Below are 57,671 nucleotides of genomic sequence, written 5' to 3'. Positions count from 1 at the left end.
CTGCAGGTCGGGCTGAGCCTGCATATCCTGCTGGTGGGCATTGGCCTGGGGGCGCTGATCTCGCAGTCGCTGATGGCTTTTGAATTGCTGAAATGGCTGGGTGCCGCTTATCTGGTGTGGCTCGGTATTCAGCAGTGGCGCGCCGCCGGTTCGCTGGACTTGCATACGCTGGCGGGCACCATGCCGCGCCGCCGTCTGTTCCGCCGCGCCGTGCTGGTGAATCTGACCAACCCGAAAAGCATCGTTTTTCTGGCGGCGCTGTTTCCACAGTTTATTTTGCCCAATCAGCCCCAAGCCGAGCAGTACCTGGTACTCGGCGTCACTACGGTGGTGGTCGATATCATCGTGATGATTGGCTACGCCACTTTGGCGACCCGTATTGCCGGTTGGCTGAAGACCCCACGCCAAATGCAACTGCTGAACCGCATCTTTGGCTCGCTGTTCATCCTGGTCGCAGGGCTGCTGGCCACGGCCCGAAAAGCCTGATGCAAAAGGGCCGAACATCGCTGTTCGGCCCTCTGGTTCACTGCCCCAAAATTAACGGGTAAAGATCAGGTGCAAGCCGAAACCGGTGAACAATACCCCCGCCAGTCCGTCGATCCATTTAGCCAAGCGTTGATAGCCCCGGCGCATTGCCGGTAGCGCAAACACCACGGCCACTAGGCTGAACCAGACAAAAGTCTCGGCAATGATCAACAGGAACAGCCCCCAGCGCGCACCGGCGCCCACGTCGTCACCGACAAACAGTGAAAACACGCTGCCGAAATAGATAACGGCCTTTGGATTTGACAGGTTGGTCAGAAAACCGCGAATAAAGCTGCGTCCCGGCTTAGGCAAGGCCACTTTCACTTCCGGTGCTGGCGTTGATTGTGCATTCTGAGAGCGTGCGGAGCGCAGCAGCTGCCAGCCCATCCAGCACAGGTAAATCCCCCCGCCCACCATAATAACCTGATGCAGCCAGGCCATTTTTTGCAGGATCAGGTGCAGGCCCATCAGCGCCACGCCCGCCCAGACGACGATGCCCAGCGAGATGCCCACTACCCCCATCATCGCCTCACGGCGTGAACGGCTGGCGGCGGTTTGCGAAACAAAAAAGAAGTCCGGCCCCGGGCTCATCAGCGCAATCAGGTGCACCAGCGCCACGGTCAGAAATAACATCAGCATGATTTACTGCCCTTAGTCTTCGTCATTATCGAGATGATCGCGGATCATCGCCATAAACGGGGCGCCAAAACGCTCCAGCTTACGCTGGCCAACGCCGTTAACGCTCAACAGATCGCCGGCCTTGATTGGCATCTGTTCCGCCATTTCCAGCAGCGTAGCATCGTTAAACACCACGTAAGGCGGAATATTTTCTTCATCGGCAATCGATTTACGCAGCTTGCGCAGTTTGGCAAACAGTTTGCGATCGTAGTTGCCGCCGTAGGATTTCTGGTTGGCACTGCCACGCGATTTCAGGCTTTGAATACGTGGCACCGCCAGTTGCAGCTCCAGCTCGCCGCGCAACACCGGGCGTGCGGCCTCGGTCAGCTGCAATGCCGAATGCATGGCAATGTTCTGAGTAATAAACCCCAGGTGGATCAACTGACGCAGCACGCTGGTCCAGTGTTCGGTGGTTTGGTCGCGGCCAATGCCGTACACCGGCAGCTTTTCATGGCCGTATTCGCGGATACGCTGATTATTGGAGCCGCGTAACACCTCGACAATGTAGCCCAAACCGAAACGCTGCCCGACGCGATAGACACAAGACAGTGCTTTGCGCGCATCTTCCAGCCCGTCGTAGCGCTTGGGCGGATCCAGGCAGATATCGCAGTTGCCGCAGTTCTGATGTTTGCCCTCGCCAAAATAGTTAAGCAGCACCAGGCGGCGGCAGGTTTGCGCTTCGGCAAATGCGCCCATGGCGTTCAGCTTGTGGCGCTCGATGTCCAACTGTTGTCCGGCAGGCTTTTCTTCCAGGCAGCGGCGCAGCCAGGCCATATCGGCCGGGTCATACAACAAGATAGCTTCGGCGGGTAGGCCATCGCGCCCGGCACGGCCGGTTTCCTGATAATAAGATTCGATATTGCGCGGAATATCAAAGTGCACCACAAAGCGCACGTTCGGTTTATTGATGCCCATACCAAAGGCGACGGTGGCCACCACCACCTGTAAATCGTCACGCTGGAACGCTTCCTGCACCTGGGCGCGGCGATCGTTGTCCAGCCCGGCGTGATAGGCACCCACGCTCAGCCCACGGCTTTGCAGGCGCGCGGTGGTGTCTTCCACCTTGGCCCGGCTGTTGCAGTAAATAATGCCGCTTTTGCCGCGTTGGTCCTGTACAAAACGCCACAGTTGATCGAGAGGTTTAAACTTCTCCACCAGCGTATAGCGGATGTTCGGCCGGTCAAAGCTGCTGACCTGTACCAGAGGGTCCTGCAGTGCCAGCAGGCGCACGATGTCGCCACGGGTAGATTCATCGGCTGTCGCCGTCAGGGCTATCACCGGCATCGCGGGGAAGCGTTGCTTCAACTGCCCCAAGGCACGGTATTCTGGGCGGAAGTCGTGGCCCCACTGCGAGATACAGTGTGCTTCGTCTACTGCCAGCAACGCCGGCGGACAGTGGTCGAGCAGATCGAGAAAGCTGTCCATCATCAGCCGCTCGGGAGCGATGTACAGCATTTTGATCTGGCCGCTGCGGCACCCCGCCATCACTTCGAGCTGCTGCTCACGCGTTTGCGTCGAGTTATAGCAGGCGGCGGAGACGCCATAGGCCAACAGCTGATCGACCTGATCTTTCATCAGCGAAATCAACGGGGAAACCACTAACGTCAGGCCATCCATCACCAGCGCCGGGATTTGATAGCACAACGATTTACCGCCGCCGGTCGGCATAACAACCAGGCAATCCTGCCCGCCGATCGCCGTGTTGATAATCGTTTGTTGACCCGGTCGGAATTGCTGATAGCCGAAGGTATCGCGTAATACCTGCTCTGCCAGCAACTCTTTGTTTATCACTGCTGCGGTTGACACACACTTCCCCATTTTTTGCTGCGTAGCGACGCCTGTATGACGGCCGGATTACATAATATCGTTAAGCATGACACCAACGCCAACCCGTGTCTGCCGGAAGTTGTAATCAATCAAGGATTCGCCGTAACCGCTGAAGACTTGCGTGTAGAAACGCACGTGCTTGCTGATCGGGTAGCTCCAGCCCATTTCCGCGCCGCCGTAGCCGCTGTTCCAGTTATAGTGGCTGTCGACGCTGAAGATGCTGTCACCCCAGGCATAACCGACTTTCAGGCGGTAGTAGCCCATGTATTTGGTGATATCCGGGTTATCGTCGCTGCTGCTGCTTTCCGAGAAACGGAACCAGGGCTTCAGATCCACCTGCCAGTTGCCGTTTTGCGCCATAAAGCGCGCGTAACCGCGGTTCCAACTGCGTGAGGTGGGATCAGAACGGCCGTTGGACTGGTGATTGAGGCCCACTTCCACATCGCGCAATGTCCAGCCGGCGAAGCGGTAATCGGTCGCCCAGCCGAGGAACACCTGCGGCTCGTAGTTGGTTTCGCGAAACGGTGATGATTCACCGTGGTTGGAAAGCTGCCACCAGGAGCGCTGAGTATAAGATGCACCCAGCACCGAGTTGTCGCCCGCAATGCCGCGCCACAGTGGGAATGCCAGACTAAGCTGGAACTTCACCTCGTCCTTGCGGGCGTTATCGGACCAGTTATAGGACTGGATGGCTTCTTTATTGATATTGCTGGTATCGGTATACAACACATAGTTGGTTTCATACGGATACAGCGTAAATGGGTTGTCGTGATCCTGCAGCATGTTGGCAATAATGCTGCCGCGTACCGCCGGTTTATCATGAATTTGCTGCTCTTTGGCTTCTTCCGCCTGTACCAGCAGCGGCGCGGCCAGCGTGGCCAAAACGATCCCTGACAAAATGCGCATAACGTTCCTCACCCCAACAAAAAATGACAAACTCTGAAATAAAAACAGGCCATTTTACACACAAAGGAGATTTTACAGCAGCACGGCGTGTATTTATTGGATTAGTCTGGAAAGCAACAAAATATAGGCATAATATCAACAAACGGTTAACCTGGACTGACCAGTTTACTTCCCTACGACACAGAACAAGAATGGGTATTTATGTCTACCACACCACTCACACTAGAAGCCGCACGCCAAAAAATTGGCGAAATCTTTGTTTATCACATGCCGTTTAACCGCGAGCTGGGTCTCGAGCTGCGCCGCTTTGACGACGACTACGTGGAGCTGAGTTTCACCAATCAGCCCAAGCTGGTTGGCAATGCGGCCCAGAAGATCCTGCACGGCGGGGTGATCGCCTCGGTGCTCGACGTCGCCGCCGGGTTAGCCTGCGCCGGTAGCGTGCTGATGCGCCTGGATCCACTGATCGAAGAAGAAGTCGCTAGCCGTCTGTCGCGCATGGGCACCATAGATTTGCGCGTTGATTATCTGCGCCCGGGCCGTGGCGAGCACTTTATCGCGGCGGCCAGCGTATTGCGCAGCGGCAACAAAGTCGCGGTCGCCCGCGTTGAACTGCATAACCACGATGGCCTGCACATCGCCAGCGCTACCGCGACCTATCTGGTCGGGTGATTGTATGCGGTGAGGCTCTTCAGTACACTCACCGCATCTCCGTTTTTCCCATCTGAGTAACGTCATGGACGCACAGCAAACGCGGCAGGGCATCTTCTTTGCTCTAGCCGCCTATTTTATTTGGGGCATAGCTCCAGCCTATTTCAAACTGATCCAACAGGTGCCTGCGGATGAGATCCTCACCCACAGGGTTATTTGGTCATTCTTCTTTATGCTGGCGCTGATCACGCTCGGGCGTAACTGGTCGCAGGTGCGCGCCGCCTGCCACAATCGCAAACGGCTGTTCTTGTTGGCGGTGACCGCGGTGTTGATCGGCGGCAACTGGCTGCTGTTTATCTGGGCGGTGAATAACCACCATATGCTGGAAGCCAGCCTAGGGTATTTCATTAACCCGCTGGTGAACGTGCTGCTGGGGATGCTGTTCCTGGGTGAACGTTTCCGCCGCATGCAGTGGATAGCGGTGGTACTGGCATTCGCCGGCGTGTTGATTCAGCTGTGGCAATTCGGTTCGCTGCCGATTATCGGGCTGGGGCTGGCATTTAGCTTTGCGTTCTACGGTCTGCTGCGCAAGAAGATCGCCATCGACGCGCAAACCGGCATGCTGATTGAAATCCTGTGGCTGCTGCCGGTCGCGGCTGCGTATCTTTTCCTGTTCGCCGACAGCCCAACCAGTCACCTGAGCGCCAACCCTTGGTCGCTGAACCTGCTGCTGGTGGCAGCCGGCATCGTCACTACCGTACCGCTGCTGTTCTTTACCGCCGCAGCCACCCGCCTGCGCCTGTCGACACTCGGCTTCTTCCAGTATCTCGGCCCCACGCTGATGTTCCTGCTGGCCGTCACCTTCTATGGCGAAACTGTCGGCCAGGACAAGCTGGTGACCTTTGGCTTTATCTGGGCCGCACTGCTGTTGTTTATCCTCGACGCGCTCTATACCCAACGCAAACTGCGTTGAAGCAGCGCTAAGTTGAAGCCGGGGTGGCGCGGTTGGAAATGAATCGTGCCATCGCCGGGCCAGTCAGCAAGATGGTGAACAAACGCAGCGTCTGCATCGCCATCACGAAAGACATGTCGACCCGACTGCCGGCGGCGATGATCGCCACGGTATCCAGCCCACCCGGGCTGGTCGCCAGATAGGCGGTCATCAAATCCACCGGCAGGAAACGCGTCAGCATCCATGCCAGCAGACCGCAAAACAGCATCAGCGCGACGATCGACACCACCATCTGCGGCAAGGTACGCAGCGCCAACAAAAAAATCGGCCGGGTGAAGCGCAGCCCGACGCTCCAGCCAATCAGGGTATAAGCCAGGGCCAACAGCCATTCCGGCACCTGTAACGCCATGGTACCGCTGGAATGCAGCGTCGCGCCGATGATCATCGGCAGCAACAACGCGCCGGAGGGAATACGCAACCGGGGGCCAAGCCAGGCGCCGACCACGGCAATGCCCAGCGTCGCCGGGAAACGCCAATCCAGTGAAGGGAACCACTCCAGCATCGCGCCGCCATGCCCCGCTTCATCACCCAACCCAATGCGCGCCACCATCGCCGCCGCGGTTGCGACAAACAACACCCGCAGGTATTGCATAAACGCCACCAGCCGCACGTCGGCACCGAAGTCCCCGGCCATCGCCACCATCGCCGATGCCCCGCCGGGCGATGAGCCCCAGGCACCGGTTGGCCCCGGCAGACTGCTATAACGCACCAGACACCAGCCAGAAACTCCGCTGGCCAGCAGCGTAGCGATCAACACCAGCAGCACCAACGGCCAGTCATCCAGTAACGGTGTGAGAATAGCAGGAGAGAGACTTTGCGCGATCATGCAGCCCAGCACCGCCTGTGCGGCGATGAACAGGTAACCTGGAATGCGAACCGTGGCGCCCAGCAGCCCCATGGCCACGCCGACAATCATCGGCCCCAGCAACAGTGCAGCGGGAATATGGAATCTTTGAAGGCCAAACCCCAGCACCAGCGAAGCCAGCAGCAGGATCGACCATTGGATCAAGCGGGGAAACCTCTCCATCAAAACGCATGCCTTACGGACAGATAAGCCAAAGGGGCATTCTACCCCTATTTAGCAGGCTAAGCGTTGGTCGACAGAAGAAATATCGGGCGAACAGGTTCGCCCGTCAGCTTACAGCCAGTTCTTGCGTTTGAAGTACAGATACGGGGCCAGCCCCGCCAGGATCATCAGGCTGATGGCGCCCGGATAGCCGAACGACCACTTCAGCTCCGGCATAAACTCGAAGTTCATCCCGTAGCTTGAGGCCACCAGCGTCGGTGGCAGGAACACCACCGACACCACCGAGAAGATCTTGATGATGCGGTTCTGTTCGATATTGATAAAGCCCATCGCCGCCTGCATCAGGAAGTTCACCTTCTGGAACAACGATTCGTTGTGTGGCAGCAAAGATTCGATGTCGCGCAGCACTTCACGCGCCTGCTCCAACTGACCGGTCGGCAAACGCGCCTTACGCACCAGGAAATTCAGCGCACGCTGGGTATCCATCAAACACAATCGCACTTTCCAGCCGATATCTTCCAGTTCGGCCAGCGTCGACAGCGCTTCGTCGTATTCATCGCCCTGATGGCCTTCCATAATCACCCGGCTGAGCTTTTCCAAATCGCTGTAGACGTTTTCAATTTCGTCCGCCAACTGCTCAATCTTGGTTTCGAACAGATCCAGCAACAGCTCGTAAGCGTTGCCGTCCACCATCGTCAGGTTACGTGCGCGCATGCGGTACAGGCGAAACGCCGGCAGCTCACGCTCGCGCAAGGTATACAGACGGCCATCACGGATGGTGAAAGCTACGGTGGAGTTACCGGCATGGTCTTCCGCATCTTCAAAGTAGAAGAAGGAGTGAATATGCAGGCCGTCTTCGTCTTCGAAGAAACGCGCGGAGGCTTCGATATCATCCAGCTCCGGACGTGTCGCCAGGCTTTGGCCCAGCTCGTTTTGCACGCGTTCACGCTCGCCTTCTTCCGGCTCAACCAGATCAACCCACAGCGAGGTGGTGAGATCATCGGAGTCATCCAACTCCAGACGGGACAGGCGGCTTTTATCTAATTTAAACGCGCTCAGCATCTGCTAAAACTCCCTTAGGGTGACAGGGGTAAACAACGCGTGGAAGCACAGAAACAGAGGGGTGTTGCATCACCAGCTTGTTTCAGACCATGAAGGATCTGACTCGTAGCGACACTTAAGAGGTCGCCGACAACCACGAAGGCTATCAGCTCGATGGGATAGCCTTAGAAGTTGTACCTGTTGTTGTCCAGGTCAGTGAGCCAGTATCTACTGGGTGTGTCCAAGGCGTATGTCCTCATTGATAATAGTGCGCGCATGTTACGCCGAGAAGAAAAAGTCTGTCAACCGGTTAGGCCCGATAATTGCGCAACAATTCATCGCCATAACCAATGGGACAAAATCGGTTTAATCCGTGATAAAGGGTAACGAAAAAGTCGCGGGGATCTCTGACCGCGTCGGTGAATATTGCTAATATGAAGCCACGATAAGCTTGCGGACTTTAACGATGAAACAGATTACCGCCCACGACCTGACCGCCATGAGTGAGCAGGCCGCTAAAGTGGCTCGCCTGCGCGCGCACCGTACGTTACACGACGAGTTGAGCGAGCCGGTGCAGCGACTGGCGATTGCCATGGAACCTGGCACCTATATTCGACCGCACCGCCATCCGCAAACCTGGGAACTGTTGACACCGCTACGCGGCCGCTTTGTGGTATTGCAGTTTAATGAGGAAGGTGTCGTCACCCAACGCACGCTGCTGGGTGAAGAAACCAAAGTACTGGAGATGCCGGCGTTTACCTGGCATGCCGTGCTGTCGGTTGATCCCGGCGGCGTGGTGTTTGAAGTAAAACAGGGGCCTTATCAGGCGCTGTCGGAAGAGGACTGCATGCACTGGGCTCCTCCGGAAGGTGGTGAAGGCATCGAAGCTGTGATGCGCTGGTATGCCACCGCGCAAGTTGGCGATCGCTATACCCGTACGCTTTAAGCCTGAGTGCTGGGGCGAAGAGATTCGCCCCTTTGGGTTCGGCGGCTACTGCCCCGCTACACCGTTTCCAGTCTGGCATAGGCGGCCACCAGCCACTTGATGCCTTCCCCTGGGAACGCAATTTGCAGCCGACTGTGTTCGCCGCTGCCTTCCAGATTGACGATGGTGCCTTCGCCAAATTTAGGGTGACGCACTCGCTGCCCCAGCTTGTAGCCGGTATCGTTTTCACTGATCGGCGTGCCCATACGACGATGGCTCACCGGTCGCGATACGCTGGCACGCAACCGCACTTCTTCCACGCACTCCTCCGGCAGTTCACCGATAAAACGCGAAGGCCGATGGTAAACTTCCTTGCCGTACAGACGGCGCGTTTCGGCATAGGTCAGCGTCAGTTTCTGCATGGCACGCGTCAGGCCAACGTAGGCCAGACGACGTTCTTCTTCCAGCCGCCCGCCTTCATCCAGCGACATCTGGCTCGGGAACATCCCCTCTTCCATACCGACGATAAACACCAGCGGGAACTCCAGCCCCTTGGCCGAGTGCAGGGTCATCAACTGCACCGCATCCTGATAGGCATCGGCCTGGCCTTCGCCCGCCTCCAGCGCAGCATGCGACAAAAATGCCTGCAGCGGCATCAGATCCTGATCTTCATCCTGATAGCTGTATTGACGGGTTGCCGTCACCAGCTCCTCAAGGTTTTCGATACGCGCCTGGCCTTTCTCGCCCTTTTCCTGCTCATACATAATGAACAGCCCCGAATCGCGGATCACCCGGTCGGTCTGTACGTGCAAGGGCATATCGGCGGTTTCATGCGCCAGTGAATCCACCAGTTCGGTAAAGCGCTGCAGCGCAGAGGCCGCACGGCCGGCCAGCACCTTGTCTTGCAGCAGGGCGCGGGTGGCCTGCCACAGGGTCAATTGACGATCGCGCGCCGTTCGACGCACTTCGTCCAGCGTCCGGTCGCCAATGCCACGGGTCGGGGTATTTACTACGCGCTCGAACGCAGCGTCGTCATTACGGTTGGCTATCAGCCGCAGATAGGCCAGCGCATCCTTGATTTCCTGACGTTCGAAGAAGCGTTGCCCGCCGTAAATGCGGTAAGGCATGGCGGTTTGCAGCAGCGCCTCTTCCAGCACGCGCGACTGGGCGTTGCTGCGGTAAAGGATGGCGCAGTCATTCAGTGCGCCGCCATTTTCCTGCCAGGTTTTGATGCGGCTGACGACAAAGCGCGACTCGTCGAGTTCGTTGAACGCGCAGTAGATAGAAATAGGTTCGCCATCCCCGCCCTCTGTCCACAGGTTTTTACCCATGCGCCCGCCGTTGTTGGCGATCAGGGTGTTGGCTGCCTTTAGAATATTGCTGGTCGAACGGTAATTTTGTTCCAGAAGGACGCTCTGCGCACCGGGGAAGTCCTTCAGGAAACGTTGAATATTTTCCACCTGAGCGCCGCGCCAGCCATAAATCGACTGGTCATCGTCACCCACGATCATCACGTTGCTGTTATTGCCGGCCAGCAGGCGGATCCAGGCATATTGAATGCTGTTGGTATCCTGAAACTCATCTACCAGTACATTGGTAAAACGTTCGCGGTAATGGTTGAGGATATGCGGTTTGTTCAGCCACAGCTCATGGGCGCGCAGCAACAGCTCGGCAAAATCTACCAGCCCGGCGCGATCGCAGGCTTCCTGATAGGCCTGGTAGATACGCAACCAGGTTGCCTCCACCGGATTATTATAGGTCTCGACGTGTTGCGGGCGCAGGCCCTCATCTTTTTTGCCGTTGATGTACCACATCGCCTGACGCGGGGGCCATTGTTTCTCGTCGATATTCAACGCCTTGACGATGCGTTTGAGCAGGCGGAACTGGTCGTCGCTGTCGAGGATCTGGAAATCCTGCGGCAGATTGGCATCCATGTGATGTGCGCGCAGCAACCGGTGAGCCAGCCCGTGGAAGGTGCCGATCCACATGCCACCCTGACTGGTGCCAATCAGATGTTCGATACGGTGGCGCATTTCCGCCGCGGCTTTGTTGGTGAACGTCACCGCCATGATCGAATACGGCGAACAGTTCTCTACCGACAGCAGCCAGGCGATGCGGTGCACCAGTACCCGTGTTTTACCGCTGCCCGCGCCGGCCAGTACCAACAGGTTGCCACGTGGCGCCGCCACGGCTTCGCGTTGTTTTTCATTCAGGCTGTCGAGCAGATCGGAAACGTCCATAGGCACCATTAATTGGTAAGGGAAAGCGCGTCAGCGACGCGATTCCACTGGGAATTTATACAGAGTTCTGGCAGGGATTATAACAATGCTGTCAGCGATGCCAACTGCGAAATCTCAATATGTGGCAGCAGCCGGCTATCGGCAGCCTGCATCAGGCTGCGCTGACGGTCGTTGATCCAACAGGCCTGCAGGCCTGAGCGCAACGCGCCGGCGACGTCGGTGGTTAAATCATCGCCGACGTGGAGAATATGCTCAGGGGCGATGCCTAAACGCTCAGCAGCCGACTGGTACATGTCCTGATAAGGTTTAGCGCGGCCATCCGGCCCGGAGCGCAGCACAAACTGAAAGTAACCGTCCAGCCCGCACTGCGCGGGATCGGCATTGCCGTTGGTGATCGCCACCAGCGGAAAGCGTTCGCCCAATGCTTTCAACGTAGCGTGGGTAGCTTCAGGCACTTCGATGCGGCTGCGCCACAGCGCAAAATTCTGCATCGCCGCGTCAGCCCCTTCAGCAGCCTGGGCATCACGCAGCCCCTGACGGCTCAGCGCCAGGTGGATGGCACGCCAACGCCACTGGGTGACGTCGTGGTAAATCTCTGGATCCTGTTCACGTAACTCTTGGCGCAGGCGGTGAAAATCCGCCGACTGGAAGTGGTTCAGCCCGGGATGATAATTCTGCAGGAAAGCCACCGACTGCAATTCGGTCTGTTTGATCACCGGACGGTTGTCGTACAGCGTGTCGTCCAGATCGAAGGTCAATGCCGCCAGCGGGCGTAGCGGACGATAAAAGTGCATCAGGATTTCCCCCGTTTGGCGCGTGGATGCGCGGCATCGTACACGTTCGCCAGATGTTGAAAGTCGAGGTGGGTATAGATTTGGGTAGTGGTCAGATTGGCATGGCCAAGCAGTTCCTGCACCGCACGCAGATCGCCGCTGGACTCCAGCATATGGGTGGCAAAGGAGTGACGCAGCTTGTGCGGATGGATGTGGCTGTTAACGCCCTGCTTGACGCCCCACTCGGCAAAACGTTTTTGCACGTTACGGGTCGAGATGCGTTTTCCCTGATTGGACAGGAACATCGCATCGTCTGACGGCCCGAACAGGTCGCGCATCGCCAGCCAGTGTTCCAGCCAGGTCACGGCGGTGCGGCCGACCGGCAGCTTGCGCTCCTTGCTGCCCTTACCCAAAACCCAAATTTCACCGGCGGCCAGATCGACGTGGCGACAGTCCAGCCCCACCAGTTCAGAAAGACGCAGCCCTGCCCCGTACATCACCTCAAGCATAGCGCGATCGCGTACCGCCAGCGGATCGTTGAGATCGATATCCAGCAGCTGATTCATTTCATCGACGTCGATGTTTTTCGGCAGATGACGGCCACTGCGTGGCGTGCGGATCCCTTTGGCGGGGTTGGCTATCAGCATGCCCTGGCTGACCTGCCAGTCGAGAAAACTGCGTAATGCCGACAAGCGTAACGCGAGGCTGGAAGACTGCAGGCCGGCGCGTTTACTGCGCGCCGCCAGCATCCGGACTTTGGCGGCGTCCAACGACGGCCACTCCGTGATGCCCATATCCTGAGCCAGCGCCATCAGCGCCTGCAATTGGCGTGAATAGCTTAACAGCGTCAAGGGGCTGAGCTGGCGTTCCACCTTCAGATAGCGCAGAAAGGCATCGACCGGCTGTTGCAGGCTGGCCGCCAGCGGGGTCATGCGCGTTCGATCCAGCGTTCCAGCAGTTCCGGCAGCATGCGCGCCAGTTGATTAAGCATCACCGTGCCCATGCCCTGCTGATAATGTTGCGTATCGCGGCTGCTGAAAATCACCATACCCAGCTCGCCCTCATCACCCAGCATCGACAGCGCTACCGAGCCGACCAGTTTGGCCTGCGGCAGCAACAACAGCAACTCAGGACCATTAAGGCTGCCAAGAAAGTGCTGTTGGTCACCCAGACGCTGAATGCGTAACGGTTCAAACGAAGAGCGCGTCAGGGCAAGGTGAGTGAAATCGGAAGGTGCGCCGATTTTCCAGCTTTCGGAAAACAGGCGGATGTTGGCGCCGGCCAAACCGAAACCGCGCGCCCAACGCTGCAGGCGGTTAAGCATATCCTGCAGGCTGTCGGCGGTGGCCAGGTTGGCCTGCAAATGCAGCAGGCTGGCAAACAGCGTTTCGTTGGCGCTGGCCTGCTCCATCAGCAGCGTGATTTCTTCTTCCAGCCGATGGATGTGATTGCGCTGGCGAGCCAGATGCCACTCGACCAACGATACGGTGCCGCGAACGGGATGGGGAACGCGCATTTGCTCCACCAACCGCGCGTTGCGCATAAAGAAATCCGGGTTTTGCAGCAGAAACTGCATCACGGCGTCGTCATCAAGCTCAATGCCTGCGACAGCCTGGTCCTCAACGCTCTTCATAGATGAATAAATCCGTCATATACATGGGTTGCCGGACCGGTCATAAACAGCGGGCTGCCCGGCCCTTTCCAGCGAATATGCAGGCTGCCGCCCGGCAGTTCTACATGCACCTCTTCTGACAGCAATTCCTGTTGAATCCCTACTGCCACGGCCGCACAGGCTCCGCTACCGCAGGCCTGCGTTTCGCCAGCGCCGCGCTCATAGACGCGCAGTTTAATGTGCTCGCGACTGACAATTTGCATAAAACCGATGTTGGCCCGTTCCGGGAAGCGCTCATGCCCTTCCAGCACCGGCCCAAGCAGCTCCACCTTGGCGGTTTTTACATCATCCACCTGTAAAACACAATGTGGATTGCCCATCGACACCACGCCGCACAGCACCGTATGTTCCGCCGCACGCATGATGTAGGTCTTTTCTTCTTTGGTTGCGCGAAACGGCACTGCCTGGGGATCGAAGTTCGGCTCACCCATATTCACGCACACCAGATCATCGTCGGTCACGCTCAACACCATGCGCCCGGTCTGGGTACTGACGCGAATATCGCGCTTGTTGGTCAAGCCTTTCAGCCGTACAAAGCGGGCAAAGCAGCGAGCGCCGTTACCGCACTGCGCCACTTCACTGCCGTCGGCGTTAAAAATGCGGTAATGGAAATCCAGTTCCGGATCGTAAGGCGGTTCTACCACCAGCAGCTGGTCAAAGCCAACGCCCAAGTGCCGATCGGCCAAACGGCGGATCAACTCGGGTGAGAAATAGACATTCTGTGTAACGGCATCGACCACCATAAAGTCGTTGCCCAGACCGTGCATTTTGGAGAACTGCATATCATACTCCGCTATCCGTCTTGGGTTTGCGGTGACTCACGCCGCCGCAAACAAGGTGTTACTGGTCGCTCATCGACGGTTTTTGCTGAGAGCCAGAAAGTTCCTGCTGATTTTTCTGTACCTGATCGCCGGTCTGAACCTGGGTAGCCGGTTTCTTAGTGCTGGCCGGATCGGCTGGCGGGAAGTACAGCGGGCCCTTCAGGCCGCAGCCGGAGAGCCCGGCAAGCAGAACTGCCATCAGCGCATAGCGTAGTTGTTTTTTCATTTGCATTAATGCCTGTAATTCATGCGTCCAAGGTCTCTATAATCGCAGGTGGATCATGAAAAGCAATAGGAATTGAATATGAACGACAGTGAGTTTCACCAGTTGGCTGACCAACTGATGCTGAATATTGAAGAGACCCTGGACGATTTTGGCGGCGATGCGGACATCGATTACGAAACTAACGGCGGCGTAATGACGTTAAGCTTCGAAAATGGCACCAAAATTGTGATCAATCGCCAGGAGCCATTGCATCAGATTTGGCTGGCGACCAAAACCGGCGGCTATCACTTTAACTACCGTGACGGCGTGTGGCTGTGCGATCGCAGCGACCGCGCCTTCTACCCCTTACTGAGTGAAGCGGCCAGCGCACAGGCCGGCGAAGAGGTGACGTTTTCCTAACAATGGCAGCACTCGTCGTCAAGGCTCAGCCTGCTGAACCTTGACGATATCAATGCAGTTGAAACTGATGCTTTAGCGGTTGAGCTGCGCCGTCGGTCAGGGGAACGCACAGGCTCGACAACACGTTGCTGCGGAACGGGATCACCTGGGTGCGACCATCAAGCTGCACTATCTGATAGAACTGCGGTAAGTTGAAGTTGATAAAGCTGGAGCCATAGGTGAAGCGATCGTGCGAGGACGAGTAGAAACGGCTAACGTCACGCACCAGTTCCTCTTTACTGCCTTCGCAATGGTGATAAACCTCAACCCGGTTAGACTCATCCAGAATATAGATGTTAAAGCCTTTGTCGTCCGAGGTGTCTTCGAAGAAGAACTGAATAATCCCTTCGCTGGCGAAACCGTCCACCACCGGCGGCAGATGCACCTGATCGGTTTCCACTTTGATCGACAGGCCGTGCAATTTGTTGTTGGAAATGGCGCCGTAGAACTCCACCGCGTTTTCCAGCTTCTGCACCGACACGCTCAGCCGTTCGAAGAACAAGCCCCAGGTCTGGCCGGCAACCCGTACCGCTTTGAAACGGCCCGGCTCCAGTCGGGTGCTGGACAGGCGTAGCTCAATACACTCCGACACCAGCTGCTGTATACGGGTACGGATCAGGCCGCGCAGGTGCTGACTGTAGCAGAACACCTCGACCGATTCCGGCGGCGCGGCATCCTGGTGCATTTTGCCGAGAATGGTCTTCAACGCTTCCAGCACCGATTGCTCGCCGCTGAAATGCAAAGTACGCACTTCGTTCCAGGAGTTGCGATACAGCAGATCGATACTGCCCACCAGGCACTGCTGTTGCTGACCAAAGCTGAATACATCGAGCTTGCGGAAATCGAAATGCACCACCTGATTGCGGAAGGCGGCGGTCGGATCGTTTTCCAAATTGACGATTATCGCCAGGTGGCGAATTTCGCACGGGCTGTACAGCGCTTTTGGCGTAGGGGCCGCCAGCCGCAGCGGGAAGTGGTGCGACACATCGGCCACCAGCTCCTGCAGTTTTGCGGTATCGCACAGGTTGCCGCTCTTGATGTGCAGACGGGTTTTCGGCGTCAGCAGCCCGTTAAAATAGGCCCAGGCCACCAGCTTGTTGAGGTAGCGGTTATATTCCAGCGGCTGATGACTAACAATCGAGTCCATGGCCGGTGCCTGGTTATAAAGATACCAGCCGGTGCGGTTGGCGCGGCCAATCGGCACGTGAATAAAGGTCAAGTCGTCTTCTGACAGGTCCGGCGAAATCTGTGGGTTCACCAGCGTCACCTTGCCGGGCAGCGCTTCAAACGCGGCGTACAGCTTACGGGTCAGCACGCCGATATCCTGCGGGCTGGCGCTGACGCTAAGGTTGTTGCGGCGAGCGAAGCGGATCAGGTTGCGATAGCTTTGCATCATCGCATCCAACAGTTCGTTGTGTGCTTCACGTACCCGTTCGATTTTCCAGTTGGCGCGATTATCCAGGATCGCCAGACGCTCTTCGTCCCAGCCCCATTCGCTGACCAATTGGCTGAGAATTTCACGACGCCAGCCGACGCACGCATTGGCGCGGGACAGTTTTTCACAGACTTTCAGGTAGAAACAGCGGCGGACCAGGTCAAGGCGGGTAGTGTCGTTGATTTGATTCAGGTAATGCGTAACGCGTTCGAGCATCATACAGTAGGCGTCGAGACCAAAGCAGACGATCTCGCCCTGATGCAGGCGCTGTTTGATGTCCATCGCCAGCAGCTGCGTATTCGGGTATTCCCAGGAATAGGCTTCCAGCAGCAGGGTTTTCAGCACCGCTTTGTAAGGCGAGTCGATGCTTTTGTACAGTTGCCACAGGCTGGCACCGAAATATTCTTCCGCCGACAGCGTGCTCAGACCGCCGAGATCCAGCCATTCGTTCGGCGTTAACGCGCCTTGCGAGTAAAGCGACAGCACATACTCATCGTAGTGTGCTTCTTCTTCGCCCGGCACCATGTTCCACAAAATACGTTTGCCAGCCAGGCGCACCGCGGTGCGGTAAAATTCGTCCAGCAGCAGGATATGTTGGGTGGAGCCGCAGTCTTCGCCCCCCAGGCTGCCGCTTTCGTTATGACGGAAGCGGTTTTCATCGATCAGGAAGAAGCTGACTTCCACCCCCATCGACGCCGACCATTTTTCCAGCAGGCTGCATTTTTGCTGTAGGCGGTTACGCTCTTCGTTGTCCAGCCAGGATTGGTGGCACACCCAGATGTCGAGATCCGAGCTGCAACTCTGGCCGATCGACGAGGTGCTGCCCATCGAGTAAACCCCGGTAATCGGCAGTTCACCGCTGGCCATTTTGTCAAACGGGCTGCCCCATTTGTCTTCTAAATCGTTGAGGTAATCTTGTTGGGTTTCATCAGGCGTGTAGAGGCAGACGCCATGGGGAACGTTACCGTTCAGGTAACCTGGCATCAGTGGATGGTGGTGATGCAATAAGGTAGGCAGCAGACTGTATACCCGTTGAAACGCGGGCTTCATGGCCGCTAGGGCGCGATCGATTCGTAATTGATTGATCGCATCCAGTCTCTGCTTCAATGTCTCGATGTAGAGGTACAAGACGTCTCGCCTGATTATCCCGGTGTTTAGAAAAAAACCCGTATTCCATAAGTGCCGTTAGTGTTGGAAGAATATTTGGCAACTTATTGTTGGAAACGTGATCAATTTAACACCTTGCTGATTGACCGTAAAGGAAGTAACGCTTCACTATTATTGTAGCGCCACTCTAAACGATTTACCCGCAGTGTTAACTGCCCCAAAACACATCACACGTCCCGTTGATTCCGTTGTCCTTTCTTCGCCTATGGCTTCTTGCACTGACAGTTTTCACACTCAGTGGTAGGATGAACGGCGAATTATAAAAACGGTAACAAGCATGTTAGACAAAATTATTCGAATTGCCACCCGACAAAGCCCACTCGCGCTTTGGCAAGCACATTATGTGCAGCAGCGCCTGATGGCCAGCCACCCCGGCCTGCAGGTCGAACTGGTGCCTATGGTCACGCGAGGCGACATTATTTTGGATACGCCGCTGGCGAAAGTCGGCGGTAAAGGGCTGTTTGTTAAGGAACTTGAACTGGCGTTATTGGACGGCCGTGCGGATATCGCCGTTCACTCAATGAAAGACGTCCCGGTCGATTTCCCCGAAGGCTTGGGTTTAGTGACTATTTGTGAGCGTGACGATCCTCGCGACGCATTTGTTTCCAATCGTTTCGCATCGCTCGATCAACTGCCGCAGGGCAGCGTGGTCGGTACCTCCAGCCTGCGTCGTCAGTGCCAACTGCGTGAGCGCCGTCCGGATCTGATCGTGCGCGATCTGCGCGGCAACGTCGGTACCCGGCTGGCAAAATTGGATAACGGTGATTACGACGCCATTATTCTGGCGGTCGCCGGGCTTAAGCGCCTGGGGTTGGAACAGCGTATCCGCAGTCCATTGAGCCCGGAGGAGTGCCTGCCGGCCGTTGGCCAGGGCGCAGTGGGTATCGAATGCCGCCTCGACGACGAAACCACCCGCGCGCTGTTGGCACCGCTCAATCACGTTGCTACAGAAACCCGCGTACGTGCCGAACGTGCGATGAATACCCGGCTGGAAGGCGGTTGCCAAGTGCCTATCGGCAGCTATGCCGAACTGGATGGCGACAGCCTGTGGCTGCGAGCCCTGGTGGGCTCTCCAGACGGCAGCCAAATGGTGCGCGGCGAACGCCGCGGTCCGGCAGCTCAAGCAGAGCAGATGGGCATTGAACTGGCGGAAGAACTGCTGGCGCAAGGCGCTCGTGAAATTCTGCAGGACGTTTATCAGGGGAATCCCCCTGCATGACGATTCTGGTAACCCGCCCCTCTCCTTCCGGAGAAGAACTGGTCAGCCGACTGCGTGCGCTCGGTCGGGTTGCCTATCATGCTCCGTTGATCGACTTCGCCCCCGGCGGCGATTTGCCAAAATTGCCGCAGGCGTTACAGCAGCTTAATGATGGCGATCTGGTGTTCATCCTGTCGCAGCACTCGGTGAGCTACGCCCATTCTGTGATGGGCCGCGTCGGGCTGTCATGGCCTGCCAGGCTGGCCTATTACGCTATCGGTCGTACCACGGCGCTGGCAATGCACCGCATCAGCAGCCTGCCGATAGAATACCCGCGTGAGCAGGAGATCAGCGAAACATTGCTGCTGCTGCCGGCGCTGCAGAAGCTGGAAGGTAAACAAGCGCTGATCTTGCGCGGTAACGGCGGCCGTGAGCTGCTCGGCAACACACTGAGCGAGCGCGGCGCTGCGGTCAGCTATTATGAATGTTATCAACGCAGCCCGGTGCACTATGATGGCAGCGAGCAAAGCGCCCACTGGCAGCGTGCCGGTGTTGATACGCTGGTAGTCACCAGCGGTGAAATGTTACAACAGCTCTATACTTTAGTTCCTGATTACTACCGTTCTTCGTGGCTATTACGTTGCTGCCTGGTCGTAGTGAGTGAACGCCTGGCTACCCTTGCCCAGGAATTGGGCTGGAGCACAATTCGGGTAGCTGATACCGCCGATAATGACGCGCTGATCCGCGCGCTACAACAAACCTGACTATGGGATGTGCCACTATGACGGAACAAAATACCCCATCCGCCCCGGTTGAAGAACCAACCTCTGCGGTTGAGAGCCCCCAGCAGCCAGACGCTGAAAAGCGTAAAGGTAAAAATACCGGCCCGGTGTTGGGCGCGATCGCGATCGTGCTGGTTATCGCTCTGGCTGCCGGCGGCTATTACCATACACATCGACAGGCGCAGCAGCTCATCGCCGCCAATCAAACGCTGCAGCAACAGCTGGAAACGCTGAAACAAAGCCAACAGCAGGAAAGAAGCGCGCTGGAAGGCCTGCTGCAGCAACAGGGCAAAACGCTGGACGCCGCCGATCGCGAACAGGCAACCCTGGCGCGTCAGCTCAATGAACTGCAAGAGAAAGTCGCCATCATCTCCGGCAGCGACGCCAAAACCTGGTTGCTGGCGCAGGCCGATTTTCTGGTGAAAATGGCCGGGCGTAAGCTGTGGAGCGATCAGGACGTCACCACCGCCGCCGCGCTGTTAAAAAGCGCCGATGCCAGCCTGGCTGACATGAATGACCCGAGCCTGCTCGAGGTTCGTCGCGCCATCACCGAAGACGTCAGCACGCTGTCCACGCTGACTCAGGTGGATTTCGACGGCATCATTCTCAAGACCAATCAGTTGTCCAATCAGGTGGATAATCTGCGCCTGGCGGATAACGACAGCGACGAAGCGCCGATGGATCAAGACAGCAGCGAGCTGTCGAGCTCGATCGGCGAATGGCGGCAAAACCTGGCCAAAAGCTGGCACAACTTTATGGCCGACTTTATTACCGTCCGCCGCCGCGATAGCAATGCCGAGCCGCTGCTGGCCCCGAACCAGGACATTTACCTGCGCGAAAATATCCGTTCGCGCCTGCTGGTTGCCGCACAGGCCATCCCACGCCATCAGAACGAAGTGTATAAGCAGTCGCTGGAGACCATTTCCACTTGGGTTCGCGCCTACTTCGATACCACCGACCCGGCCACGAAAGCGTTCCTGGAAGAGTTGGATACCCTGAGCCAGCAGTCGATCACCATGGACGTGCCGGATCAGCTGAAAAGCCAGCCGCTGCTGGAAAAACTGATGCAGACCCGGGTGCGCAATCTGATGGCCCAGTCCCCTGCCGCTCATCAGGAGGGATAAGCCATGTTACGCGTGCTATTTCTGTTCCTGGTGCTGATCGCCAGCGTGGTGGTTGGGCCGATGTTGGCCGGCCATCAGGGCTATGTGCTGATTCAGACCGATAACTACAATATCGAAACCAGCGTCACCGGCCTGGTGATCATGGGTATCTTGCTGTTTGTGGTGCTGCTGGTGATCGAGTGGATCCTGCGCCGCATCTTCAGCACCAGCGCCCGCACTCGCGGCTGGTTCCTGGGCCGCAAACGCAGCCGTGCGCGTAAGCAGACCAAGGCCGCGCTGATCAAACTGGCCGAAGGTGATTACAAGCAGGTTGAAAAACTGCTGACGCGCAATGCCGATCACGCTGAACAACCGGTGGTGAACTACCTGCTGGCTGCTGAGGCTGCACAGCAACGGGGTGACGATTTCCGTACCAATCAGTACCTGGAACGCGCCGCCGAAGCCGCCGACACCGACCAGCTGCCGGTAGACATCACCCGCGTGCGCATTCAACTGGCTCAGGGCGAAAACCATGCGGCACGCCACGGTGTCGATCGTCTGCTTAACCAGGCTCCGCGTCATCCCGAAGTATTGCGACTGGCGGAAATGGCTTATCTGCGCACCGGCGCTTTTGCCTCATTGCTGGAGATCCTGCCGTCGATGAGCAAGATCAATCTGCACAACGAGGCTGAGCTGCAGGCGCTGCAACAACAGGCCTACATTGGCCTGATGAATCAGGCGATGGCGGATGAGGGCAGCGATGGCCTGAAACGCTGGTGGAAAGATCAGAGCCGCAAAATCCGGCATGAGGTGCCGTTGCAAATCGCGATGGTGGAGCACCTGATCGAATGCAATGACCATGAACTGGCGCAAGAGATCGTGCTCGACAGCCTAAAGCGCCAGTATGACGAACGCCTGGTGTTGCTGATCCCGCGTCTGAAGTCCGGCAACCCGCAACAGCTGGAGAAAGCGTTGCGTCAGCAGGTGAAGCAGCATGGTGCCACACCACTGCTGAACAGCACCCTGGGCCAGTTGCTGATGAAGCACGGCGAATGGCAGGCGGCGGCCGATGCATTCCGGGAAGCGCTGAAACAGCGTCCAGATGCCTACGATTACGCTTGGCTGGCTGACGTGCTGGAGAAGCTGCACCGCTCGGATGAAGCCGCACAGATGCGTCGTGAAGGCCTGATGCTGACGCTGAAGCAGAACGGCGAATAACGCACAATGCACTGTCTTCAAGGCGCGCCCACAGGTCGCGCCTTTTTTATCTAACGTTGTTTATACCCAAGATAGTTGGAGTCACAGCAAGGCGGCAAGCTCACGAATCCCCAGGAGCTTGGTCAACCAAGTGACTGGGGTGAGAGCGCGCAGTCAACGCAGCTGTGGCTTCAAATATGATGGGTATTAGGCAAAAAAAAACACTTGCCGCGGTGGCAAGTGTATAAAAAGCAATCAGGTCTAGGACAACAGGGGCGGTGCCTCACTCAACGTTATGCCCGGAGTGTGATGTCGACCATTGCAAGCAACGCCGTCATCGTTCTGGTGGGCAATAGGCACCCTAAATCGGCTCTGCGTCATTCCCAGGGTTTATGAAGCCTAAGGCGAACATAAGAGGTGGAATGAGCATCTACATAGTGGATATTGCACTTGGCGTGCCAACTTTGGGAAAAATGCATCGTTCCTTCAGGCGAAAAGCCTAATAAGCTGAATTAAAACAGATTTAATCTCAGCACTTCGTTTCATTCCGCTCACTGCCCTTTCTGCTGCTATCACCTGACGTTTGCAGATATGTCGCCTTAAAACGACGACTTAAGCCAAAGTCATTTTTATGCAATAAAATCAATTCATTAAATGTCTCAAGCTGACGACAATGCGGCATGCCGATGTCGCCGGAAGCCAACACCAAGCCAAAAGCGTCCTGACGGGATACGATAGATAGCGGGCAGAGGCAAAACCAGTGCAGGAGGACGCAAAGCGGAATGTCAGAAAGCAAAAAGCCCGTTCATTGCTGAACGGGCTTTTCTGAATGTGGTCGGCGAGAGAGGATGACTTGCATCTGCGATGCCGCCCTACGGGCCATTGCTAAAGCAACGTTGTCTCGCTGCGCTCGGCTCAAACCTCCTTCGGAGGTGCTCATCCTATAAACTACAGATGTAAAAAAACCCGCTAAAAGCGGGTTTTCTTGAATGTGGTCGGCGAGAGAGGATTCGAACCTCCGACCCACTGGTCCCAAACCAGTTGCGCTACCAAGCTGCGCTACTCGCCGATTTCTTGTTGCAGATACTACTAAATTTTATCGCTTATGTCTATGTAAATATTAAATTTATTAGACATTTTGTGTGGTGCGAAGAGAGGGACTTGAACCCTCACGTCCGTAAGAACACTAACACCTGAAGCTAGCGCGTCTACCAATTCCGCCACCTTCGCACAGTCACAAAACAGCTTAAAATTCTTCACTTCTCTTAGGAAGTGGGGTGGCTAATGGGACTCGAACCCACGACAACTGGAATCACAATCCAGGGCTCTACCAACTGAGCTATAGCCACCATTACTTCTTAACTACTTCACGCGGTAATACTACCACCGCAGCTCTTGCACACAAACTTAATGGTGCGCCCGACAGGATTCGAACCTGAGACCTCTGCCTCCGGAGGGCAGCGCTCTATCCAGCTGAGCTACGGGCGCATAGCGCCGTTGCGGGAGGGGATACTACGGATTTAACACAATCCTGTCTAGTGCTTTTTCGCAGAAATGTTGTGTTTGATTACGCTTTGCTCACTCCCGCGCAGGAAAGCGCTATCCGTAGCCCCTTTTCACCGGTTATTGCTGTGTTTCTGTCCGTTTTTCAGCCGGATGATGTTTCTTGTGCATGCCGAAAGCAAAGTAGCACAGGCTGACTGCCGCTAAGAAAATCGCCCCGACCAGCAAAGAAATTCGCGTATCCGGGTTAATTCCCATGCCGATCAGCACACAGACCAAGAAAGCGATAGTCAGATAGTTCACATAGGGGAACATAATCGACTTAAAGCTGTGGGTTTTAATCGCTTCCTTATGGGCGCGGCGGAAATACAGTTGGCTAATCAGTACCACGAACCACGGCACCATGCCCGGCAACACGCTGGCGCTATAGACATAGACAAACACCGCCTGCGGATTGGGGATAAGGTAATTCAACCCCGAGCCGACCAGCAGGCAGGCAATGGTCACGGCGATACAGTTAACCGGCACGCCGTTGGCAGACAGCTTGGTCAACGACGCAGGCAACTGCCGGTTTTTAGCCAGTGCGTACAGCATACGGCCACCGCTGTACATCCCGCTGTTACAGCCTGAAAGCGCAGCCGTGAGCACCACAAAGTTAATGATACCGGCGGCAGCGACGATACCGATTTTGGCAAAGGTCAGCACGAAGGGGCTGCCTGCGGTGCCAATGCCATTCCAGGGGAAGATGGTGACGATGACAAAGATAGCGCCGACGTAGAAGATCAGGATACGCCACAGGATATTGTTAATCGCACGCTTCAGAGTCACCTGCGGGTTTTTGGCTTCACCGGCGGTGATACCGACCAACTCAACGCCCTGATAGGACGCCACAACAATACAGAGCGCGAACAGGAAGCCCTTCCAGCCGCCGGCAAAGAAACCGCCGTGCTCGGTCAGGTTGGCAAAGCCAATCGGCTGCCCGCCATTCCCGAAGCCAAAGAAGATCACCCCCAACCCCACCAAAATCATCACAATGATGGTGGTAACCTTGATCATGGCAAACCAGAACTCCAGCTCGCCGTACAGACGCACGGCGGCCAGGTTGGCCAGCGCTACCATCGCCACGGCGATTAACGCCGGTATCCACTGCGGGATTTCCGGGAACCAAAACTGCACGTAGACCCCAACGGCGGTGATTTCCGAGATGCCTACGGCAATCCACATAAACCAATAGCCCCAGGCGGTCAGGTAACCAAAATAGGGATTCATGTATTTATGGGCATAAACGGCAAAGGAGCCCGCGACCGGTTCAAGGAACAGCATCTCGCCCATCGAACGCATAATGAAGAACACGAACAGGCCGGCGATGATATAAGCCAACAATACCGATGGCCCCGCCCATTTCAGCGTACTGGCCGAGCCCATAAACAGGCCCACCCCGATGGTGCCCCCCAGAGCAATCAGCTCGATATGCCGGGCTTCCAGCCCCCGGTGTAGGCCTTGCGGTTTTTCTTTGTGTGCCATAAATCCTCAATATTATTTTTTTGATTGTGTTTGCATGCCGGCCGTTACCGGTCGTTATTGTTTTAATGAAAATAGCGTAAAACCTCTCCCGCCGCGTTGGCGGACACCAGCTTGTGATGGGACGATCTTACGGTGAGAAAAACGTCGTTAAGCGCTATCACGTTTTGCGCCAACGCTCAGGGATAATTTCCGGGCGGTATCGTTTCGCATTTTGCCGCTATAAGCAAACCGCAATTTAAAACTTTATGGAATAAATACAGGCGAGTTTATGGGCTGAGGTTATAGGAGTGCTGACAAATCCGTCATAAAGCAGGTTATTTGAACAACATGGCGCGCCGGGGCGGGATCTTCCGCCCCAGCATCGTTCTTACATCTTACCGCGGTAATAGTAGCTGACAAACTTCAGCAGTTTCAGTTGGCGTCCCAGGCGGCTCGGTTGACTTAACAGCCGATAGAGCCACTCCAGACCGAGGTTCTGCCAAATCTTTGGCGCACGCTTCACGTGCCCGGTGAACACGTCGTAAGTACCGCCTACGCCCATATAGAGCGCCTGCGGATGCACTTTACGGCAGTCACGCATCAGGATTTCCTGTTTCGGCGATCCCATGGCCACCGTCACTATGGCGGCACCGCTGCCGCGAATGCGCTCGAACAGCGCATCTCGCTGTTCAGGCTTGAAATAACCGTCCTGGCTGCCCACCAGGTTTACATTCCACTGGCTACGCAGCTTCTCTTCGGTTTCCGCCAGCACCGAGGGTTTGCCGCCAATCAGGAAGACCGGCGTACCCTCGCGTCCGGCACGCTGCATCAACGCTTCCCACAGGTCGGCTCCCGCGACGCGTGATACCTGCGCCCACGGGTATTTACGGCGTATTGAGCGCACCATGCTGATGCCGTCGGCATACTTGTATTCCGCTTCATCCAGCAAGGCGTGCAACGCCGTATCTTCCTCCGCCTTCAGTATCTTTTCGGCGTTCATCGCGACCAGCGTGCCCTGCTTTACCCGGCCGCCGTCAAACAGAAAATCCAGGCATTGCGCCATATCGCGAAATCCCCACAGGCTGAAACCGCGCAGCTCATATTGAGGAACCGAAATTTTTGCGTCCATCGTTATTATTACCCTTACAGAAGGCCGTCGACCCGTACGGATGATGGCGTCGATGCCAGCGTACGCGTACGCCGTACCCGCGCCTTAATCAACCCGGCAGTGTCAAACAGCCAGTACAACAACTTAGCCATCAGCAGGCAGGCGCCAAAAATAAGGCAGAAGAACACCACTCGCGAGACAAAGGAATCTACCCCTTCCCGCGCCAACACGATGATGTTGAATACCGCACCGAAGCAGAAACTTTGCAATATCGCGGCTTTATACCGGTTAGGTTCGCTTTTGCCCATCTCATACAGCCAGTCGAACCACTTGATGATCATCCCGACCAGCACCGCGCCAACGGGAATAAACACCGCACCGCCCATTACCACCAGTGAGCCGATAAGCGTGGGTGAAATCGCCAGGCCGGAATGGTTATTCAGCACTTCCCAGGTGAAATAGTTGGCGCTATTGAGCACCGTGTCTGGTCGCCCCGGCCACAGCCAGGCCGGAATGAACACGTAGAAATCGCGCACTATCGGTGCCAGGCCCTGGAAATCAATCTTGTCGTAGTTCTGCAGCAACAGCGCCAGGTTTTCCCATGGCGAGAAGGTATCGCGCGTCAGATAAAGGAAGGTATAGAACGCTTCGGGACCGCTGACGTCCAGGCTGTAGCGCTTTAACGCCAGCCAGAACATGCCGACGATACCAAACACGCCGGCGGCCACCAGCATCCACAACGAGATCCAGCCGCGCACGATGCCGATAAACAGAAACAGCGAGAAGGCAATAATGATATTGGCGCGGGTACCGCCGACTATCACGTAAGTCAGGATGCCAAAGGCCACCGTCGCCGCCAGGAAAAAGAACCAGGCGCGCAGATCTTGCTTCAGGAAATACACCACCAGCATCGCCGGGATGAAGAAATAGAAGAACCGCTTGAGCGCCACCCCGGAGACATCGCTGGAGAAAATCTGGCTGTAAGAGTTGAGCTTGAACAGCAGGAAACCGTTTTGCATGAAGAAAATGCCGACGGTCGCCATCGCCACCAGCGCCAGTAACATCCAGGTCAGATGGGTTTCCACCCGGTTCATGGTGAATACCGGCTTACGCGGTTGCACGCTGCGCTTTCGCAGCCGGGTTTTATAGCTGACGTAATAAATCGCATAAAACGCAGTAGCGGAGAGGATCGCATAGAGTAAAAACTCTACCGGCACCACCTCGACGTCAAACTGAAACACCAGCAGACAGGTCAGCGGGAAACCGAAGTAAAACGTCAGCAAATACAGTAGCGTAAAGAAGACGTTAAAATTGAAACGGACGCGCCTAAACTCCTGGTAAGCCAGCGTCAGAATAAACAGCACGCTCACCAGATAAACGATAAACAACCCGCCAAATTGCGCCAGCGTCATACGTTGTCCCCTGCCGCCAGGGTTAATGCCTGCTGCCAGCCATCAACGTAGTTAGGGTTGAAGAAAGCGATGGCCTGTTTATCGACGGAGGCCAGTTGGCGTTGAGCTTCACGCACTACCGCCTCATCCAGCGAATCGCCATAGAACAGCACAGGCAGATGTTGCTCCGCCAGATCCTGCCAGAACGGGTTCTGCCGGCTCAGCACAAAGGGCACGCCAAACTGGATCAGAAGACACAGCGTGCCTATGCCCTGTTGGCGGTTAAAAATAAAGTAACCGAGATCGCACTCACGCAGAATATTCAGGTAATCGTCGAACGCCACCTGCTGCGTCAGCACCTGCAGGTTCCTGGCGCTGAACAGCTCTAGTCCGGCACTGCGTACCTGTTCAATATAGGCGTCGTTATTGGCCGGGTAGCCCATCGGCAGGATCACCCGCACCTCGGCGCCAAACTGCTGATGAATCGCTTTCAACGCCTCAATATGACGGTTGGTACGATCGCCAGAGTTCCCCACCAGAATGGTCATCGGCCCGGCCAGGTTTTTCTCTACCTCAATGCCGGTTAACGCCGGATCCATCCGCGTCGGGAAATACAACAGAGAGGCCGGCACGCGGGCATGGCGCTGCTGGTAATGAATAATATCACCGCGGGTCGCGAACACGTGTCTCACTCTGCCCTGCGCAATACGGCGCAGCAAATAGAACAGGCGGAATTTCCAACTGGTGGCGTTTTCATACAAATCAGCGCCCCAGATATGCCAACTCACCTGATCGGCCTTGATTTTACCGCTCAGCAACGCCAACCACAGCGTAGGGTTAAACTGGCCGTGCAGGAAGAAACGCTGATTGCGATCGGCCTGCGCGCGGGCGATGACCGCCATCGCCAGACTTTTCTTGTCCGGATGGCATTCAATGCTCAGCTCGGGAAACACCCCTAACGCAGCGGCATCTTTGGCAGCCACCATAAAATGACGCGTCTGCTCGGACGGCAGGCGTTTCGCCAACACATCGTTGAAGAAACGCAGCACCGTCTGATTGTGATGCGGGATGTCAGATCCCAATACGTGAATCAGTGTCGTCATACTCGTCTACGGTAAAGAATAAATACGCAGCTACAGAGCGTGAAGTACACGATGTAGGTTGCCATGTAGGCCTGTGCCGCTCCCAGCGCACCATGCAGCGGTATCAACCAATGCGAGAACAGCGTTAACAGCAGGAACTGACTGACTTCGGTCAGGATATAAAAACGCAGCGACGCCTTGGCAATCACCAGATAGCCGAACACATAGGCGCCCACTTTCAGCACGTCCCCCACCAGTTGCCAGGCAAACAGATCGCGCATCGCGACGAATTTGTCCGTGAACAGCAACCAGATGGCGAAGTCGCGCAGTAACCAGACCGTGAAACTCGCCGCCGCTACTGCAGGCAGTACAAATTTTAATGAGCGCACAATCTCTTGAGAGATGGCGCTTTTTTCCTTCAGCCGCGACAGCGTAGGCAGCAGATAAACGGTAAACGAGGCGGTGATAAACTGCAGGTAAGCGTCGGAGATGCTGCTGACGCCCTGCCAAATCCCGACCTCATCCCAACTGTAATGGCTGGCCAGCAGGTTACGCATCATCACATAGGCCACCGGCAGCGTCACTGATGTGATCAATGCCATGATGGTGAACTTGCCAAGATGGCTGGCTAACGCCTTGTCCCATGCCAATGCCAAATAGCGCAGCGGCAAGGTTTTGCGCCGCCACAGCATAAAACCTGCGGGCAACACCACCAAGGCCGGCACCAGTGCCAACCCCGCCAGCGCGCCTTCGTAGCCGCCCAGCTTAAAGCACAGGTAGTAGGCCACTACGCCAATCAGGCTACCGCCAATCACCGCCAGTGCGTTGCCCATCGCATCGCGGTAGCCTTTCAGCACCGCCATAAACAGGTTGGCATAGGCGATACCCATCTGAATAAAGGCTACCGCCCGCACCACGCCGACATAGTCAGCATGGCCGAACAACCCGATACTGATAGGCTCCGCCGCAAACAGAAACACCAGCGCCAGCAGCGTGGAAAAGCCCAGCACGATGCTTGACGCCGTTCCAACAGCCAGCCGTAACCGCTGCGGATCCTGATGATATTCAGCTACGTACTTGGTGATGCCGTTAAAAATCCCGGCACCGGACAGCACGCCCAGCACGGTAATCAGCTGACGGAAGTTGCCCGCCTGTCCAACCCCGCTGGGGCCAAACGCTACCGCCAGCAGTTTCACTACCAGCAGCCCCGCGCCAATCTTGATCAGCGTGGAGCCTGCGGTCCAAATTGATGCTTTTGCCAGCGACATATCAGGCGCAGAAGCTAAGAATGGTATTGATCACCGTACGTTGAGTGACATCAGACATATTGTAGAACAACGGCAGACGCACCAGACGCGCACTTTCCTGGCTGGTGAAGCGGTCTTCACCGGAAAAGCGGCCAAAACGATCGCCCGCCGGGCAGTCGTGCAGCGCGATGTAATGGAACACCGCCATGATTTCCGCTTCTTTCAGATAATCGATAAAGGCAGTGCGATCTTCAATATCACGCAGTTTGATATAGAACATGTGCGCATTATGCACGCAGTCCGCCGGGATGGTCGGCAGCACAATACGGCCGGCCTTTGCCAACGGCAGCAGGCTGTCATAATAGGTCTGCCACAGTGCCAGGCGGCGCTGGTTGATACGGTCAGCCGCTTCGAGTTGGCCCCAAAGATAGGCAGCCTGCAAATCTGACATCAGATAGCTGGAACCGATATCGCGCCAGGTATACTTGTCCACCTGCCCACGGAAGAACTGGCTGCGGTTGGTGCCTTTCTCACGAATGACTTCTGCCCGGTCGATAAGTGCCGGATCGTTGATCAGCGTTGCGCCGCCCTCACCGCCAGCGGTGTAGTTTTTGGTTTCGTGGAAGCTAAAACAGCCAATATGACCAATGGTACCGAGCGCTTTGCCCTTGTAAGTGGACATCACACCCTGCGCGGCGTCTTCTACCACCCGCAGGTTATATTTTTTCGCCAGCGCCATGATGGTGTCCATCTCGCAGGCCACACCGGCGTAATGCACCGGCACGATAGCGCGCGTCTTTTCGGTGATGGCCGCTTCGATTTTAGTCTCATCGATGTTCATGGTGTCCGGACGCAGGTCGACAAACACCACGGTGGCCCCGCGCAGCACAAAGGCATTGGCGGTTGAAACAAAGGTGAAGCTCGGCATGATCACTTCATCACCCGGCTGGATATCCAGCAGGATCGCCGCCATCTCCAGTGACGCGGTACAGGACGGCGTCAACAGCACCTTCGGGCTGCCAAAACGCTGTTCCATCCACTGCTGGCAACGGCGAGTAAAACCACCATCTCCGCACAGCTTGCCGCTGTCCATTGCAGCCTGCATATAGTCAAGTTCAGTGCCAACAACCGGTGGAGCGTTAAATGGGATCATGTTTTCCTCTGTATAACCAATACGAGGTGCTTTCAATAACAGCACCCTGTCGTTGATAGAGCCGTAATGCGGCTAAATTACCGAGCTGTGTCGCCACCCGCAGGCGTTGCAGCGACCGTTGCCGGCACTCAGCAATGGCCGCCGCCATTAATCGCGCACCAATACCTTTGCCTGACGCCCCGGGGAAAGCTGCCAGCAGGCCGATTCTAACCTCTTGGCCGCCGATATCACGCAGGCTGACAAAGCCCTCCGGCTGACCGGCTTCGTCCAGTGCCAACAGGCATTGGTGATCGAAGGTTCCCAGTACCGCTTTTTCGATCCAGGCGGCATAGAAACGCCCGCTATCCTGAACGTCGTACCAAGGGGCCCGAAAACGGCTGGCGGTGAACACATTGGCCGCTGCCGCACGCAATACCGGAATATCCTCCGGCACTGCCAGGCGAATCGCTGGCGGTAGCGCACTCTGCGACGATGCACATTCCGTGCCGATATTCAGCAACAGATCGACCTCAGCCTCAACCAGTTGGAAACCCAGACCCGACAATGCGTCCGCCCAGGCGGTTTGGTGCGCCGGGATTTTAGCTTGCACCAAGGCGTAGGCTGCCAGACCGGCCTCGGTCAACGCCGGGGCCGTGGTGGAAAAGTTGAGCCTGGCGCTGCCAAGAGCGAAAAATTCGCTTTCCCAGGCTAAGGGCTCAATATTGGCGTGGACGCGCATGCAATAAATCCAGCAGATACTTGCCGTAACCGGTTTTGACCAGCGCCTGTGCGGCACGTTTCACACCGTCATCATCCAGCCAACCGTTGCGCCAGGCGATCTCTTCCAGACAGGCGATTTTAAAGCCCTGACGTTTTTCCACCGTCTGCACGAAGCTGCTGGCTTCCAGCAGGCTGTCATGAGTACCGGTATCCAGCCAGGCGAAACCGCGGCCCAGAAGTTCAACGGTCAGCTCGCCACGCTCCAGATACATCTGGTTAATGCTGGTAATTTCCAGTTCGCCACGGGAGGAAGGCTTGACCTGTTTGGCAAACTCCACCACCTGACTGTCGTAGAAATACAGACCGGTCACCGCCCAGTTGGACTTGGGCTCGGCGGGCTTTTCTTCGATCGATAAAGCGCGGAAGTTATCGTCAAACTCCACCACCCCAAAACGTTCGGGATCCATCACCTGGTAGCCGAACACGGTCGCGCCCTGGGTACGTGCAGCGACCGTTTTTAGTTTCGGGCTAAACCCTTGACCAAAATAGATATTGTCGCCTAACACCAGACAGCTCGGCTCGCCGGCCAGGAACTCTTCACCGATCAGAAACGCCTGAGCCAGACCATCGGGGCTGGGTTGTTCGGCATAGCTGAGATTAATGCCAAACTCTTCGCCGTTACCCAACAGACGTCTGAATGAAGGGAGGTCTTCCGGTGTGGAAATAATCAGAATGTCGCGGATCCCGGCTAACATTAGCACCGACAGCGGATAGTAAATCATCGGCTTGTCGTAGATCGGGAGCAACTGCTTGGATACGCCGCGAGTAATTGGATGCAAACGTGTACCGGATCCACCCGCCAGAATAATACCTTTCATACTCACTCCAGAATCCACTGGGCCACCACTCAGGCAGCCCGGGTAAACTTAGTCGGATAAACCTAAACGCTCACCCGCATAGGAACCATCCTGAACGCGACGCCACCAGGTTTCATTGTTCAGGTACCAGGAAACCGTTTTGCGAATGCCGCTTTCAAAGGTTTCTTGTGGGTGCCAGCCCAGCTCCCGGTCAATTTTGCCGGCGTCGATCGCATAGCGCATATCATGGCCCGGGCGATCCTTGACGTAAGTGATCAGATCGCGGTATTTCTCCACGCCCTGCGGTTTGTTCGGCGCCAACTCCTCCAGCAGATCGCAAATGGTATGCACCACTTCAATATTTTTGCGTTCGTTGTGGCCACCGATATTGTAGGTTTCCCCTACCACACCTTCGGTAACCACCTGATACAGAGCACGCGCATGATCTTCGACATACAGCCAGTCACGCACCTGCGCGCCGTTGCCATACACCGGCAAAGGTTTACCGGCAACGGCATTGAGTATCACTAACGGGATCAGTTTCTCCGGGAAGTGGTATGGGCCGTAGTTATTGGAGCAGTTGGTGACCAGGGTCGGCAAGCCATAGGTCCGCAGCCAGGCACGGACCAAATGATCGCTGGATGCCTTGGAGGCCGAATACGGGCTGCTTGGCGAGTAAGGCGTGGTTTCGGTGAACAGATCGTCCGTGCCGTGTAGGTCGCCATACACCTCGTCGGTGGAGATATGGTGGAAACGGAAGCTCTGCTTCTTGTCCGCCTCCAGCGGTTGCCAATAATGGCGGGCCGCCTCCAACAGGGTATAGGTTCCCACCACGTTGGTCTCGATAAAGGCCGCCGGGCCATCTATCGAACGGTCGACATGGCTTTCCGCCGCCAGGTGCATGACCACATCCGGCTGATATTGGGCAAACACCCGATCCAACGCCACACGATCGCAGATATCCACCTGTTCAAACGCATAACGTTCGCTATCAGCAATCACCGCAAGCGACTCCAGGTTGCCCGCGTAAGTCAGCTTATCCACCACCACTACGCTGTCCTGCGTAGCTTCAATAATATGCCTGACTACCGCAGAACCGATAAAACCGGCGCCTCCAGTGACTAAAATACGTTTCAACGCCACACCCCTTTGGTATCAACTACCCAAGATTGCGTGATCTCTTCCGGCCTGATTGCCTTGAATTGTTTATGATCGACCAGCATCACGATCACATCTGCCTGCTGCAACGCGTCGGCCATCGCTTTCAGCGTTACATGGCCCGCCAGCGATTTCGGCAGTTGCTCGACGTTCGGCTCCACCACCAGAGTTTCACCCACGTGCCAATCGGCAATCAGATGCGCCACTTCTACCGCTGGGCTTTCGCGCAGGTCGTCGATATTCGGCTTGAAAGCCAGGCCGAAGCAGGCAATTTTCACTTCCGACGCACGCTTATCGGTTGCTGCCAGACAGTCGGCAACCGCCGCTTTCACGCGATCAACCACCCACAGCGGTTTCCCGTCATTCACCAGGCGCGCGGTATGAATCAAACGCGCCTGCTGCGGATTCTGCGAGACGATAAACCAAGGGTCAACCGCGATGCAGTGGCCACCTACGCCAGGGCCAGGCTGCAAAATATTGACCCGCGGATGGCGATTCGCCAGGCGAATAAGCTCCCAGACATTGATGCCCTGATCGGCACAAATCAACGACAGCTCATTGGCAAAGGCGATATTCACATCGCGGAAACTGTTTTCGGTCAGCTTGCACATCTCAGCGGTGCGTGAATTGGTAATCACACACTCGCCCTCAAGGAAAATCTTGTACAGCTCGCTGGCGCGCTCCGAGCATTTTGGCGTCATACCGCCAATCACCCGGTCGTTTTGAATCAGCTCAACCATCACCTGCCCCGGCAGCACGCGCTCCGGACAGTAGGCAATGTTCACATCAGCGGCCTCACCGGCCTGCTGCGGGAAACTGAGATCGCTACGCGCTTCTGCCAGCCACTGCGCCATCTGTTCGGTCGCGCCCACCGGCGAGGTGGACTCAAGGATCACCAGATCGCCTTTTTTCAGCACCGGCGCCAATGATTTGGCGGCGGCTTCGACATACGCCAGATCCGGCTCATGGTCGCCTTTAAACGGCGTCGGTACCGCAATCAGGAAAGCATCTGCAGCCAGAGGTTTGGTCACCGCCTGCAGATAGCCGCCGTCGACCGCGTCTTTCACCACTTTATCCAGGTCGGGTTCAACGATATGGATCGCGCCACGGTTAATGGTATCCACCGCATGTTGGTTAACATCTACGCCCACCACTTTTTTCTTGCGGGAGGCAAACGCCGCCGCCGTTGGCAGACCGATATAACCCAGGCCGATAACCGAAATAGTGTTAAAATTCATAGTGTCACCTGATGATTCTTCAAAGCTTCTAGAATACGCTGGCAGGCATGCCCGTCACCGTAAGGGTTATGCGCCCGGCTCATGGCGTGATATTCATTTTCATCCGTCAGTAACCGGTTAACCGCATCAACAATTTTGGCTACGTCGGTGCCTACCAGACGCACCGTGCCCGAATCCACCGCTTCCGGTCGCTCGGTAGTGTCGCGCATCACCAGCACCGGCTTACCCAATGATGGCGCCTCTTCCTGAATACCGCCTGAGTCGGTCAGGATCATATAAGACTTGGCCATCAGATAGACAAAGGGTAAATAATCCTGCGGATCTATCAGGATGATATTATCAATCCCTTTCAGAATGCGGTTGACCGGCTCGCTGACGTTGGGATTAAGGTGCACCGGATAGACCACCTGTACCTCTGGGTGAGTGCGGGCAATCTCGGCCAACGCGCTGCAAATTCGCTCAAAACCGCCGCCAAAACTTTCACGTCGATGGCCTGTCACCAGAATCAGCTTTTTATCGGCATCCAGGAACGGGTAACGTTGTACCAAGCTGTCGTGCAAAGCAGCGTCGCCCATTACCCGATCGCGCACCCAGAACAGTGCGTCGATCACCGTATTGCCAGTGACGAAGATATGATCGTCCGGCAACAGTTCGCGCAACAGGTTCTGTCGCGAATTTTCCGTCGGGGCAAAATGGTACATCGCCAGGTGGCCGGTGAGCTTGCGGTTGGCCTCTTCCGGCCATGGGGAGTAAAGGTCGCCAGTACGCAGGCCCGCCTCTACATGCCCAACGGGGATTCGCTGATAAAACGCTGCTAAGCTGGTCGCCAGCGTGGTTGTGGTATCACCGTGAACCAACACCACATCCGGTTTGAACTCCTCGAGAACGCTTTTCAGGCCTTCGAGGATACGGCAGGTGATCTCACTCAATCCCTGACCGGGTTTCATGATGTTAAGATCGTAATCAGGTACTATCTCAAATAAACGCAATACCTGATCCAACATCTCACGATGCTGTGCAGTCACGCAGACTCTTGATTCAAAGGCTTCATCCTGAGCCAGGGCATGTACCAGCGGTGCCATTTTGATGGCTTCAGGCCTGGTGCCGAAAACTGTCAACACTTTCACAGCGAATCTCTTTTGGTCGGTTAACCGCAGGCGAACCTGCGAATTGGGCGCTTACACGCCCATCAGCGAATTATTATATTATTTTTAATTACGCGGCCGACGCACCAGAGCAACACCTGCGCCAACCAAAGCGCCCATCGCGCCCCACATGATCAACCAGAATACCCGCCGCGGGCTATCACGCTTAACCGGCTCTTCCGGAGTCCGTAAATAGCGGTAAGTCTGGAATTTCTCGTCCAGCGTTGGGCCAACGTTCAACGTCGCCAACATCGCGCGATTTTGGTCATAATCCAGATCAAAGGTTGGCCCCGAAGCCTGCAATCCCTCCAGACGCGCCTGCAGCATCGGTTTGCCCAGCAGGAACAAATCGGAGTCTGGCAGTTGCTCTGCCGGCGTATCGGTTTGGGTCCGGCTGATGCCCTGCGTTTCGGCAATTTTCAACGCCTGCTGGATGGTGTTCAGCTCACGTTTATACACGGCCTCCGCTACCGCTTCCTGACGCTTGACCTGCGCCTTCATCGAGGTGGTTCGAGCCGCCCAGGCGCCCTGAATTTCTTCGTTTAAATGCTGAGCCGCACGGTGGCTGGCAAATGCTACGTACTGACGCAGCAAGCGATTGGCATCCACTGCCGTTTCCGCAGTCAGCTTCACGCCGTCATTCGGCACTTTTTTGTCGTCACGCGGCGTGAACTGGATGTTGTTAATGAGTTCGTCGAGCAAGGCCGCATCGGCACCTGCATCGCCTTCCTGGCGCTGCTTGTAATAATCGCTCTGCAGCCAGAAATCACGGCGCGTATCGTAGGCTGCCAGTTGCATAATAAATTCATTATAGGCTTCGTCAGCAATGCCCGGTTGTTCGGTAGCCGCCGCCGGCAGAGTACGCACATCCAGGTTACGCAAGAATTGTTGCTGGGAATAATATCCTCCCAACGCATTCACCGTTGGCCGATCGGTAATCGCTGCCGCACTCCACTCCTGTTTCACCAGGTAGGACACCACCAGTGCAATCACGGCGAATAGCGCCGCAATACCAATAATCCATGACTTACCGCGCCACAGGGTACGGCACAGGCCGCGAATATCGAGTTCGTTATCCACTGCCGGGATAGTCTTGTCAGACGTTGTTTCTGGATTCATCACTGCCCAAAAGCCTCTGGTTAGGATTCTTGCTTATTGTCATTCGAACGCCGCAGGCGCCGTTTGATACGCTTAATGTAACGAGCAACACGCCAGGCGCGCTTAATGCAGTAACCGTACAAGAAGAAGGCAAGCAAGAATAATGCCAACATCACCCATTCTGGAATAAAAGTAAGACGTTCGCCGAGCACGCCGACAGCCGCCAGCAGCGCCGCTGCCAGGGTAATCAGCACGAAAGCCTGCCGCGGCGTGAAGCCTGCTCGCATAATCAGGTGGTGAATGTGTTGGCGGTCTGGGGAGAAGGGGCTCATCCCTTTACGTAAGCGACGATACATGATCGCAATCATGTCCATCAATGGAATAGCGATAATCCACAGGGCGGTAACAGGATTGATGGAATGGGCTTTACCTTGCGAACTTTGCAACAGCAACCATATGGCAGTGAAACCAATCAGCGTACTGCCAGCATCCCCCATAAACACCTTATAACGTCGGCCAAGAATGCCGAGGTTAAGCAGGATATAAGGAACGATAGCGGCAATCATCGCGAAACACCAGAAGGCCAAATCGGAGTGGCCGCTCAGGTACAGCAGCACGCCCAGCGCACCGAAAGAAACACACGAGAGCCCACCCAGCAGGCCATCGATGCCGTCCACCATATTAAAAGCGTTGATTGCCGCCCAAACGGCGAACAGCGTAATCAGATAGCCGAACGGACCTAACTGCATTTCCCAGTCGCCCAGCACATGACCAAAACTGCGCAGGTAGAGCCCGGCGAACACCATCATCGCGACGCCAACCAGAGCTTGAACCAACGCACGAATTTTAACGCTGATATCGAAACGATCGTCAAGAGCACCGACAAACACCAATACCCCCGCACAAGCGAGGTAGAGTTTTCCGTATGCAATCGTTTGATCAGAGATCAGGAAAGCAAAGCACAACCCGGCGTAAACAGAAATACCACCGACAAGCGGGATCAACCCCTGATGACGTTTACGGTAATTAGGTTTATCAACCAGACCAATACGTTTTGCTGCTTTACGAGCAACAAAGAGAAAAGCCAAGGAAAACAGGAAAACAAATAGAATTTCAGTACTCATAGTGAGTAAGTTCACAGTTAATAAGATCTCTGTAGATGATAAGGCAGCTTAACACGGGCGACAGGTCGCGCCATGAGGTCCCGCTACCTTTCAGTCATTTCCTATGACAACAGCCATTCATTCTTATTTCCACGCTTCTGTCTGCCGTTTAAACAGTAGCTATACGCGAACGACGAAACGCCGACCGCAAATAAGATGAATTCTCAGTAAGCCATGAAAATAACTTACGTTTCCATTTCTGTTACTTATCGTATCTGCCAAAAGCAAAAAACGCCACGACTAGGCGTGGCGTTCTCTGAATTTTTTACTCAATTATGAGCGCATCGTCATTTATGAGCGCTTCATCATATCGAAGAATTCATCGTTGGTTTTGGTCATGGCCAACTTGTTAATGAGGAATTCCATTGCGTCAATTTCGCCCATTGGGTGAATAATTTTACGCAGGATCCACATTTTCTGCAGTTCTTCAGACGTGGTGAGTAATTCTTCTTTACGGGTACCGGAGCGGTTGTAGTCAATCGCAGGGAATACGCGCTTCTCAGCGATTTTACGCGCCAGATGCAATTCCATGTTGCCGGTACCTTTAAACTCTTCGTAGATAACCTCGTCCATTTTCGACCCGGTGTCGACCAGCGCGGTAGCGATGATGGTCAGGCTGCCGCCTTCCTCAACGTTACGTGCCGCACCGAAGAAACGCTTGGGACGATGCAGGGCGTTAGCATCCACACCACCGGTCAACACTTTACCGGAAGCCGGTACCACGGTGTTGTAGGCACGCGCCAGACGGGTGATGGAGTCGAGCAAGATGATAACGTCTTTCTTGTGCTCAACCAGGCGCTTGGCCTTCTCGATCACCATTTCTGCAACCTGGACGTGGCGGGAAGCCGGCTCGTCAAAGGTAGAAGCGATAACTTCGCCCTTCACCAGACGCTGCATCTCGGTAACTTCTTCCGGACGTTCGTCAATCAGCAGAACCATCAACACACAGTCTGGATGGTTGTAAGCGATGCTTTGTGCAATGTTCTGCAGCAGCATGGTTTTACCGGCTTTCGGCGGAGCAACAATCAGACCACGCTGACCACGGCCAATCGGCGAGGCCAGATCCAGCACACGAGCCGTCAGGTCTTCGGTTGAACCGTTACCGCGTTCCATCCGCAGACGGGAGTTGGCATGCAGTGGGGTTAAGTTCTCGAACAGGATCTTGCTGCGGGCGTTTTCCGGTTTGTCGTAGTTAACTTCGTTAACTTTCAACAGGGCAAAGTAGCGCTCGCCTTCTTTTGGCGGACGAATCTTACCGGAAACGGAGTCACCTGTACGGAGGTTAAAACGGCGGATTTGGCTAGGGGATACGTAGATGTCGTCGGGGCCTGCAAGGTAGGAACTGTCTCCAGAGCGGAGGAAACCAAATCCATCCTGCAATATCTCCAACACGCCATCGCCGAAGATATCTTCTCCACTTTTCGCATGCTGCTTAAGGATAGAGAAGATAATGTCCTGCTTGCGCATGCGGGCAAGGTTTTCCAGCCCCATATTTTCGCCGAGAGTAATCAGCTCAGAAACCGGCGTATTCTTTAATTCGGTAAGATTCATAGTGGTGGGTTCTTAAACTCGGGGTATGTCTCGAACTTGTATCGTGAATGGTATGGCAGCGGGATATATCTTTCGTCTTTCTGGTGGTTGCCTTGGCCTTCCTTGCTTACCCCGTCACTTAGCGGACTAAGCTGCAGAGATTCGTTCGGTTGCCGACGGGCCACACCTTGAAATCCTTTGGATATTCGTGCCTGTTTACTGGACGTTCGATCGCCGGGCGCTGAGCCGTCACGGTAAGAAATGGCTTACAGAGGACGCGCGCATTGACGGTTTAAGATCGAAGGTACCTTAAAATTGATTTTGCAAAACCGTTTGATTGTTAAAACACGGGCTGAGTTCATTTTTTCTTTCAACGCCAGCGGTTCAACACAGAGTAAAGCTTTAGATTTAGACTCTTTAGATTTAAAACTTCGGGCAAGTTCTATATGCAGTATGGTTAAACTTAACACGCTTCTTGGCAGGCGTCTAGCGGTGAATTGAACATCCCCGCTAGACGCCTGTATATCCCCGTAGTCTCTCACTTCGCGGCTTTTTGACCGCAACGTCAGACCCCTTGGGCATAGGGCATCCCGCCCGATTACAGATTCGCGTTAAGGAAATCTTTGAGCTGGCCTTTGGACAGCGCACCAACCTTGGTCGCGGCCACTTCACCGTTCTTGAACAACAACAGCGTAGGGATACCACGGATACCGTACTTAGGTGCGGTTGCCGGGTTTTGGTCGATATTCAGCTTGGTGATGGTCAGCTTGCCTTCGAACTCCTCGGCAATCTCATCCAGAATCGGAGCAATCATCTTGCACGGTCCACACCATTCAGCCCAGAAATCGACCAGGATTGGCCCTTCAGCTTTCAGCACGTCGTTTTCGAAGCTGCCGTCAGTCAGGTGAATAATTTTATCGCTCATGTTCTACTCCAAAGGATTGTGTCTACCTTGTTGGTGTAGCATTAACCAACCTAAGGTGACTTTATTTCACCGGATACGCTTTCGTAAAGCAATAGTTAGCTGATATTCTACCACACTATGAGCAAAACACACTTGACCGAACAGAAGTTTTCCGACTTCGCCCTGCACCCGTTAGTCCTTGAAGCCCTTGAAAAGAAAGGGTTTCAACATTGCACGCCTATCCAGGCGTTAGCATTGCCGCTCACGCTCTCCGGGCGTGACGTTGCAGGTCAGGCGCAAACCGGTACCGGAAAGACGCTGGCATTTTTAGCGTCTACTTTTCACTATTTGCTTTCTCACCCGGCGAAACAGGATCGCCAGACCAACCAGCCGCGCGCCTTGATCATGGCGCCAACGCGTGAACTGGCGGTACAGATCCACTCCGACGCGGAAGCCCTGTCCCAATCCACCGGCCTAAAACTTGGCCTGGCGTATGGCGGCGACGGCTACGACAAACAGCTGAAAGTGCTGGAAAGCGGCGTGGATATCCTGGTCGGTACTACCGGTCGTTTGATCGATTACGCCAAACAGAACTATATCGATCTGGGCGCAATCCAGGTCGTGGTGCTGGATGAAGCCGACCGTATGTACGATCTGGGCTTTATCAAAGACATTCGCTGGTTGTTCCGCCGCATGCCAGCGGTCGATCAACGCCTGAACATGCTGTTCTCTGCCACCCTGTCCTATCGCGTACGCGAACTGGCTTTCGAGCAGATGAACAACGCTGAATATGTCGAAGTGGAACCGGAACAAAAAACCGGCCACCGCATTAAAGAAGAGCTGTTCTACCCTTCTAACGAAGAAAAGATGCGTCTGCTGCAGACGTTGATCGAAGAAGAGTGGCCAGACCGCTGCATCATCTTCGCCAACACCAAGCACCGCTGTGAAGACGTCTGGGGCCACCTGGCCGCCGATGGTCACCGCGTAGGCCTGTTGACCGGCGATGTGGCGCAGAAAAAACGCCTGCGCATTCTCGACGATTTCACCAAGGGCAACCTGGATATTCTGGTCGCCACCGACGTCGCCGCTCGCGGTCTGCACATCCCGTTGGTGACGCACGTATTCAACTACGACTTGCCTGACGACTGCGAAGACTACGTCCACCGTATCGGTCGTACCGGCCGTGCTGGCGAAAGTGGTCATTCCATCAGCCTGGCCTGTGAAGAGTACGCGCTCAACCTGCCGGCGATCGAAACCTATACCGGCCACAGCATTCCGGTGAGCAAGTACAACAGCGATGCGTTACTGACTGACCTGCCTGCGCCGAAACGCCTGGCTCGCCCACGCGGCGGCAACGGTCCGCGTCGTAACTCAGCGCCACGTCGTGGCGGTGCGCCGCGCAACAACCGTAAACGTTCAGGCTGATAGACAATGCTCAGTTCCAGCGCACTTTATGCCGCTATCGATCTCGGCTCCAACAGCTTCCACATGTTGGTGGTGCGCGAGGTGGCCGGCAGTATTCAGACCCTGGCGCGCATCAAGCGCAAAGTGCGTCTGGCGGCCGGACTGGATCAGAACAACCTTCTGTCGCATGAGGCCATGCAACGCGGATGGCAATGCCTGAAGCTGTTCGCCGAACGCCTGCAGGACATCCCTCGCGAGCAAATTCGCGTGGTCGCCACGGCCACGCTGCGGCTGGCGTCCAATGCCGATGAATTCCTGCAGACCGCCGAGCAGATTCTCGGATGCCCGATCCAGGTGATCAGCGGCGAGGAAGAAGCGCGCCTGATTTACCACGGTGTAGCCCATACCACCGGCGGTCCGGACCAACGTTTGGTGGTCGATATCGGCGGCGGCAGCACAGAGCTGGTCACGGGGACCGGTGCGCAGGCCGCTCAGTTGTATAGCCTGTCGATGGGCTGCGTCACCTGGCTGGAACGGTTCTTCACCGATCGTAATCTGGGGCAGGAAAACTTCGAGCGGGCCGAACAGGCTGCGCGTGAAATGGTGCGCCCGATAGCACCGCAGCTGCGTCAGCACGGCTGGCAAATCTGCGTCGGCGCTTCCGGCACCGTCCAGGCGCTGCAGGAAATCATGGTGGCGCAGGGCATGGATGAACGCATCACCCTGTCCAAGCTGCGCCAATTGAAACAGCGCGCCATTCAGTGCGGCAAGCTGGAAGAACTGGAAATTGAAGGGCTAACGCTGGAGCGCGCCTTGGTATTCCCAAGCGGGCTGTCCATTCTGCTGGCGATCTTCCAGGAGTTGGGCATTGAAAGCATGATGTTGGCCGGCGGTGCGCTACGCGAAGGTCTGGTTTACGGCATGCTGCATTTGCCGGTCGAACAGGATATCCGCAGTCGCACCATTCGCAACCTGCAACGGCGTTATCTGTTGGATACTGAACAGGCCGAGCGCGTCAGCCAACTGGCCGCCAATTTCTCGCAGCAGGTGAGCAATGAATGGCAGTTGGACGCACGATGTCGCGAGTTATTGCACAGCGCCTGTCTGATCCACGAAATCGGCCTCAGCGTTGATTTCAAGCAGGCGCCGCAACACGCCGCTTACCTGATTCGCCATCTGGATTTACCCGGTTTCACCCCGGCACAGAAAAAACTGTTAGCCACCCTGCTGCAAAACCAGAGCAACACCCTCGACTTGCCACTGCTGAGCCAGCAAAACGCCCTGCCGCCACGTACGGCGCAACGTTTATGCCGGATTTTACGCCTGGCGATCATCTTTGCCAGCCGTCGCCGCGACGACACGCTGCCTGCGGTGCGTCTGCGCGCCAATCATGATGACGAGCTGACGGTGATCCTGCCGCCTGGCTGGCTGGAGCAGCACCCGTTACGGGCAGAAGCGCTGGAGCAGGAAAGCCATTGGCAAAGTTACGTTCACTGGCCGCTGATACTGGAAGAACAACGTTAAAATGACAAGGGCGCTAACCGCGCCCTTAGTCTGATGACAAACACCCGAAAAACGTGGTTTTCGGATGTTTGGGGATAAATCAGAAGACATAATCCTTTGTTTTTATTAGCCCCAAGATCAGGACGTTTAACTGCAAAGGACTTTGTCAGCCATCTGAGGGCGCTAACCGCGCCCTTTCTTCTAGTTTCCGCCCTTGGCCTTGGCCAACTGAGCACGAATATTGGCCAGATGGCTCTGCCCTTTTTGCATCCTTTCCTGCGGACTGACCACTTTGCGCTCACTTTCCCACGCCAGGTCATCCTGCGGCAGTTCCAACAAGAAACGGCTCGGCTCCGGGCGAACCAACTCGCCATATTGACGACGCTCGCGGCACAGAGTGAAAATCAGCTCCTTTTGGGCGCGAGTGATGCCTACGTAGGCCAAGCGTCGCTCTTCATCAACGTTATCTTCGTCAATGCTACTCTGATGCGGCAATAACCCTTCCTCCATCCCCACCAGAAACACATAGGGGAACTCCAACCCTTTGGAGGCATGCAGCGTCATCAGTTGCACCTGATCCAGCTCTTCATCGCTTTCACCGCGTTCCATCATGTCGCGCAGGGTAAAGCGCGTCACCACCTGGGTCAGCGTCATCGGCTCATCCAGCTCGCTGCCTTCCAGCATTTCCGTCATCCAGCCGAACAGCGTATTGACGTTTTTCATGCGCATTTCGGCGGCTTTCGGGCTGGGAGAGGTTTCGAACAGCCAGCTCTCGTAATCTACACCGTGGATCAGGTCACGCACCGCAGCCACCGGCTCGCGCTCCGCCAGTTGGGCGATACCGTCCAGCCAGTGAGTGAAGCGTTGCAAAGACTCCAGCCCGCGTCCGGTCAGGTGCTGGCTCAATCCAAGATCAAAACTGGCACGGAACAGGCTTTTATTGCGTTGGTTTGCCCATTCACCCAGCTTTTGCAACGTCGCCGGGCCAATCTCGCGTTTTGGCGTATTGACGATACGCAGGAAGGCGCTGTCATCATCCTGATTGGTCAGGACGCGCAGGTAGGCCAGCAGATCCTTGATTTCCGGCCGCGAGAAAAACGAGGTGCCACCGGAGATCTTGTAGGGAATGCGGTTCTGCATCAGCATTTTTTCAAACAGCCGCGACTGATGGTTGCCACGATAGAGGATCGCATAATCGCCGTAGTTGGTTTTCTTCACGAAATGGTGAGCTATCAGTTCACCCACTACGCGCTCGGCCTCGTGATCCTCATTATTGGCGGTCACCACCTTCAGCTCTTCGCCGTAACCCAGTTCGGAAAACAGCCGTTTTTCAAATACGTGCGGGTTATTGGCGATCAGAATGTTCGCCGCCTTCAGAATTCGCTCGCTCGAACGGTAGTTCTGCTCCAGCTTGATCACCTGCAGCGCCGGGAAGTCTTCCTTCAACAGCACCAGGTTCTGCGGGCGCGCACCGCGCCAGGAGTAGATTGACTGATCGTCATCCCCCACTACGGTGAAACGCGCACGGTTACCCACCAACAGTTTTACCAGCTCGTATTGGCTGGTGTTGGTGTCCTGATATTCGTCCACCAACAGGTAGCGGATTCGGTTCTGCCAACGCTCGCGCACCTCTTCATTGCGCTGCAACAGCAGGGTCGGTAACAGAATTAAATCGTCGAAATCCAATACGTTACAGGCACGCATGTGTGCGTGATACAGACCGTAGCAATGCGCGAACAGCTTGTCGCGTTCAGAGCGCGCCAGCTCCATCGCCTTCTTGGGATCGACCAGATCATTCTTCCAATTGGAGATGGTGGAAATCAGCTGCGCCACCAGCGTCTTGTCATTCTCCAGCCATTTTTCGGTCAGCTCTTTCAGCAGCGCCAACTGGTCCTGATCGTCGAACAGCGAGAAGTTGGATTTCATCTCCAGCGCGGCATATTCCCGCTTGATGATTTCCAGCCCCAGGGTGTGGAACGTAGAAATCATCAAACCGCGCGCCTCTTTGCGCCCCATGGTTTGCGCCACACGTTCTTTCATCTCACGCGCGGCCTTATTGGTAAAGGTCACAGCGGCGATGTGCCGCGCCTGATAGCCACAATTATGGATCAGGTGAGCAATCTTGTTGGTGATGACGCGCGTCTTGCCGGAACCTGCACCGGCCAGCACCAGGCAGGGCCCGGTAACGAATTCGACGGCTTGTTGTTGGCTGGGGTTTAATCGCATGGCGCTTTATTGCTCGACTTTATAACGTGGAAGGGGATTGTAGCAGAAAGCGCCGATGAGATTTAACGGGTATAATCAGCGCAATTTCTGTATCGATAAAGGCAATACCATGGCAAAGACGGCGTGCGCCCTGCACATTCTGGTAGATAACGAAAAACTGGCTGAAGAACTGCTGGCCAAGCTTAAACGCGGCGTCAGTTTTGACACGCTGGCGCGCAAATACTCAACTTGCCCGTCAAAGCGCAACGGCGGCTCGTTGGGCGAATTCAACAAGGGCACCATGGTGGCGGCCTTCGATAAAGCGGTGTTCAGCATTCCGCTGCTGAAGCCCTACGGCCCGGTGAAAACCCAGTTCGGCTACCACATCATCAAGGTGCTGTACCGCAACTGAGTGAGGGGGCAAACGCCCCCTCAGCCGTTATTGTGCGCTGGTTTCCGGGGCCGGTGCGGTATCGGCCGGTTTGACCTCCTCCGACACCACGGCCGGAGCCGGAGACATAATGCCGTTATAGGTTTCCTGTAACTGCTTCATGCTCATTTCCGGTTCGCCCTTCGGTTGCATCAACACCAGCGTCGCATCCTGAGAAAGCTGAAGTTTCAGCTCCTGATTCAGCGCTTCCAGCGTCAATCCGCTCAAGAACTCCTGGCGCAGTTTCTGATACTGCTCCGGTGCGATATCTACGACGCCGCTCTGCTGTGAACGCAGGCGTTGGCTCATCAGCACGTCCGTATCGGTGCGGGCATAGGTTGCGAACAACTTGCTCAACTGATCGGTTTTCTGCGCCAGCAGGGCGTTAAACTCATCCTGCGACAGCCCGTTGTTACGCACATTAGCCAATTCGCGAGCGATAAAGCCCAGGCTGTTGTTCAGGTTGTTATTCGGCGTGTCGAGATGAATTGCGCACTGGGCACGCTGGTATTGCACGCGGCAATCAAAGCCCAGATGCAGGTTTTTCTGGTCACTCTTTTCCAGCACCTGCTGGAGATGCCAGAACAGCGCCTCGCGGGCCATATCACCACGCCAGTAGCGGCTCAAATTCTGCGAATCGCGGATCGGATGCCATGGCGCATCCCACATGATCGACAGCGTATCCTGCTTGACCTGCTCGCTGATCAGGCTGACCGGCTGCGGTGGCAGCGGCGTCAGCGTCGGCATGGTGGCCGGCGTTTCACGCTTGCCCTTCAACGGCGAGAAGGCCTTGTTGATTTGTTCGCCCAGGCTGCGGCTGTCTACCTTGCCCACCACGTACAGCGTCATGGCGTCCGGGGTATACCACTGCTGGTAGAATTTTTTCAGTTGATCGACATTCACCGGTCGCTTCGGTGGCTGGGCCGGATCGTGCGCCAACAGCGTCGAGCCTTTCAGGCGGTATCGCCACCAGGCATCTTTCGGGTTCGGCGGGAAAGTGCCCACCGGATCGACATTGGAGTTTATTACCGCATGCACGGTATGCTCGTCGATCGCCAGTTTGCCGGTGGTATCGGAAAGCCACGCCAGCGCTTCTTTCAGCAAGTCTGGGCGGTTATTCGGCAAGCTGAGATTATACATGGTGAAATCGTAAGAACTGATGGCCGGCGGCAAAGGCCGCTCAGGATCCACGCTCTGCTGCCACAGTGAACGCAACTGCGGTGGCGTAAAGCTTTCGCTGCGCGCTAAAGACAGGCGCGGCAGCAGATGGGCAAAGCCGATCTGCTGTGAGGACTCGACCAGCGAGCCGGTATTAACCATTAACCGCAGCTCTACACGATCGCTCGGCCGCTGCGGTGTATCCAGTATCTGCCATGAAAACCCGTTGGCCAGTGCCCCCTGCTGCCAGGCAGGATCGGGTTGCAGTGCTTCGGCCTGCACGCTGCTGTTGGCTGCAGCCAACAGCAGCCCACCTACGATGAGATGAATTCTGGTGCCCTGCATGTGAACCCCTACTTAATGACTATCCAATTTCTTTATGCAAATGCGGATATTCCATTCGCCGGAATATTAGGCCATAACGCACAGCCTATAAAAACGCCCTGAGTTTCACGGTGGGGCGGAAAGCAGAAAGTGTACCATCGAGTTAGACCGCGCGCCTTTGCGGATGTCACTCATTAGGGTGAAAAATAATGGATAACCGGTTTTTAAATGCAAGAAATCATTACGCGGGGGGATAAAACGTCACCGGCTGCGGCTGCAACCGGTGATTTGAGGATTAAATCAGGCTGAAGGCAGCGTTTTGTCGGCACCTGCACCCGGCTTGTTGGACAGGGTGTCTTGCAGCTGTTTTTCGTCCAGCTGTTTACACCATTTAGCCACTACCACCGTAGCCACACCGTTACCGACCAGGTTGGTCAGGGCGCGGGCTTCAGACATGAAGCGGTCAATGCCCAGAATCAGCGCCAGACCGGCCAGCGGCAGGTGGCCCACGGCAGAAATGGTCGCCGCCAGCACGATAAAGCCGCTGCCGGTCACGCCCGCAGCCCCTTTCGAAGACAGCAACAGCACCACCAGCAACGTCACCTGATGCACGATATCCATATGGGTGTTGGTCGCCTGCGCGATAAACACCGCCGCCATTGTCAGGTAAATCGATGTGCCGTCCAGGTTAAAGGAGTAGCCGGTAGGAATAACCAGGCCCACCACCGATTTCTTACAACCCAGTTTCTCCATTTTGTCGAGCATGCGCGGCAACACCGACTCGGAAGAAGAGGTCCCGAGCACGATCAGCAGCTCTTCTTTTATATAGCGAACGAATTTGAAAATGCTGAAGCCGTTGGCACGTGCAATGGAGCCCAGCACCACCACCACGAACAGAACGCAGGTGATATAGAAGCAGGCGATCAACTGGCCAAGCTGCAGCAGCGTGCCCACGCCATATTTACCGATGGTGAATGCCATCGCCCCGAAGGCCCCCAGCGGTGCCAGACGCATAATCATATTGATAATGCCGAAAATCACGCGGGAGAAACTGTCGATCACGTTGAAGATTAACTGGCCTTTCTCACCCAGGCGGTGCAGGGCGAAGCCGAACAGCACGGCAAACAGCAACACCTGCAAGATGTTACCGCTGGCGAAGGCGCCGATGACGCTACCCGGAATGATATCCAGCAAGAATGGAATGATGCCCTGCTGCTGAGCCTGCTCGGCGTAGACCGCCACCGCTTTAGCATCCAGCGTACCCGGATCGATGTTCATCCCGGCACCCGGCTGTACCAGGTTGACAATCAGCAAACCGATCAGCAGCGCAATGGTACTGACGATTTCAAAATAAAGCAGTGCGATCGCACCGGTACGGCCAACGGCCTTCATGCTTTCCATGCCCGCGATGCCGGTCACCACGGTACAGAAGATCACCGGAGCGATGATCATTTTAATCAGCTTAACGAATCCGTCGCCCAGAGGTTTCATCTGTGCGCCAATGTCAGGATAGAAATGGCCAAGCAGGACACCCAGCGTAATCGCCGTCAGCACCTGAAAATAGAGGCTTTTAAAGATAGTGAGTTTCATATGGACATCCTTTGGGGGAAGACACGCACCAGGCGGTTTTATGGTTATCTCGCCTGTTCATCGCTTGCGCGGAAAATAACACCCGCCTAACAACATGGAAATAATTTGTTGCACCAATAGATACATGTTGATACGAATTTAAGAGCTGAAACGCGCCAGCCCGAATGCAAGGCTGTAAAGGATGTAACCCTTTCTTTGCACTAACGCAAAAGGGGTAGATAAAGCGGGGTATTTCAAGCCAGAGGGCCAGCGGGCAACGTGGATGCCGCCCGCCGCAAAAGGCTCAAGAGGGAAATCAGGCTGGCGGCGGGCAGAACTCGGCTTCAAATTCGCTGCGCGGCAACGGGCGGGCAAACAAAAACCCCTGACCGCTATGAATACCGTGCTGCAGCAGCCAGTCGCGTTGTTCGGCATTCTCGACGCCTTCGGCCATCACCGGCAGCGCCAGCACCTCGGAAATCGAACTGACGATGCGCACCATCGCGTCGTCCATCGGCAGTCCCTGAATAAAGCTCTTGTCGATTTTAATCAAATCTATCGGCAGGCATTTCAATCGATTGAGGTAATTGAGGCTGGAATAGCCCATGCCGAAATCGTCCAACGCGATGGAAAGCCCCAGATCGTGCAGTTCCCGCAGCAGCGCCAACGCACGATCGAGGTCGTCAATGCGCACCGTTTCGGTAATTTCCAGCAGCAGCTTGCGCGGGTCAATTCGATGCTGGGCCAGCAGGCTTTTCAGATGCGGGACAAAATTCTCATGCTGCATCTGGATTGGCGACACGTTTACCGCCAGCGGCAGGGTGATCCCCCGAGTCTGCCAATCCGCCAGGATGCGGCAAGCCTCTTCCAGTACCCAGTTACCCAGCGGCACAATCACCCCGAGCTCTTCAGCCAATGGAATGACGTCTGCCGGCAAGGTAAAGCTGCCGTCGTACTGCTGCCAACGAAGTAATGCTTCCGCGCCGATCACCGCGTTGGACTGCATATCTATCTGCGGCTGCAGGAACAGGGTGAAACGACGCTGCTCAATGGCATGCAAGATCTCACTTTCCTGCGTCAGACGCTTTTGGGTGCGTTCCGTCAGGCTCGGTTCGAAGAACAGCACCTGATTTTTACCTTCGCGATGCGCCGACATCATCGCCGAGGTGGCGCTACGCAACAGCTGCTCCGCGCTCTCCCCTGCGTTCAGATAATGGGCGATACCGATACTGGCGCTGGGCCGCAGCGGCATTTCCTGCAGGCTCAGCGGCGCATTGATCTGCGCCATGATGCGGCGGGCCAACTGCATGGCATGAAACGGCCGTTCAACGCCTTTAGCCAGAATGGCGAATTCGGTATTGCTTAACTGCGCCAGCACGCCGTTTTCATCAATGCATTCACGTAATTTCTTCGCCAGCGTCAACAACAGCGCTTCACGCATCGTCGGATTAAGTACGCCAGAGGCCTCGTGCAACGTTTCAATGCCGATTACCAGCAGATTGAAACGCTCGGGCCGCAGGCTGGAAGCAATGTGTTGTTCCAGCAGCGCGGTGAACAGCGCCTGATTTGGCAACTCAGTGACCGGATGGCGAGTGCTCATGCGGCTCAGTTCGGCATAGGCTTTGGCCAGCCGCTGCTGATTGCGGTTGTAGTTACGCACCAGCAAGCCCAGCTCATCGTCCTGGTGCAGCGCCGGCAACATCAGTTGATGATAAGGCGCTTCTTCCTGGGAAATGTTTTCCAGCTCTTTGGCCATCGCGCGTAGCGGATGCACCATCAGCCGGTTCATACACCAGCTAATGGCGACCGACAAAATCAAGGCCAGCAGCAAATAGGTCGACAACATGGTCGACAGCATGCTGAGAATAAATTGATACATGCGGAACGAATCGGCCTGCAACACCAGATAAGCCAATGGCTGCGGGTTGGCCGGCACGCGTTCCAGCGAATAGAGGGGAACGGAAATCTGGATCGGCAACTCGAACAGGCGGGCAATCATTGTCGGTACCGGACGTTCCGGCGGGAAGTTGGCGTGCAGTGCCTGAAATTCGTTCGGCAGCACGATATCCGCGCGCGTCAGGATGCCCACCGGCAACAGCGTATTCAGCACCTTCTTCGTTTCCGGCACGTCCATGCGCAGCACGGCTTCCGCCAGCGGCTGGCGTACCGAATGAGCGATATTTTCCAGTTGCTGGGCATAGTCATCCCTGCGCTGCTGCACAAAATGGAATAACTGGATCACGATAAAGATACAGATCGTCACCAGCGCCACACCGGACACCGTTGCCATCTGTTTAATCGTTAATGAGCGCCTGACCCGCAAACCTGCTCTCCGCTAATTCGGGCTGAAATAAAAAAGGGATGAATAATACCCATCCCTTGAACCGGTCTGAGTATACTCGATTGTTGACTGTTTTTATCTCTTCATGCCCAGGGCAAAACCAAGAAAAACGAGGGTTTCAGTCTTTTCCTAATGAAAGGCTGCGCGCCACAGCCAATTGTGGGACACAGCCTGTACACAGGGTAGCAAAACTCCTCTGTGCCGACACTCCGAATCTCCCTCAGCGGGGTTACTTGAAGTCGGCGTACGGCGTCAGCGGTTGCGGCGGTAAATCCAGGTCACCTTGCCAACCGGCCAGCGAATAGCGCAGATAAATCAAAGCGTGGCTCGGGGTATAGTCTTTTGCCTGCTGGATGTCGATGCCGGCACCGAGTGTCCAGTGCGAACTGAGACGCCGTTCGACAATCGCCCGCAGGGTATAGCCGACGCCGGAAGAAGAGCTGCCATCCTCGACGGCAAACTTGTCCGGCAGCGAATCCGGGATCAGCCCCTGCAGCGGGTAACGCCGCTGGCTGTTGGTTTTCGAATGGGACAACGACACCGAACCGCTCAGCTCCCAGGACCAATTATCAGTACGTTGGCGATAGTTTACCGGTATCGCCAGCGACATATATTGCTGCGGGCTGTAATAGCCCCCCTGACCGAGAGAATAACCGCTCAAATCCTTCTGGTAGTGCCACAGCATGGTGTTCAGCCCGACGGTGACACGGCGATTATCTTCGTTGATCAACTTATAGTAATAGCCGGCCATAAAGCGCTCACGCTGATTGTCTTCAACGTTTTTGCCGGTTAACTGATGTGCGCTGAGGTCGGCCCAGACACCGTGCGCTTCGCCGCGGTCGTAACTGGCGCTAAGGCTGACCCCAGTCGCGCGCACGCCGCCCCAGGTGGTACCGGTATTTGGGTCCTTGGTGCCGCCGAACGCCAGCAATGAGCTGGAAATGGGACGTCGCGAGGCCGCCAACGTCCAACCAATGTGGTTCCAGTCATTGCTGTAGGCCAGTCCACCGACCCAGTCAACCACCTCAAAGCCCATTGGTGTGGTGCCGATATCCCCCGCCCAGCGATCGTTTTTCCACCCCACGGCCACGCTGGTGCCGGTGGTTTTCTGACGCTCATCGCCGCTGCACCCCTGAGTATTGCAGGTACCGAAGGTTTCGTAATATTTGCCGCTGCCGTCGGTGGAGAAGCTGCCGGCATCCAACTGTACGGTATCGGAACGGAAAAACGCCCGCCCGTCATACAACGGCATATCGACCTGTAACATGGTGTCATGCGCTTTGTAATCGGAGATGCCACCCGTGCCGCTGGAGCTCCAATAATCATGGTCGAGGGTGACATTCACGTCTTGCTGGCGGTACAGATCCGCCGCGTCCGAACGAATGCCCCGTTTAAGCCAGTCATCTGTCGGATTGTTGCGCGTCAGGTAGGTGTAACTGTCGTTATCCTGCGGCACACTCGGGGCAATACCGCTGGCGACCATCGCCTGTTTATAATCCTGCTGGGCCAGCACCGGCTGCTGTTGATCACGTTCGAGCCGTGCCGCATCGCGGTAAATCAGCGCCTTCGCCTGGCTGGGTGGCGCTAGCTGCGCCGTCGTTTTCAGCCGGGTAAAAATCTCGGTCGCTTTTTGCGGCTCGCCAACGGCATACCAGGCGTTAGCCACCCGCCGCCCGCTGTTGTCTGATTCGCTCGGGTCCGGCGCGGCGGTTTGCAGCCGCTGGCGTGCTTCACTCAGCTTGCCCTGCGCTACATAGGCTTCTATTTCACCCAACCTGGCATCCGGGTTGTTCGGCTCACGCGTCCGTACGCGCTGATAGTCAGCCAGTGCGGCGTCATATTCACCGCGCGCCAGCGCCCAGTCGGCCAACTGGAGATCAATGCGGGTATCCGCCGGCTGGCGGCGCAGATAAGCCACCGCCCCCGGCTCATCGCCCGCAGTACGTAACCGATCGGCATGTTCCAGCGTCGCCTGCATCTTCAAGCGCTGCGCCAGTTCGCGCATATTGTCGTTCCACTGCGCGGCGGGCAGGGTATTCAGCTGTGCCAACGCCTGAGTATCACGATCGCTGCCGGAGAGATACAGCGCATAGGCGTATGCCAACTGCGGATTCGCACGCTGTTTTTGCGCCAGTCGACTGAACAGAGCATCTGCCTGTTCCGGCTGCCCGGCCTGACGCAGCGTCTGCGCATAGTGGTAAGTCAGCCAGACGTCATCAGGATCCATCTGCTGAGCACGACGGTATTTCTCCGCCGCCTGATGCCACTGCTTTTGCTGTACGAGCTGGTCGGCCTGCTGCTTGAGCATATCGAGCTGCAAACCTTCCAGCGTGCCACGCAGCTTGTTTTGCTGACCGCGTGGCAGGCTGTTGAGATAGGCCAGCGCCTTTTCCGGCGACTGGCGCTGATAAATATTCACCAGACCGCGTACCGCACTGCCGCTGCCGGGCTCCAACCGCAGCGCCTGCTGGTAGAAACGTTCGGCGGCAGCATCATCTTTACGCGCCACCGCAACGTCGCCCAAGCCAATTACCGCGCTGCTGTCACCGTTGTCTATCTGTCCCGCCTGTTGGTATTTTTGCTGTACCAGCGCCAAATTGCCGGCTTTCAGCGCCTTGTCACCTTCATCCACCGCCAGCCAGTAACTGTTGCTCTTGATCAGGCTCTGCCATTTACTGCTGCCATAGCCGCTTTTATCGGCCTGCAGGGCCTGACGAAACAGGCTCAGCGCCTGTGGACGATTACCGACGCGGGAATAGGCTTGCCCAAGCGCACCCAGCACGTCGGCGTCGTTGGGTGAAGCCGCCAACGCTTTTTTCAACTCTGGAATGGCGGCACGACTGCCGCCCTTGTCCACCTGCGCCAGCCCGCGCACCCGCGCCTGGTAGGCAGGATCCGACAGCAGCGCCTGCTGCCGGGCCAGTTCTTGTCGGGCGCTGACCGCCTGATCGCCGGTTTCAAAAACGCCAAGAAAACGGTTAAGGGCAGCAACGCTCTGCGGACTGACCGGCATCGCTTTGACTTTCTCCAGCCACAGATCGGCGGCATCTCCGCGTCCGGCAGGATCGGCAGCTACTTTCTGCAAAAGATCATAGGCCTGGGCGTCGCGGTCCTGGCTAAATAGCATCCGCGCCAGCGACATGCGCAGCGGCACGTTGCCGGAATATTGCTGATCCAGCGTCTGCAACTGTTTCAGCGCCGCGGCTTCCTGCCCCGGCAATCGCGCGACCAACCGCCAGTATTCCACCGCCAACTCCAACGTCGGCGGATCGCCGTGGAACAGCTCGTCATACTGCGCTTTCGCCTCCGGCAAACGCCCGGCGGTCGCCATCAGCCGCGCCTGCTGCAGCTTTTGGCGGGTTTCCGGCTGGGTAAGCAGCATGTTCATTTCCGCCTGCCGATAGCTACTTGACTGCGGCGCAATCTGTTTCAGCTTATCCAACTGCTGCTGTGCCAATGCCAAATTGCCCTGTCGCAATGCCAAACGCATACGCGCGGAAATCACCTCCGGGTTATTCGGATCCATCAGTTCAAGCCGGTAGAGCGACTGGCGAACCAACTCATCTTTGTTGCCGGCCTCTCCAACCCGCACCTGCTCCAGCAGCCATTGTTCCGGCGCAACGGTTTCTGCTCCTTGCGCCTGTGGCAGCATCGCCAGGCTTAAAGGCACCAGGCCCAGCCAGTTTATTCGGAAGTTACGCATTGGCCGCCCCAGGAGGGTTGAAGTTCACCCTGCCGATTAAAACGATAACGTTGTTGATCCCATCCCTGACCAAACAGCGCCAACGAGGCGCTGAAATAGGCCCGATCGCCAGGCGGGTTTTGTTTGATACGTTGGCGCTGCACCTGCAAGGCCTCTGGCTCGTGCGCCAACATCGACAACATCGACGCCGAGAAACCCACCGGACCATCGCCGTGGGTTTTACCGCTGGCAGTGTCGGTTTTCTCCGGCGGCACGCCTTGCTGAGCCGTTAGCTGCGCCATAGGTTGCAGTTGCTTGAGCAACGCCGCCTTATGTTCATCGTCGTCCGCCAGCATGCCGGCCCACAAATAAACCCGGATGGCGTCATAACTGCCGATATTCGGTTTGACGGTATCCGGTTGCCAGCCTTTGCCGACCTGCCACACCACCCAGTCCGGCGAAAAGCCGTGCGGCGCGGTTTCCAACCACAACCGCTGGTTGGTTTGCTGCATCTTCCGCCATGGGCCATTCAGCACGGCAAAACGTGCCAGCAGTTGCGGGGGTAAATAGCTCGGATTGAGGCGCCAGCGATCTTCCGCCACGAAGCCGACTTTGCCCGGTAACAGCATCAACCCCAGCCCCGGGATATCCGCCACTTCTTCACGAGCGATACGTTGCAACAACAGGGTGCCAAGGGTTTGATAACGGCGACTTTTCCACAACCGACCGGCTTCCAGCAAATTGTAGGCAATCCACAGGTCGGCATCGGATGCCGAATTGCTGTCCAGCACCGTCCACTGTTTTTGTTCGTTTTCGCCCCACAACCAGGCGGGCAAATGCGCACTGAGATCGCCCGCGGCCAGATTGTTTTCCGTCCATGTCAGCAATTGATCGAAAGCAGGCCGATCGTTTGCCACCAGCGCGAAGAACAGTCCGTAACTCTGGCCTTCCGAGGTGGTGATTCGGTTAGGACTGCTCGGATCGATCACTCGCCCCTGCTCACTGATATAAAACTGTTTGTACTGTTGCCAGGCCGGCCATTCACAGGCTGCAGCCGCGCTGAATGCGCACAGCAGCAGCATGCCGATGGTCAGACGCTTCAACCTCGCAGGCATGGCAATCAGTCCCGGTCTTCAGGTGACAGGCGACGGCGGCTGAAGGCCTTCAGGCCACGCCATAACATCAGCGCCAGCACCACCACGACCACCACGGCGATCACCGCCAGCCACACCGGATGGGTCGACAGCGCGTGCCAGATACGCTCCCACCATGGCAGATGGCCAACATAATAAACGTCGCCCACTCGCAGACTGTTCACGCCTGATTCACGGATCACCGCAACCGAGCCAAACACCGCGGCACGCTTGCCGCTGTCCAGCTGCGCCGTGTTCAACAGGTCGTAACCCCGCGCGCTGTCCGCCAGCAATGCCACAATGCTGCGCTGAGCGTTAAACGGCGACTGCACGCCGATAATTGCGGCCATCGCCCCTTCAGAACTGATGGTGGTTTTGCTGTCCGGCTTGGTGTCTTCTGCCAGCACGTCCATGGTCGGCAGCGGCAACTGCCGCGTCGGTTGTTTGACCCAGCTCTGGGTGGCGTCCACCAGCAGGCTGATCTTTTTATCGTCCTTCAGCTCCGGGGGAATAGTGCCGATCATCAAAATATCGGCATCCCGATCCTTGGCCTGCGACCAGTCGTCACTCAGCGTCATCGCCAACGCCGGGTAACCGGTTTGCGCGCCAATGATGCCCATCGCGTTCAGCAAAGCGCTGACCTGCGCCGGTTGCGGCTGCTTGTTCACCAGCACCAGCGTTTGCGACAAATCGGCCAGGCGGCTGAAAGGGAAACCGGCATTGGCAAAGGCCCGCAGGTCCGGCATCGCCATAAAGTGACGGTAACCGGAGAAATCAATGGTCGATGCGCCGTCGATCACTGCATGGTTAGCGGTAAAGGAATAGGTTTCGCAACGCCCTTCCGCGCCGCTGGCCAGCAGCGTGGTGTAGTCAAAGTCGAAACGCAGTTGGTTGGTCGCCCCCAGACGCAGCGCCGGAATATTGACGTTCTTGTCCGAGTCGATCAGCCCCTGGGTCAGTGGCAAGCGCAGCAACTGGGCACCCTGCTCATGCTCCGGCACCAGCGAGTAAGCCTGCACGAACTGGTTGTTCAGGCTGACGCTCAGCCGTGAACCGTCCTGAATGCGCGGGGCGGTATAGCGGTATTTCAGGTGCATATCGATGCCGGTACTGCGGATCAGGAACAGGTCCGGCGGCAAATTCATGGTCAACGAAATGGGGCCCGGCTCGATACCGCTGGTTTGCAATTGCTCAGCGTACTGCTGCAGCTCGGCGAAGGTCATCGGCCGATCGGTGCGCACCCAGTTAGGCGCATCATAGGGCTGACGCGGAGCCAGCTGTTCGACCTTGTCCACCGTGACGTTTTGGCCACGGAACAGAATATTGCCCTGCGCGATACCTTTCACCGCGGTGATCAAATCGTTGTCATCGCGCCCCTGCACCAGCAGCAGTTTGATGTACGGGTTATCCGGATGGCTAATCATCTCCACCGTCGGCCCGTTGACCGCCGGATAATCCCGCAGGAAATCCGGACGCTGCTTGTTGGTGGCGAAGACGAT

The 57,671-nt window shown here is 56.2% G+C and carries 46 protein-coding genes, 4 tRNA genes and 1 other RNA gene (2 of these 51 running past the window's edge); 12 read left to right on the top strand and 39 right to left on the bottom strand.

Annotation, left to right across the window (positions count from 1 at the left end):
- Positions 1 to 486: the 3' portion of a homoserine/homoserine lactone efflux protein gene (rhtB, locus tag AAZT04_RS21645; RefSeq protein ID WP_020824782.1), read on the top strand. The gene continues 135 nt to the left of window position 1, outside the view; only the last 486 of its 621 coding nucleotides appear in the window; its start codon lies off the left edge, out of view; it ends in the stop codon at positions 484 to 486.
- A 51-nt stretch (positions 487 to 537) separates the two neighbouring features.
- On the opposite strand, the gene rhtC is transcribed toward rhtB, so the two are convergent.
- Genes rhtC through pldA form a run of 3 tightly spaced genes read right to left on the bottom strand, consistent with a single transcriptional unit; the run spans position 538 to position 3,936 of the window.
- On the bottom strand, positions 538 to 1,164 hold the full coding sequence (rhtC, locus tag AAZT04_RS21640; protein WP_020824781.1) for a threonine export protein RhtC: 627 nt from the start codon (positions 1,162 to 1,164) through the stop codon (positions 538 to 540).
- A gap of 12 nt (positions 1,165 to 1,176) precedes the next feature.
- Positions 1,177 to 3,009, bottom strand: coding sequence for an ATP-dependent DNA helicase RecQ (gene recQ, locus AAZT04_RS21635; protein ID WP_020824780.1), 1,833 nt, complete (start codon positions 3,007 to 3,009; stop codon positions 1,177 to 1,179).
- A 48-nt stretch (positions 3,010 to 3,057) separates the two neighbouring features.
- A complete protein-coding gene (pldA, locus tag AAZT04_RS21630) occupies positions 3,058 to 3,936 on the bottom strand; it encodes a phospholipase A (protein WP_020824779.1) in 879 nt (292 codons plus the stop codon).
- Positions 3,937 to 4,137: 201 nt separating this feature from the next.
- Between pldA and AAZT04_RS21625 the strand changes: the two genes are divergently transcribed.
- Together AAZT04_RS21625 and rarD are read left to right on the top strand one after the other, a co-directional pair.
- The gene (locus tag AAZT04_RS21625) at positions 4,138 to 4,608 is read left to right on the top strand and encodes a thioesterase family protein (protein ID WP_020824778.1); all 471 of its coding nucleotides are present in this window, start codon (positions 4,138 to 4,140) and stop codon (positions 4,606 to 4,608) included.
- 64 nt (positions 4,609 to 4,672) lie between these two features.
- On the top strand, positions 4,673 to 5,560 hold the full coding sequence (rarD, locus tag AAZT04_RS21620; RefSeq protein ID WP_260629419.1) for an EamA family transporter RarD: 888 nt from the start codon (positions 4,673 to 4,675) through the stop codon (positions 5,558 to 5,560).
- 7 nt (positions 5,561 to 5,567) lie between these two features.
- Here rarD and AAZT04_RS21615 read toward each other — a convergent pair whose 3' ends face one another.
- The gene (locus AAZT04_RS21615; protein WP_046374739.1) at positions 5,568 to 6,626 is read right to left on the bottom strand and encodes an AbrB family transcriptional regulator; all 1,059 of its coding nucleotides are present in this window, start codon (positions 6,624 to 6,626) and stop codon (positions 5,568 to 5,570) included.
- A gap of 111 nt (positions 6,627 to 6,737) precedes the next feature.
- Positions 6,738 to 7,688, bottom strand: a complete 951-nt coding sequence (gene corA / locus AAZT04_RS21610) for a magnesium/cobalt transporter CorA (RefSeq protein WP_020824775.1) — start codon at positions 7,686 to 7,688, stop codon at positions 6,738 to 6,740.
- A 445-nt stretch (positions 7,689 to 8,133) separates the two neighbouring features.
- Between corA and AAZT04_RS21605 the strand changes: the two genes are divergently transcribed.
- A complete protein-coding gene (locus tag AAZT04_RS21605) occupies positions 8,134 to 8,613 on the top strand; it encodes a WbuC family cupin fold metalloprotein (protein ID WP_020824774.1) in 480 nt (159 codons plus the stop codon).
- 56 nt (positions 8,614 to 8,669) lie between these two features.
- Here the strand turns inward: AAZT04_RS21605 and uvrD are convergent, their stop codons facing one another.
- From uvrD to lptM, 6 genes are all read right to left on the bottom strand, one after another.
- Positions 8,670 to 10,832, bottom strand: coding sequence for a DNA helicase II (gene uvrD, locus AAZT04_RS21600; RefSeq protein WP_434681671.1), 2,163 nt, complete (start codon positions 10,830 to 10,832; stop codon positions 8,670 to 8,672).
- A gap of 77 nt (positions 10,833 to 10,909) precedes the next feature.
- Positions 10,910 to 11,626, bottom strand: a complete 717-nt coding sequence (yigB, locus tag AAZT04_RS21595; RefSeq protein ID WP_129982559.1) for a 5-amino-6-(5-phospho-D-ribitylamino)uracil phosphatase YigB — start codon at positions 11,624 to 11,626, stop codon at positions 10,910 to 10,912.
- The gene (gene xerC, locus AAZT04_RS21590; protein ID WP_434681669.1) at positions 11,626 to 12,537 is read right to left on the bottom strand and encodes a tyrosine recombinase XerC; all 912 of its coding nucleotides are present in this window, start codon (positions 12,535 to 12,537) and stop codon (positions 11,626 to 11,628) included. Before xerC ends, yigB begins: the two co-directional genes overlap by 1 nt.
- Positions 12,534 to 13,238: a DUF484 domain-containing protein gene (locus AAZT04_RS21585; RefSeq protein ID WP_020824770.1), complete on the bottom strand. Its 705-nt coding sequence runs from the start codon at positions 13,236 to 13,238 to the stop codon at positions 12,534 to 12,536. The genes xerC and AAZT04_RS21585 overlap by 4 nt, the downstream gene beginning before the upstream one ends.
- Positions 13,235 to 14,059, bottom strand: coding sequence for a diaminopimelate epimerase (gene dapF, locus AAZT04_RS21580; RefSeq protein ID WP_020824769.1), 825 nt, complete (start codon positions 14,057 to 14,059; stop codon positions 13,235 to 13,237). The genes AAZT04_RS21585 and dapF overlap by 4 nt, the downstream gene beginning before the upstream one ends.
- A 58-nt stretch (positions 14,060 to 14,117) precedes the next feature.
- Positions 14,118 to 14,324 carry an LPS translocon maturation chaperone LptM gene (gene lptM, locus AAZT04_RS21575; protein ID WP_020824768.1) on the bottom strand — a complete coding sequence of 69 codons (207 nt, stop codon included), beginning with the start codon at positions 14,322 to 14,324 and terminating at the stop codon, positions 14,118 to 14,120.
- Positions 14,325 to 14,402: 78 nt separating this feature from the next.
- Between lptM and cyaY the strand changes: the two genes are divergently transcribed.
- Positions 14,403 to 14,723 carry an iron donor protein CyaY gene (gene cyaY, locus AAZT04_RS21570; RefSeq protein WP_129982561.1) on the top strand — a complete coding sequence of 107 codons (321 nt, stop codon included), beginning with the start codon at positions 14,403 to 14,405 and terminating at the stop codon, positions 14,721 to 14,723.
- Positions 14,724 to 14,772: 49 nt separating this feature from the next.
- Here the strand turns inward: cyaY and AAZT04_RS21565 are convergent, their stop codons facing one another.
- Complete coding sequence (locus tag AAZT04_RS21565; RefSeq protein WP_048762216.1) at positions 14,773 to 17,325, bottom strand: class I adenylate cyclase; 2,553 nt, start codon at positions 17,323 to 17,325, stop codon at positions 14,773 to 14,775.
- Between the two features lie 316 nt (positions 17,326 to 17,641).
- Here AAZT04_RS21565 and hemC point away from each other — a divergent pair, with 316 nt between their 5' ends.
- From hemC to hemY, 4 genes are read left to right on the top strand one after another with little or no spacing between them, the layout of a single operon-like run.
- Positions 17,642 to 18,583: a hydroxymethylbilane synthase gene (gene hemC / locus AAZT04_RS21560; protein WP_046374742.1), complete on the top strand. Its 942-nt coding sequence runs from the start codon at positions 17,642 to 17,644 to the stop codon at positions 18,581 to 18,583.
- The gene (gene hemD / locus AAZT04_RS21555; RefSeq protein ID WP_020824764.1) at positions 18,580 to 19,326 is read left to right on the top strand and encodes a uroporphyrinogen-III synthase; all 747 of its coding nucleotides are present in this window, start codon (positions 18,580 to 18,582) and stop codon (positions 19,324 to 19,326) included. The genes hemC and hemD overlap by 4 nt, the downstream gene beginning before the upstream one ends.
- A gap of 17 nt (positions 19,327 to 19,343) precedes the next feature.
- Positions 19,344 to 20,468 (top strand): uroporphyrinogen-III C-methyltransferase, encoded by a 1,125-nt coding sequence (hemX, locus tag AAZT04_RS21550; RefSeq protein WP_046374744.1) that lies wholly within the window; start codon positions 19,344 to 19,346, stop codon positions 20,466 to 20,468.
- 3 nt (positions 20,469 to 20,471) lie between these two features.
- Positions 20,472 to 21,665, top strand: coding sequence for a protoheme IX biogenesis protein HemY (gene hemY / locus AAZT04_RS21545; RefSeq protein ID WP_020824762.1), 1,194 nt, complete (start codon positions 20,472 to 20,474; stop codon positions 21,663 to 21,665).
- Positions 21,666 to 22,476: 811 nt separating this feature from the next.
- Here hemY and AAZT04_RS21540 read toward each other — a convergent pair.
- From AAZT04_RS21540 to trxA, 20 genes are all read right to left on the bottom strand, one after another.
- A non-coding RNA gene (locus tag AAZT04_RS21540) (RtT sRNA) lies at positions 22,477 to 22,605 on the bottom strand.
- A gap of 31 nt (positions 22,606 to 22,636) precedes the next feature.
- A tRNA-Pro gene (locus AAZT04_RS21535) sits at positions 22,637 to 22,713 on the bottom strand.
- Positions 22,714 to 22,787: 74 nt separating this feature from the next.
- Positions 22,788 to 22,874: transfer RNA gene (locus AAZT04_RS21530), tRNA-Leu, on the bottom strand.
- Positions 22,875 to 22,917: 43 nt separating this feature from the next.
- Positions 22,918 to 22,993: transfer RNA gene (locus tag AAZT04_RS21525), tRNA-His, on the bottom strand.
- Positions 22,994 to 23,055: 62 nt separating this feature from the next.
- A tRNA-Arg gene (locus AAZT04_RS21520) sits at positions 23,056 to 23,132 on the bottom strand.
- 135 nt (positions 23,133 to 23,267) lie between these two features.
- On the bottom strand, positions 23,268 to 24,671 hold the full coding sequence (gene thrP, locus AAZT04_RS21515) for a bifunctional threonine/serine APC transporter ThrP (protein WP_020824761.1): 1,404 nt from the start codon (positions 24,669 to 24,671) through the stop codon (positions 23,268 to 23,270).
- 367 nt (positions 24,672 to 25,038) lie between these two features.
- Positions 25,039 to 25,779 carry a lipopolysaccharide N-acetylmannosaminouronosyltransferase gene (gene wecG / locus AAZT04_RS21510; RefSeq protein ID WP_129982563.1) on the bottom strand — a complete coding sequence of 247 codons (741 nt, stop codon included), beginning with the start codon at positions 25,777 to 25,779 and terminating at the stop codon, positions 25,039 to 25,041.
- 14 nt (positions 25,780 to 25,793) lie between these two features.
- A complete protein-coding gene (gene wzyE, locus AAZT04_RS21505) occupies positions 25,794 to 27,170 on the bottom strand; it encodes an ECA oligosaccharide polymerase (protein WP_020824759.1) in 1,377 nt (458 codons plus the stop codon).
- Positions 27,167 to 28,252 carry a TDP-N-acetylfucosamine:lipid II N-acetylfucosaminyltransferase gene (locus tag AAZT04_RS21500; RefSeq protein WP_020824758.1) on the bottom strand — a complete coding sequence of 362 codons (1,086 nt, stop codon included), beginning with the start codon at positions 28,250 to 28,252 and terminating at the stop codon, positions 27,167 to 27,169. The genes wzyE and AAZT04_RS21500 overlap by 4 nt, the downstream gene beginning before the upstream one ends.
- Complete coding sequence (gene wzxE / locus AAZT04_RS21495) at positions 28,249 to 29,499, bottom strand: lipid III flippase WzxE (RefSeq protein ID WP_020824757.1); 1,251 nt, start codon at positions 29,497 to 29,499, stop codon at positions 28,249 to 28,251. The genes AAZT04_RS21500 and wzxE overlap by 4 nt, the downstream gene beginning before the upstream one ends.
- Position 29,500: 1 nt before the next feature.
- Positions 29,501 to 30,631 carry a dTDP-4-amino-4,6-dideoxygalactose transaminase gene (gene rffA / locus AAZT04_RS21490; RefSeq protein ID WP_044554399.1) on the bottom strand — a complete coding sequence of 377 codons (1,131 nt, stop codon included), beginning with the start codon at positions 30,629 to 30,631 and terminating at the stop codon, positions 29,501 to 29,503.
- The gene (gene rffC / locus AAZT04_RS21485) at positions 30,618 to 31,349 is read right to left on the bottom strand and encodes a dTDP-4-amino-4,6-dideoxy-D-galactose acyltransferase (RefSeq protein WP_129982564.1); all 732 of its coding nucleotides are present in this window, start codon (positions 31,347 to 31,349) and stop codon (positions 30,618 to 30,620) included. Before rffC ends, rffA begins: the two co-directional genes overlap by 14 nt.
- Positions 31,327 to 32,208 (bottom strand): glucose-1-phosphate thymidylyltransferase RfbA, encoded by an 882-nt coding sequence (gene rfbA, locus AAZT04_RS21480; protein WP_020824754.1) that lies wholly within the window; start codon positions 32,206 to 32,208, stop codon positions 31,327 to 31,329. The genes rffC and rfbA overlap by 23 nt, the downstream gene beginning before the upstream one ends.
- Before the next feature lie 48 nt (positions 32,209 to 32,256).
- Positions 32,257 to 33,324 carry a dTDP-glucose 4,6-dehydratase gene (rffG, locus tag AAZT04_RS21475; RefSeq protein ID WP_046374750.1) on the bottom strand — a complete coding sequence of 356 codons (1,068 nt, stop codon included), beginning with the start codon at positions 33,322 to 33,324 and terminating at the stop codon, positions 32,257 to 32,259.
- Positions 33,321 to 34,583, bottom strand: coding sequence for a UDP-N-acetyl-D-mannosamine dehydrogenase (wecC, locus tag AAZT04_RS21470; RefSeq protein ID WP_048762498.1), 1,263 nt, complete (start codon positions 34,581 to 34,583; stop codon positions 33,321 to 33,323). Before wecC ends, rffG begins: the two co-directional genes overlap by 4 nt.
- On the bottom strand, positions 34,580 to 35,710 hold the full coding sequence (gene wecB / locus AAZT04_RS21465) for a non-hydrolyzing UDP-N-acetylglucosamine 2-epimerase (protein ID WP_046374752.1): 1,131 nt from the start codon (positions 35,708 to 35,710) through the stop codon (positions 34,580 to 34,582). The genes wecC and wecB overlap by 4 nt, the downstream gene beginning before the upstream one ends.
- A gap of 84 nt (positions 35,711 to 35,794) precedes the next feature.
- Positions 35,795 to 36,847: an ECA polysaccharide chain length modulation protein gene (wzzE, locus tag AAZT04_RS21460; RefSeq protein WP_046374753.1), complete on the bottom strand. Its 1,053-nt coding sequence runs from the start codon at positions 36,845 to 36,847 to the stop codon at positions 35,795 to 35,797.
- Positions 36,848 to 36,867: 20 nt separating this feature from the next.
- Positions 36,868 to 37,965, bottom strand: coding sequence for a UDP-N-acetylglucosamine--undecaprenyl-phosphate N-acetylglucosaminephosphotransferase (gene wecA / locus AAZT04_RS21455; RefSeq protein ID WP_104410927.1), 1,098 nt, complete (start codon positions 37,963 to 37,965; stop codon positions 36,868 to 36,870).
- Between the two features lie 315 nt (positions 37,966 to 38,280).
- On the bottom strand, positions 38,281 to 39,540 hold the full coding sequence (gene rho / locus AAZT04_RS21450) for a transcription termination factor Rho (RefSeq protein ID WP_004950874.1): 1,260 nt from the start codon (positions 39,538 to 39,540) through the stop codon (positions 38,281 to 38,283).
- A gap of 577 nt (positions 39,541 to 40,117) precedes the next feature.
- Positions 40,118 to 40,444, bottom strand: coding sequence for a thioredoxin TrxA (trxA, locus tag AAZT04_RS21445; RefSeq protein WP_020824748.1), 327 nt, complete (start codon positions 40,442 to 40,444; stop codon positions 40,118 to 40,120).
- Positions 40,445 to 40,561: 117 nt separating this feature from the next.
- On the opposite strand from trxA, the gene rhlB reads away from it, so the two are divergent.
- Positions 40,562 to 41,848: an ATP-dependent RNA helicase RhlB gene (rhlB, locus tag AAZT04_RS21440; protein WP_020824747.1), complete on the top strand. Its 1,287-nt coding sequence runs from the start codon at positions 40,562 to 40,564 to the stop codon at positions 41,846 to 41,848.
- A gap of 6 nt (positions 41,849 to 41,854) precedes the next feature.
- Positions 41,855 to 43,351, top strand: a complete 1,497-nt coding sequence (gene ppx / locus AAZT04_RS21435) for an exopolyphosphatase (RefSeq protein ID WP_020824746.1) — start codon at positions 41,855 to 41,857, stop codon at positions 43,349 to 43,351.
- A gap of 180 nt (positions 43,352 to 43,531) precedes the next feature.
- Here the strand turns inward: ppx and rep are convergent, their stop codons facing one another.
- Positions 43,532 to 45,556 (bottom strand): DNA helicase Rep, encoded by a 2,025-nt coding sequence (rep, locus tag AAZT04_RS21430; RefSeq protein ID WP_048762492.1) that lies wholly within the window; start codon positions 45,554 to 45,556, stop codon positions 43,532 to 43,534.
- 109 nt (positions 45,557 to 45,665) lie between these two features.
- On the opposite strand from rep, the gene ppiC reads away from it, so the two are divergent.
- Positions 45,666 to 45,947, top strand: coding sequence for a peptidylprolyl isomerase PpiC (ppiC, locus tag AAZT04_RS21425; RefSeq protein ID WP_041415145.1), 282 nt, complete (start codon positions 45,666 to 45,668; stop codon positions 45,945 to 45,947).
- A 27-nt stretch (positions 45,948 to 45,974) separates the two neighbouring features.
- Here ppiC and AAZT04_RS21420 read toward each other — a convergent pair whose 3' ends face one another.
- The 6 genes from AAZT04_RS21420 to bcsB all read right to left on the bottom strand — a co-directional run.
- Complete coding sequence (locus AAZT04_RS21420; RefSeq protein ID WP_020824743.1) at positions 45,975 to 47,468, bottom strand: M16 family metallopeptidase; 1,494 nt, start codon at positions 47,466 to 47,468, stop codon at positions 45,975 to 45,977.
- Positions 47,469 to 47,747: 279 nt separating this feature from the next.
- Complete coding sequence (locus tag AAZT04_RS21415) at positions 47,748 to 49,037, bottom strand: dicarboxylate/amino acid:cation symporter (RefSeq protein WP_020824742.1); 1,290 nt, start codon at positions 49,035 to 49,037, stop codon at positions 47,748 to 47,750.
- Positions 49,038 to 49,332: 295 nt separating this feature from the next.
- Positions 49,333 to 51,339, bottom strand: a complete 2,007-nt coding sequence (gene hmsP / locus AAZT04_RS21410; RefSeq protein WP_116691469.1) for a biofilm formation regulator HmsP — start codon at positions 51,337 to 51,339, stop codon at positions 49,333 to 49,335.
- Between the two features lie 247 nt (positions 51,340 to 51,586).
- Positions 51,587 to 55,060: a cellulose synthase complex outer membrane protein BcsC gene (gene bcsC, locus AAZT04_RS21405; protein ID WP_434681655.1), complete on the bottom strand. Its 3,474-nt coding sequence runs from the start codon at positions 55,058 to 55,060 to the stop codon at positions 51,587 to 51,589.
- Complete coding sequence (bcsZ, locus tag AAZT04_RS21400) at positions 55,042 to 56,154, bottom strand: cellulose synthase complex periplasmic endoglucanase BcsZ (RefSeq protein ID WP_130016590.1); 1,113 nt, start codon at positions 56,152 to 56,154, stop codon at positions 55,042 to 55,044. Before bcsZ ends, bcsC begins: the two co-directional genes overlap by 19 nt.
- 5 nt (positions 56,155 to 56,159) lie before the next feature.
- Positions 56,160 to 57,671 carry the 3' portion of a cellulose biosynthesis cyclic di-GMP-binding regulatory protein BcsB gene (gene bcsB / locus AAZT04_RS21395; protein ID WP_020824738.1) on the bottom strand. The gene runs 792 nt beyond the window's last position, so 1,512 of the gene's 2,304 nt are visible here — the last part of the coding sequence; its start codon lies off the right edge, out of view — the gene reads right to left on this strand; it ends in the stop codon at positions 56,160 to 56,162.

It is taken from the genome of Serratia sp. Je.1.23.a (assembly GCF_051129805.1).
Taxonomy (GTDB): Bacteria; Pseudomonadota; Gammaproteobacteria; order Enterobacterales; family Enterobacteriaceae; genus Serratia; species Serratia liquefaciens.
Note: the sequence above shows the minus strand (reverse complement) of the source record. Positions and strands in the feature narration are given on the sequence as shown.

What these genes read in the sequence shown, in the direction of transcription:
- AAZT04_RS21415 (WP_020824742.1), bottom strand. Translation starts at nt 49,037, where the DNA reads ATGAAACTCACTATCTTTAAAAGCCTCTATTTTCAGGTGCTGACGGCG.
- wzxE (WP_020824757.1), bottom strand. Translation starts at nt 29,499, where the DNA reads ATGTCGCTGGCAAAAGCATCAATTTGGACCGCAGGCTCCACGCTGATC.
- rfbA (WP_020824754.1), bottom strand. Translation starts at nt 32,208, where the DNA reads ATGAAAGGTATTATTCTGGCGGGTGGATCCGGTACACGTTTGCATCCA.
- bcsC (WP_434681655.1), bottom strand. Translation starts at nt 55,060, where the DNA reads ATGCGTAACTTCCGAATAAACTGGCTGGGCCTGGTGCCTTTAAGCCTG.
- ppx (WP_020824746.1), top strand. Translation starts at nt 41,855, where the DNA reads ATGCTCAGTTCCAGCGCACTTTATGCCGCTATCGATCTCGGCTCCAAC.
- AAZT04_RS21585 (WP_020824770.1), bottom strand. Translation starts at nt 13,238, where the DNA reads ATGAAGAGCGTTGAGGACCAGGCTGTCGCAGGCATTGAGCTTGATGAC.
- hemX (WP_046374744.1), top strand. Translation starts at nt 19,344, where the DNA reads ATGACGGAACAAAATACCCCATCCGCCCCGGTTGAAGAACCAACCTCT.
- rhtC (WP_020824781.1), bottom strand. Translation starts at nt 1,164, where the DNA reads ATGCTGATGTTATTTCTGACCGTGGCGCTGGTGCACCTGATTGCGCTG.
- AAZT04_RS21605 (WP_020824774.1), top strand. Translation starts at nt 8,134, where the DNA reads ATGAAACAGATTACCGCCCACGACCTGACCGCCATGAGTGAGCAGGCC.
- ppiC (WP_041415145.1), top strand. Translation starts at nt 45,666, where the DNA reads ATGGCAAAGACGGCGTGCGCCCTGCACATTCTGGTAGATAACGAAAAA.
- uvrD (WP_434681671.1), bottom strand. Translation starts at nt 10,832, where the DNA reads ATGGACGTTTCCGATCTGCTCGACAGCCTGAATGAAAAACAACGCGAA.
- wecG (WP_129982563.1), bottom strand. Translation starts at nt 25,779, where the DNA reads ATGGACGCAAAAATTTCGGTTCCTCAATATGAGCTGCGCGGTTTCAGC.
- wzzE (WP_046374753.1), bottom strand. Translation starts at nt 36,847, where the DNA reads ATGAATCCAGAAACAACGTCTGACAAGACTATCCCGGCAGTGGATAAC.
- AAZT04_RS21500 (WP_020824758.1), bottom strand. Translation starts at nt 28,252, where the DNA reads ATGACGACACTGATTCACGTATTGGGATCTGACATCCCGCATCACAAT.
- AAZT04_RS21615 (WP_046374739.1), bottom strand. Translation starts at nt 6,626, where the DNA reads ATGGAGAGGTTTCCCCGCTTGATCCAATGGTCGATCCTGCTGCTGGCT.
- wzyE (WP_020824759.1), bottom strand. Translation starts at nt 27,170, where the DNA reads ATGACGCTGGCGCAATTTGGCGGGTTGTTTATCGTTTATCTGGTGAGC.
- lptM (WP_020824768.1), bottom strand. Translation starts at nt 14,324, where the DNA reads ATGAAAAAACAACTACGCTATGCGCTGATGGCAGTTCTGCTTGCCGGG.
- AAZT04_RS21420 (WP_020824743.1), bottom strand. Translation starts at nt 47,468, where the DNA reads ATGCAGGGCACCAGAATTCATCTCATCGTAGGTGGGCTGCTGTTGGCT.
- xerC (WP_434681669.1), bottom strand. Translation starts at nt 12,537, where the DNA reads ATGACCCCGCTGGCGGCCAGCCTGCAACAGCCGGTCGATGCCTTTCTG.
- hemY (WP_020824762.1), top strand. Translation starts at nt 20,472, where the DNA reads ATGTTACGCGTGCTATTTCTGTTCCTGGTGCTGATCGCCAGCGTGGTG.
- rho (WP_004950874.1), bottom strand. Translation starts at nt 39,540, where the DNA reads ATGAATCTTACCGAATTAAAGAATACGCCGGTTTCTGAGCTGATTACT.
- thrP (WP_020824761.1), bottom strand. Translation starts at nt 24,671, where the DNA reads ATGGCACACAAAGAAAAACCGCAAGGCCTACACCGGGGGCTGGAAGCC.
- rffA (WP_044554399.1), bottom strand. Translation starts at nt 30,631, where the DNA reads ATGATCCCATTTAACGCTCCACCGGTTGTTGGCACTGAACTTGACTAT.
- rhlB (WP_020824747.1), top strand. Translation starts at nt 40,562, where the DNA reads ATGAGCAAAACACACTTGACCGAACAGAAGTTTTCCGACTTCGCCCTG.
- rep (WP_048762492.1), bottom strand. Translation starts at nt 45,556, where the DNA reads ATGCGATTAAACCCCAGCCAACAACAAGCCGTCGAATTCGTTACCGGG.
- trxA (WP_020824748.1), bottom strand. Translation starts at nt 40,444, where the DNA reads ATGAGCGATAAAATTATTCACCTGACTGACGGCAGCTTCGAAAACGAC.
- cyaY (WP_129982561.1), top strand. Translation starts at nt 14,403, where the DNA reads ATGAACGACAGTGAGTTTCACCAGTTGGCTGACCAACTGATGCTGAAT.
- dapF (WP_020824769.1), bottom strand. Translation starts at nt 14,059, where the DNA reads ATGCAGTTCTCCAAAATGCACGGTCTGGGCAACGACTTTATGGTGGTC.
- rarD (WP_260629419.1), top strand. Translation starts at nt 4,673, where the DNA reads ATGGACGCACAGCAAACGCGGCAGGGCATCTTCTTTGCTCTAGCCGCC.
- pldA (WP_020824779.1), bottom strand. Translation starts at nt 3,936, where the DNA reads ATGCGCATTTTGTCAGGGATCGTTTTGGCCACGCTGGCCGCGCCGCTG.
- corA (WP_020824775.1), bottom strand. Translation starts at nt 7,688, where the DNA reads ATGCTGAGCGCGTTTAAATTAGATAAAAGCCGCCTGTCCCGTCTGGAG.
- wecC (WP_048762498.1), bottom strand. Translation starts at nt 34,583, where the DNA reads ATGAATTTTAACACTATTTCGGTTATCGGCCTGGGTTATATCGGTCTG.
- hemD (WP_020824764.1), top strand. Translation starts at nt 18,580, where the DNA reads ATGACGATTCTGGTAACCCGCCCCTCTCCTTCCGGAGAAGAACTGGTC.
- hemC (WP_046374742.1), top strand. Translation starts at nt 17,642, where the DNA reads ATGTTAGACAAAATTATTCGAATTGCCACCCGACAAAGCCCACTCGCG.
- rffC (WP_129982564.1), bottom strand. Translation starts at nt 31,349, where the DNA reads ATGCGCGTCCACGCCAATATTGAGCCCTTAGCCTGGGAAAGCGAATTT.
- AAZT04_RS21625 (WP_020824778.1), top strand. Translation starts at nt 4,138, where the DNA reads ATGTCTACCACACCACTCACACTAGAAGCCGCACGCCAAAAAATTGGC.
- yigB (WP_129982559.1), bottom strand. Translation starts at nt 11,626, where the DNA reads ATGCACTTTTATCGTCCGCTACGCCCGCTGGCGGCATTGACCTTCGAT.
- bcsZ (WP_130016590.1), bottom strand. Translation starts at nt 56,154, where the DNA reads ATGCCTGCGAGGTTGAAGCGTCTGACCATCGGCATGCTGCTGCTGTGC.